The organism is Streptomyces sp. NPDC059002, assembly GCF_042740435.1.
Lineage (GTDB): Bacteria > Actinomycetota > Actinomycetes > Streptomycetales > Streptomycetaceae > Streptomyces.
On record NZ_JBHYJI010000012.1, the window covers coordinates 1 to 56,031 of the forward strand.

Consider the following 56,031-nt stretch of genomic DNA (forward strand, 5'->3'; position numbering starts at 1 on the left):
CCTCACACACCGCATCCGCGATCAACGCCGTCGCCTCGGGCACATTGAGCCGGAGACCACGCGCCTTGCGGGACCTGGCGAGCTCGGCAGCCCCGAAGAGCAGCAACCGGTCACGTTCGGTGGGGGTCAGGCGCATGGGTTCGTTCCTCGCTCCGGGAAGTGCGGCGGGGCCTCACTGTGGCACTGACTGAATTTTCAGTCAATGGTGTGGGGCCGAGGAAACCTCAAAGGAAACGAGGAGACCTCACAAGGAAGACATAGAGAGGCGGGACCGCATCCCGCCAGAGCCGATGAAAGAAGCGGCTACTTCTCCCGCAACAACGCCAGCTCCGCGTCGATCGCGCCCCGCATCAGGTCACGCGCATGCTCGAGCTGCAGTCCGCCGCTGAGCCACCGCATGCTGAGCCCCTCCAGGAGGGCGGTGAGCCGCTCGCCGGCCGCGGCGAGTGCGGGCGCCGGGGTCATCGGCCGCACCTGCCCGAGCAGGGCCGCCACCTCCTGCACCCACACCAGCGTCGCCCTGGCGAGGTCCTCGCGCAGCACCTCGTCGAAGACGGCGCTGGCCCGCAACTCGCCCCAGGCGGAGCTGTTCTCCCTGACCTCGGGGGTGTCCTGCAGTTCGAGCAGCAGGATCTCGTCCAGCTCCTCGCGGGGGGCGAGCGGTTCGGCGTCGGGGTCGCGGCCCGTGGTGTAGCGCTCGGCGCGGTCGTTGATGAACTCCAGGGTGTGGCGCAGGATCCCGGTGCGGTCCTTGAAGTGGTAGTAGATCAACCCGGTCGAGACGCCCGCTTCGGCGGCGAGCTCTTCGACGCGCAGGCCGCGGACACCGCGGCGGGCGATCAGCCGTGCGGCCGCTTCGAGGATCTGAGTAGTGCGAGGCGCCATGGATCCGAACCCTACCGGGCCGGTCCGACCCCCGTGATCTCGGCCTTTCGGCGGGCACGGGGGCCGGGACCCGGGCGCGGGCGGGGCGTCAGCCGCCCTTGTGGTGGCGGCTCATGACCACGGTGACGGGCCCTTCGCCGGGTATCGCCTCGACCAGGCGCACGATGACGATGCTCTTGCCGTCCGGGCTGCGGACGCAGAAGGGGCGTTCGTCGGCCAGCTCGTCGAACGGGAGCTCGGTCACCGGTTCCGTCTCGATGCCCCGTACGCATTCGGCGGGACTCAGCACGTATCCGGCGGCCACGAAGGCGTCGCTGTCCTCGGGCAGGACGAACTCGGTGCCGGTCCGCTCCAGGTACCACGTGGCGGTCTCGGCGGGGACGACCTTTCCCGCCGAGAGGTCGAACTCGTAGTCCGGGTCGGGGGCGGTGAGTTCGGCGTCCGTGTAGTCCGGCACGTACGCGGCCCCGGAAGAGGGCGACGGCGAGGGCGAGTGCGGCGGCCCCGTTGGGCGGGGGGACGGTGCGTCGGGTCCGTGTGAGGCGTCGGAGGGGTCTCGCTGCGTGCCCGCGCGCCGGTCGAGTACGTAGTACGCCGCGCCGCCGAGCGAGACGAGGACCGCCGTCGCGACCGCCAGGGCGAGCAGGGACCTGCGACGTCGGCCGCGGCGGGCACGGCGTGGTTCGGTGGCACCCCGCGGACCGTCGTCGGGGTCCCGGTCGGGGTGGTCCCGGTCGGCGGCGGGGACGGCGGCGAGGGTGGGCTGGGCGTGGACGGGGCGGGGGCCGCCCGACCCCGGACCGGCGCTCAGGGTCGGCTCCTGCGGCGCGTCGCGGGTCGCGATCTCGCTGCTGATCCCGCGCGGCAGCCACCCGTCGGTGAATTCGGGGCGTGCGCCCATGAGGGGATGGGCCCGGGCCGCAGCGATCAGTTCGGCCGGGTCGGGCCGGTCCCCCGGGCGCTTGGCCAGACAGCGGCCCAGCAGATCGTGCAGGTCACGCGGCACCCTGGAGAGGTCGGGCGCCTCGTGGACCACCCGGTACAGCGCGGCGGACTCGGGCCCGTCGCCGAACGGGAGCACTCCCCCGGCCACGTACGCGGCGAGCGCGCCGAGCGCGAAGACGTCGGTCGCCGGGGTCACCGCCAGACCCTGCGCCTGCTCCGGCGCCATGTACGCGGCGGTGCCGATCCGGAGTCCGGTGCCGGTCAGGCCGGTGGCATCGGCGGCGCGTGCGATGCCGAAGTCGATGACGCGGGGCCCGTCCTCGGCGATCAGCACGTTGGCCGGTTTGAGGTCCCGGTGGACGACCCCGGCCCAGTGGATGGCCTGGAGCGCCTCCGCGATGCCCGCGACGAGCAGCAGCACCGTCCGTACGGGCAGCGGGCCGTGCCGCCGGACGACCTCCTGGAGGGAGAGTCCCGGCACGTAGGCGGTGGCGAGCCACGGGGTGGGGGCGTCCACTCCCGAGTCGACGACCTGCGCGGTGAACAGTCCGTGGATGCTCCGGGCGCTGGCCACTTCGTGGGCGAAGCGCCTGCGGAACTCCGGGTCGGCGGCGAACTCGTCCCGCACCGCTTTCAGGGCGATGGGCCGCCCGCCGGGCGTATGGGCCAGGTATACGACCCCCATGCCACCGGCGCCGAGCCGGGCGCGCAGGCGGTAGCCGCCGATCTCGCGGGGGTCGTCGGCCGACAGGGGCGCGTGGGCGGACGGCACGCCGGGAGGCTGAGGGGACATGCGGTGGCTCTTTCGGCGAGAGGGCGGGGCCGAGGTGCGGGACGGGTCGGTCGCGGCACGCGGTGGCGCGGCGGCCGGGCCGCCACGGGGGACGATCGTGCCGCTAACCAAAGTTTCAGTCAATGTGAGACGATGCGTGCCGTTGATCAGCGGGTGCACCGGGAGGGCGCGACGTGGGGGCGGACCGCAGGGCGGCGATCCTGAGAGGGGCGGCCAGGGTCATCGCCCGGCACGGGGTCCGGGGCCTGCGGGTGACGGAGGTCGCCGCCGAGGCGGGCGTCTCCACCGCCCTCGTCTACTACCACTTCAAGGACCGCGCGGGCATCCTGCACCACACCCTGGAGTTCATCAGCGACCGGGCCGGGCGCTACACGTCGGGACACCCGCGGCGGGAGCGTGACAGCGATCCGCGCCGGGACCTGGAGCGCTCGCTGCTCCTGGAGTTCCAGGACCGGCCCGAGGTGCGCGAGAACAGCACGGCCTGGGGCGAGTTGCAGGCCACCGCGGTCTTCGATCCCGAGCTGCGGCACGCGCTCGCGGCGGCCAGGACGGTCTGGATCGGCGAGCTGAGCTGTGCCATCGGCCGCGTCCATCCGGCCGCGTCCGCACCCGCGCTGACCGAGTCCGCCGAGCGGCTCACCGCCACCCTGGAAGGGCTCAGCACGCGCTGGCTCAGCGGGCTGCTGCCCCTGGGGCACGCCCGCGAGCTCATGCGGGACGCCCTGGCGGTGGAGCTGACCCGGCTCGCCCGGCACACCACTCCCCTCGTCTTTGACTGAATTTTCAGTCCGTGTCACAGTGGGTGGGACAGCCCCGGAAGCAACGGCCGCCCCATCCGCCCCCGCGGAATCCGGCCGCACCCGGTGCCGCACCGCGCCGCGCTCACCGAGCGCCCCCGCGTACCCGCGGCTAGTTTGTCCCCCACACGATGATCGGAGTCCACCGTGTCCCAGCTCCTCCCCTCCCGCCGTTCGGCCCTCCGCGCGATCGCCGGCATCGGCGCCGTCGTCCTGGGCGCTTCGGCCTGCGGCCCCGGCGACTCCGTGGCCGGCGCGAGCACCGCGGGCGACCAGGACACGGCGGCCGAGGGCATCCGGATGGGCGCCGAGTGGGAGAGCCACGCGCGCACCTTCATGTCGTGGCCCGCCCTCGAGTCGGTGTGGGAGGACGACCTCCGCTACGTCCGCGAGGACATCGCCCGCATCGCCCGCGCCATCGCGGAGTACGAGTACGTCGTGATGATGGCGAGGCCCGACCAGCTCAAGGCCGCCCAGAAGGCGTGCGGGCGCGACGTCGAGGTCATCCCGATGGCCGTCGACGACCTGTGGGCCCGCGACACGGTGCCGGTGTTCGTGGAGGACGACGGCAAGGTCACCGGCATCGACTTCAACTTCAACGGGTGGGGCAACAAGCAGGAGCACACCAACGACGCCCAGGTGGGCCGCAAGCTCCTCGCCGAGTACGACATCCCCCGCAAGAAGGCGCCGCTGGTCGCCGAGGGCGGCTCGTTCGAGACCGACGGCGAGGGCACGCTCCTGGTCACCGAGAGCTCGATCGTCAACGACAACCGCAACCGCGGCAAGAGCCGGGACCAGATCGAGGACGAGCTCAAGCGGACGCTGGGCATCAAGAAGGTCATCTGGCTGGCCGGTGTGCGCGGGCAGGACATCACCGACGCCCATGTGGACAGCCTCGTACGGTTCACCGCGCCCGGTGTGGTGCTCCTCGACAAGGCGCACGCGGACACGCCCGCCGACTCCTGGTCGCGCGCGGCCGACCAGGCGAGGTCCGTGCTGAGCAAGGCGACCGACGCCAAGGGGCGCCCCTTCGAGATCGTCGATCTGCCGCAGCCCGACCTGTACGAGATCACCGGCGAGGGCGACGACTTCGTGTCGACGTACGCCAACTTCTACGTCGCCAACGACTCCGTGTTCCTGCCCAAGTTCGGCGACCGCAAGGCGGACAAGCGCGCGAAGAGCATCCTCCAGGAGCACTTCCCCAAGCGCGACGTCGTACAGATCAACATCGACACCATCGCCTCCGGCGGCGGCGGCATCCACTGCGCCACGCACGACGAGCCCGGCAAGCCGGTCGACTGACCGGGTCCCACCCCTTGGAGCGGCCGTGGCCACGATGCGACGCCTCGCCAGGTCCCGCGGCAGACTGCTGATCGCGGGCCTGGTGCTCTGTGCCGTGGCGGCGGCCGCCGCCTTCGGGGTCTGGCTGCAGTTCGGTGAGCGCCAGAGCCTGGACACCCGCTATCGCGCGGGCGGTTCGGCGCGGGACCGGGTGGACATCACGGCGTCCGTCCAGCGGGTCGACGCGGCGGGCCGGGAGCTGGTCCTGCGTCTCCTGGTCACCCCGCGCGGACGGCTCGCGGAGGCGGGCGGCGTCGCCCCCGCCGAACCCCTCACGCTCCAGACGTCGGCCGCGGTCCGGGGAGATCTCTCCTTCCCCGCGCACAGCAGGATCTCGACGGTGGACGTGCCCGTCACCCTGACGGCGGGCTCGATCACCGACTACCCCTTCGACGCGTACGACACGGAACTCGCATTCGGCGCCGTGCAGGGCGGTGAGGCCGTGCCCGTCCGGATGACGCTGACGAACAACGACGCGCTGTTCGCGGCCGCGGTCGACGCCACCGAGGAGGACGGCGCCGCCGTGTTCTACGTCGACGTCGCCCGCTCCACCAGCGTCCTCATCTTCGCGGTCTTCATGATGGCGGCGATGTGGGCGCTGGCCATCGCCGTACTGATCGGCGCCTGGTTCCTGCTCTCCCGCCGCAAGGGCCTGACCTGGCCCGCGCTCGGCTGGATGGCCGCCACGCTCTTCGCGCTCGCCGCCTTCCGCAACACCGCTCCCGGCGCGCCGCCCATCGGCTCGCTCCTCGACTACATCGCCTTCCTCTGGGCGGAGACGGTCATCGCGTTCTGCGTCATCACCGTGGTCGTCATGGGGATGTGGGCGGAGTCCCACCCGTCGCCGGATCCGCCCACCCCCTAGGGCCTGTCCGGCGGATCAGGTCGCGAGCGGGTGGCGCTCACTTTCGGTGCTGGTGAGCGGGGTCTGGTGCGTGCAGCTGCAAGGCGGAGGAGGGCGGCAACGCGGAGCGTTGACCCGGACAGGCCCTAGCCCTCCGGCGACCTGCGCGTCAGCGGATGCTCGCGCCGTAGACGTGGTCGACCGTCATGACCATGAGCACCCGCCGGTCGGACACCATGACCGCCCGGTACTCGTCCCAGTCCGGGTGCTCCCCCGCGGCGAGGCGGTAGTAGTCCACCAGCGCCTCGACCTCGGGTCCGTGCGGATCCTGGGACGGGCCCTTGAGGGTCGCCACGCCCTCGGCGGTGGCCCACTCCTTGCCGTCGGGGCCCGTCACCTCGAGGGTGGCGCGCGGGTCGCGGCGCAGGTTCGCGGTCTTGGCCCGGCCCTCGGTCATCGAGACATAGAGGAGACCGGCCTTCTCGTCGTAGAAGGGCATGACGGGCGAGAGCTGGGGCCGCCCGTCGGACTTGATCGTGGCGAGCACCCCGAGCCGGCTCTCGGCGAGCAGGGTGCGCGGGTTGAAGGGGGTCGAGGTCATGGTCACTTCCCTGAGTGCTGACGGAACTGTTCGATCATCGCCGCATAGCCGCTCCCACCGTGCCCTCGGGCCACGGCCCGGTCGGCAAGGGCCTTGATGAACCGGGGGAGTTCGGGGTTCACACCTAGGAACTCGCTCTCGTGGATGAGGTGGTCCATCGTGGCCAGATGGGTGTCGATGGCGGCGTCGTCGGCGGGGTACGCGCCGTCGTCGATCTGTCGCGCGTAGCCGGGCAACCAGCCCGCGACGGTTCCTATTCCCTGCGTGATGAACGGGGTGAACTCCGTGGCGTCCACCCCGGCCGTGCCGAGCAGCGCGGCGCCCTGCAGGAAGCCGTTCAGGATGCTCCACATCATGACGAGGCCTGCCGCGTCGTACAGCGCCGCGAGACCGTGGTCGTCGCCGAGGAACGCCGTGCCCGCGCCGAGACTGGTGAGCGTGGACTCGTGCGGCGCGAAGGCCGAGCGCTCCCCGCTCAGCAGGACGACGCCGTCCGCCGTGCCGATCGCGTCGGGTCCCGCCAGGATCGCGCCGTCGAGGTAGTGGGCGCCCCGCCGGGCCGCCCATGCGGCGTTCTCGCGGGCCTGGGCCGAGGTGCCCGAGGTCAGGTTCACCAGGGTGCGGCCGGTGAGGGCCGTCTCGTCGAGCGGGTCGAGGAGGGTGCGTACGGCGTCGTGGTCCGAGACGCAGACGACCACGAGCGGACCGGCCGCGACCGCTTCGGCGACCGATCCGGCGCTCTTCGCGCCCTGGGCGACCAGCTCTTCGGCCTTCGACGCCGTCCTGTTCCACACGGTCGTGGGGTGTCCCGCGCGCAGGAACGCCCCGGCGAGGGCCTGCCCCATGAGGCCAAGGCCGATGACCGTGACCGGGGTGTGCTCCGCCTCGTGGTTGCGCATCATGTGCCCTTTCTCGGAGGGGTTGTTGGGCATGGCAGAATCGTCAACCTTCACACCGGTATGAAGGTCAAGGGGGCATGGCGTGCTGATCGGGGAACTGAGCAGACGAACCGGGGTGCACGCGCACCAGCTGCGGTATTACGAGGCCCAGGGCCTGCTGGAGCCCGGCCGCGGCAGCAATGGCTACCGCGACTACGACGACGCCGACGTGCTGACGGTGCAGCAGATCAGGAACCTGCTCGAAGCCGGTCTCTCGACGCAGGAGATCGCGTACATGCTGCCGTGCGCCATCGGGGCGGCCCCCCACTTCTACTCCTGCCCCGAACTCCTCGACGTCCTGCGGCAGCGTCTGCGCGGCCTCGACGACAACATCGACACGCTCGTCCGCTCGCGCGACGTCCTGCACGACTTCATCGACGCCACCGAGCGACGGGCGGCCTAGGGCCGGTCCGCAGCCAGCCCCTCCACGGTCGTGGCCAGATCCTTGCGGACCATGGCCATCCGGCCGGTCGCTGCCGCGCGGGCGGCCCGCGCAGGATCGGGGCATGAAGATTCTCTGGGTGTTCGCCCATCCCGAACAGCGCTCCCTGAACGGCTCCTTGATGACCGAGGGACTGCGCACACTGGAGGAGCTCGGGCACGAGCACCGCGTCAGTGATCTGTACGCCATGGGCTGGAAGGCCGTCGTGGACGCCGACGACTTCGGGGACGGTCCGCGCGAGCGGCTCTTCGTGGGGCGGGAGCAGCAGCGTGCCTACGGGGACGGGGAGTTGAGCAAGGACATCCTCGTCGAGCAGGAGAAGATCGCCTGGGCGGACACGCTCGTCTTCCAGTTCCCGCTGTGGTGGTTCGGTCCGCCCGCGATCCTGAAGGGCTGGTTCGACCGCGTCCTGGTCCAGGGCTTCGGTTTCGGCATCGAGGGTCCCGACGGGCGGACCCTGCGGTACGGCGACGGGGGCCTCGCGGGCAAGCGCGCGCTGGTCGTCACGTCGGTCGGCGCCCGCGAGTCCGGCTTCGGCCCGCGCGGCATCCACGGGTCGATCGAGGAGGTCCTCTTCCCGTTGCTGCACGGCACGTTCTGGTACACGGGCATGGCCGCGCTCCCGCCGTTCGTGGTGTACGGCGCCGACCGCCTCACGGAGTCGGGCCGTTCGCACGGCGCGGCCGCCCTGCGCGAGCGGCTGCGCACCCTGCACACCACGGAGCCGCTGCCCTTCCGCCATGAGAACGGCGGGGAGTACGACGAGGACCTGGTGCTGCGCCCGGACATCGCCCGTGGTCTTTCCGGGGTCGGCGTGCACCGCGCGCCCCGCTGAGCCGGTTCAGCCGAGCGCGTCCCGGTCGGGCAGGTCGCGGGCGCCGAGGCGCAGGTGCTCGATGTGGTAGACGGCCTCGTCCAGGAGCTGCGCCACGTGGTTGTCGTAGAGGCTGTAGACGATGCGGCGGCCCTGGCGCACGCCGGAGACCAGGCCGAGGGCGCGGAGCAGGCGCAACTGGTGGGAGACCGCGGACTGTTCCATGCCGACGGCCTCGGCGAGCGCGCCGACGCCGCACGGGCCCTGGCGCAGCTTCGTGAGGATCATCAGGCGTGACGGGGTGGCCAGCGCCTGCAGGGTGGCGGCGATCGTGGCGGCGGAGTCCGCGTCCAGGTGCGTGGCGGGGCTGATCTCGCTGTCGACTCCGTGTCCCATGCGGCAATCCTACTCGTCGCATACTTGAAGACCTCTTCATGTGTTCCGCTATGGTGAGGACGTCGTACGCCGGGTGGTCCCGCTGGACCTCCGGCGCACTCTCCCCTGCCGCCCCGCTGCCCCGTTGAAGAGGTGTGTCCCGATGTCCTCCGCACTGGTGGGCGACCGTCCGTCCCCGGCCCCCGCACCCGCGCCGCCCGCACCACCGCGCCGCGCCCGGCTGCTCGCCCTGCCCGAGGTCCGCTGGGCGGCGCTGTCCACGGCCGCCTTCCTGCTCGCGTTCCCGCTCGATCTCGCCGGGGCGCCCGCCTGGTCGTGGGGGCCGCTGTACGCGCTCTGTTACGCGGCCGGTGGCTGGGAGCCCGCCTTCGAGGGGCTCCGGGCGCTGCGGGAGCGGAGCCTCGACGTCGATCTCCTGATGGTGGTGGCCGCCGTCGGCGCCGCGGCCATCGGGCAGTTCCTCGACGGCGGCCTGCTCATCGTCATCTTCGCGGTGTCCGGCGCCCTGGAGGCCCTGGCGACCCGGCGCACCGCGGACTCCGTGCGCGGACTGCTCGACCTGGCCCCCGCCCTGGCCGTGCGGGTCACGGCGCGGGGCGCGGAGGAACGCGTGCCCGCGGCGGAGCTGCGGATCGGCGAGACCGTTCTCGTACGGCCCGGTGAGCGGCTGCCCGCCGACGGCACCGTGCTCGACGGCGGCAGCGAGGTCGACCAGGCCACCATCACCGGCGAGCCGCTGCCGGTGCCCAAGGCCGCGGGCGACGAGGTGTTCGCGGGCACGCTCAACGGCACCGGTGTGCTGCGGGTACGCGTCGGCCGTGCCCCGGGCGACTCGGTGATCGCCCGCATCGTGGCCATGGTCGAGGAGGCGAGCGGGACCAAGGCTCCGACGCAGCTGTTCATCGAGAAGGTCGAACAGCGCTACTCGGTGGGCGTGGTGGCGGCCACCCTCGCGCTCTTCACCGTCCCGCTGGCGCTCGGCGCCGACTTCACCGCGACGCTGCTCCGCGCCATGACCTTCATGATCGTGGCCTCGCCCTGCGCGGTGGTGCTCGCCACCATGCCGCCGTTGCTCTCCGCGATCGCCAACGCGGGACGGCACGGCGTGCTCGTCAAGTCCGCCGTCGCGATGGAGCGGTTGGGGACGGTGACGAAGGCCGCCCTCGACAAGACGGGCACGCTCACCGCGGGCACGCCCCGCGTGACGGACATCAGGACGCTGCCCGGCGCGGGCCTCCCCGCGGACGAGGTGCTCGCCCTGGCCGCGGCCGCCGAGCACCCCAGCGAACATCCGCTGGCCCGCGCCGTGGTCGCCGCCGCACGCGAGCGCGGCCTCGCCCTGGCGGACGCCCGGGACTTCGCCGCGACGCCGGGCCGCGGCGTGCGCGCGGTCGTGGCGGGCCGCACGGTCCGGGTCGGCGGCCCGGACCTGCTGCCCGAGGCCGCGGCGTCCGCGTGCGGGGCGCCGGACGGCCGTACCGTCGTCGTGGTCCTCGTCGACGGCGTCCCCTCGGCCACGCTGCACCTCGACGACCTGACGCGCCCCGGGGCCGCCGACGCCGTCGCCGCGCTGCGGGAACTCACCGGCGCCGCCCCGGTGCTGCTGACCGGCGACAGCCCGGGCGCCGCCGCGCGAGTGGCCGCCGAGACCGGGATCGAGGACGTACGGGCCGGACTGCTGCCGCAGGACAAGGCCGCCGTCGTACGGGAATGGGAGGAGCGGGGCGAGCGTGTCCTGGTCGTCGGCGACGGCGTGAACGACGCGCCCGCGCTCGCCGTCGCGCACAGCGGCATCGCCATGGGCGGCACCGGTTCCGATCTGACCCTGGAGACGGCGGACGCGGTCGTCGTGCGGGACGAACTCGCCGCCGTGCCCGCGGTCGTGGCGCTCTCCCGGCGGGCCCGGCGCGTGGTGGTGCAGAACCTCGTCATCGCCTCCGTGTGCATCGGCGCCCTGGTGGTGTGGGATCTGGCGGGGCATCTGCCGCTGCCGCTCGGCGTCGCGGGCCACGAGGGCTCCACGGTCCTCGTCGGGCTCAACGGCCTGCGCCTGCTGCGCTCTTCGGCGTGGCGGGGGTGACGCCCGTGGTGCCGAAGCTCAGGGTGCGGTAGACCTCGACGCCGCCCGCGAACTCCGCGCACGCCTGCGCCGCCGCCGTGACGCGCCGGGTGTACGCGGGGTCCGTGGCGTCGAGCAGGACGCCCAGGGTCGTACCGCTGTGCCCGACGGCGACCCCGAGTCCGCCGACCTCGCGGCAGACGGCCCGCATCGGCTCCAACGAGCTTTTGTGTCTGAGGCGTTGGTTCATCAGGGCGCTGCGGGTCGCGATCCTGCCCACCTCCGCGAGGTCGTGCGTGCGCACCGCGCGGGTGAGCCGGTCGAGCAGGTCCGCGTAGGCGCGGCGGTCGGCCGGGGTGAACGGTTTGGGGATGCGGTTGAAGTCGACCGTGTCGACCGAGCCGCCCTCGTCGATGCCGACCACGGCCATGGCGGGCAGCGAGCCGAGGACCGCGCGGAGCCGCACGGTGCGGTGGTGGAAGGCGACGATCGCGGGGTAGAGCACGCCGTCGGTGGGTTCGATGCGGGACAGGAGCCGCTCGATCCGCACGGGCGGCATGGGGACGTCGAGGGCCCGGCCGACCGCCCGCGCGGTGGCGACGAGGTCGGCGGAGGAGCTGGCGAGCCCCTTGCCCTCGGGGATCACGCTGCTCACGGTGAGCACGCCGCCCCGGTCGGGCCGCGTCCCTCGCGGGGCGGCGTCGGCGATCATCCGGGCGAGCCCGAGCGCCTTGGTCTTGTGGTGCGGCCTGACCTCCAGCTCCCCGGACGCGGAGCCGGTCCTGAAGGTCGCCATGGTCCAGCGGGCGACGGGCAGGGTCACGAGGAAGTCCCCGTCGTCCTCGGGCAGTACGCCCTGCAGCAGTTCCCCGAAGGTGCCGAAGGCGGTGCCCACCCCTGTGCGCGCGGGCCCTTGTCGTGGCGGGCGGGGCCGGGCTCCGGCCTCCTGGGACAGTTTCACGCGACTCCTCCCCCGCGTCATCGGACGCGCGTTCCGTCTTCCGTCGTCACTGGTTTCCGTACAGCTGTGCGCCGACCCTACACGCTCTTGACAATCATTTTCATCTAGTGTGATGCTCTCGGCGTCCCGGGGACCCGCGCTCCCGCTCTCCCCCGGCACCTCCTGCCCTGATCACGTCCCTACGGGGGAGCTCCGTCATGCACGCACACATCGCCGAAGCGGTGAAGAAACCCGACCTCATATCCCTCGCACCGGATCTGGCCTGTCTCCGGTTCGAGACCATGAAGATCTACTCGGCCCTCGGCGCCGTCCGCCACCTGCTCGAAACGGGCGCCGTCGAACCGGGCGACACCCTCATCGACAGCTCCAGCGGCATCTACGCACAGGCCCTCGCGCTCGCCTGCCACCGGTACGGAATGAAGTGCCACATCGTGGGCTCCACCACCGTGGACCGCTCGACCCGGGTCCAGCTGGAGATACTCGGCGCCACCCTCGAACAGGTCGCACCGTCCCAGAACCTGCGCCTCGACCAGGAGTTGAGGGTGCGCAGGATCGCCGAGATCCTCGCCGCGAACCCCTCGTACCACTGGATGCGGCAGTACCACGACGACATCCACTACAACGGCTACCGCGAGGTCGCCGAGGCGGTCGGCCGGGACCTGCCCGAGGGCCCCCTCGCGCTGGTCGGCGGCGTGGGGTCGGGGGCGTCGACCGGCGCCATCGCCTCCTATCTGCGCGCGGCGGGCCGCGATGTCTCGCTCGTCGGCGTGCAGCCCTTCGGCAGCGTCACCTTCGGCTCCGAGCACGTCGCGGACCCCGACATGATCATCGCCGGGATCGGCAGCGCGATCGAGTTCAGGAACGTCCGGCACGACCTGTACGACCGGGTGCACTGGATCAACTTCGAGCACGCCGTGTCCGGGGCGGTCTCCCTGCTGCGGACCAGCGGGATCTTCGCCGGACTCTCCACGGGCGCCGCCTATCTCGGCGCGCTGTGGGAGCGGCGCAGGGACGACTCGCGCACCTACGTCTTCATCGCGGCCGACACCGGACACCGCTATGTCGACAGCGCCTACGCACGGCACGAACAGGCCCTGGACATCGACACGTTGAAGCCGCACGAGATCACCTCGCTCGACCAGCTGCGGCACCCCTGGTCCACCGCGGAGTGGCCCGCCGCCACCGCATCCTGACCCACCGGCCCCTGCACGCCTCAGAGAGAACACACATGTCGCACCCCACGCCCCGGACCGTCGCCGAGCTGACCGAGGCCGTCCTCGCGGGCGCCCACGGCCCCGACCCCAGGCAACTGACGGTCACCAGCGCCTTCTGGCTGTACAACACGACCCGCCTGGCCGGCGGCGACGTCACCTACCACAACCACTATCTGCTGCTCCGCGTCGGCGACTCCTTCGGCGCCTGCTCCTTCGAGGCCGGTGAACTCGCCCCGGAATTCTGCGAGAACGCCTCCGGGCACTCCCTGGACAAGCTGCTCCGCCACGAGTCCGCGCCCGTGCGGACCGCCGCGCTCGACGCCTATCTCGCCGCGGTCCGCCCGCACCGCGACGCCGACGACGCCGAGCGCGTCATGCTGCCGACCGGCACCCCCGAGGTCCGCGCCGAGGCCCGCGACGCCGCCATCGCCGGGCTCCTCGACATCGCGCCCGGCGCCCGCGTCGCCCTGATCGGCGTCGTCAATCCGCTGGTCGCGGCGATACGCGAGCGGGGCGGCGTCTGCCTGCCCTGCGACCTGAACCTGCGCACCACCGCGTGGGGCGAGCCCGTCACCGACGACATGACCGAGGTCCTCGCGGGGGCCGACGCGGTGGTCGCCACCGGCATGACCCTCAGCAACGGCACCTTCGACCTGATCCTGCGGCACTGCGTCGAGCACGAGGTGCCGCTGGTCGTCTACGCGCAGAGCGGCAGCGCCGTCGCCCGCGCCTTCCTCGGCGCGGGCGTCACCGGACTCAACGCGGAGCCGTTCACGTTCTCCCAGTTCAGCGCCGACGCCACGCCCATGTACCGGTACCGGGCCGCCCTCGTGCACGGAGCCGTCGCATGAGCATCGACACCAAGGACTCCGCGGCGGACAAGGCCGAGGAGCCCGTCCCCGGCGATCTGCGCATGGCGCGGGCGCTGTGGCCCGTGCTGCTCGCCTCCGCGGTCGGACTGCTGCCGTTCACCGTCTTCAGCACCTATCTGGTGCCCATCGCCGACGAGGCGGGCAGCAGTGTCGCCGCGATGGGCGGGCTGCGCGGACTCGGCGGTCTGGCCGCCCTGTTGGTGGGCACCGCGCTCGCGCCGCTGATCGACCGGGTGCCCAAGGAGTGGGCGGCGGCGGGCGGGCTCGCCGCGCTCGGGCTCTCCGCGGCGCTCGGCGCCAGCGGCGACTTCCTGCTGCTCGCCGTGTTCTGTCTGCTCGTCGGCGCCAGTACGTCCGTGCTCAACCCGGCACTCACCGCCGCGGCCGCCGACCGCTTCGGCAGCGGCAAGGCGGCCGGGCGCGCGGCGACGCTCGTCACCGCCACGCAGTCGATGACCGCCATGCTCGCGGCGCCGGTGATCGCGCTGCCCGCGCTGTTCTGGGGCTGGCAGGGCGACCTGTTCGCGGTGACCGCGCTCTCGCTGCTGCTCGCGGCGGTGTTCGTCGTGCGCCGCAAGGACACGGCGGCCGCACAGGAGGCGGCCACCGGTCAACGCCTGGGCTACGTCGCCTCGTTCAAGGCGCTGGGCGCGGTGCGCGGCGTCGTACCGCTGCTGCTGATCGCGCTCCTGCGCACCGCCGTGTTCATGGGGTACCTCTCCTATCTGGCGGCGTTCTACGAGGAGCGGTTCGATCTGGACGCCGGGCTCTTCGCCTTCGTGTGGACGCTGAGCGGCGCGTCGTTCTTCGTCAGCAACCTCCTCACGGGTCGGCTGACCAACGCCGCGGGGCCGCGCGTCGGCACCGAACGGCTCCTGGTCGTCGGCCTGTTGGCGGCGCTCGTCTCCGTCGTGGGCTTCTACTTCACGCACTGGCTGCCGCTCGCCCTCGCGCTGACCTCGCTGCACGCGGCGAGCCACGCCGTCGTCGCGGCCTGCGTGGTCAGCCTGGTCGTGCGGCGCTGCGGTCCTGGCCTGCGCGGCGCCGCGCTCGGCATCAACGCCGCGGGGATGAGCCTCGGCGTCTTCGTCGGCGCGGCACTCGGCGGCGCGGGCCTCGGCCTTGCCGGATATCCGGGCGTGGCCGCCGTGTTCGGCGCCCTCGTCGTGGGCGCGGTCGGGGCCGCGGTGCTCGTCCTGCGGTCCTGTCCCGTGCGGGACGAGGCGGACTCCGTATGACCACCACCGTCCAGGAGCCCGCAGGACCCGTCGAGGTCTTCGGCGTACGGGAACGTCTCGCCTCCCCCAGGGCGCTCGTCCTGACCTGCGTCGTCCTCTTCCTGGTCCTGCTCGCCTCCGTCGTCGTGGCGATCGGGCTCGGCGCCGCCGTGGTCACGCCGGGCGACACCGCCCGCTATCTGTGGGCGGCGCTCAGCGGCGGCCGGATCGGCGCCGACGAGACGACGACGTACCAGATCATCTGGCAGATCCGGACGCCGCGCGTGCTGCTCGCCGCGCTGGTCGGGGCCGGTCTGAGCGCGGTCGGTGTGGCCATCCAGGCGATGGTGCGCAACGCGCTCGCCGACCCGTTCGTGCTGGGCGTCTCGTCGGGGGCGTCGGTGGGCGCGGTCGGCGTGACGGTGACCGGCGGGCTCGCCGCGCTCGGCGTCTACGCGGTGTCCGCGGGCGCCTTCGTCGGGGCGGTCGTCGCGTCGTTCCTCGTGTACGTCGCCTCGTCGAGCCGGGGCGCCCTCTCGCCGCTGCGGCTCGTCCTCACGGGTGTCGCCATGTCCCTCGGCTTCCAGGCCGTGATGAGCGTCATCATCTACTTCGCGCCGGACAGCGAGGCGACCAGCATGGTCCTGTACTGGACGATGGGCAGCTTCGGCGCGGCCAGTTGGGGTGCGCTGCCCGTGGTGGCCGCGGTCGTGCTGCTCGGTCTCGTCGCCCTGTACCGGCACGGTCGCGCCCTGGACGTCCTCTCGCTGGGCGACGAGACCGCGGCGAGCCTCGGTGTCGGCGCCGACCGGCATCGTCGGTATCTGCTCGTGCTGGTGTCGCTGATCACCGGCGTGATGGTCGCGGTGAGCGGCGCCATCAGCTTCGTGGGGCTCGTCATGCCGCACCTGGTGCGGATGGTCGTCGGCGCCACGCACGCCCGGGTGCTCGCCGTCGCCCCGCTCGTCGGCGCGATCTTCATGGTGTGGGTCGATCTGCTGTCCCGGACGGTGGTCGCGCCGCGCGAACTGCCGCTCGGCGTCATCACCGCACTCGTCGGGGTGCCGGTGTTCATCGCGCTGATGCGGCGCAAGGGCCATGTGTTCGGGGGGCGTTGAGATGGATCTCCGTATCGAGGGGCTCGGCGTCGACATCGACGGCAGGAGCCTCGTGCGCGACCTGTCGCTCGAGGTGCGCGACGGCGAGGTGGTGGGCCTGGTCGGCCCGAACGGCAGCGGCAAGTCCACCGCGCTGCGCTGCGTGTACCGCGCGCTGCGGCCGACGTCGGGCACCGTCCGGGTCGGCGGCGACGACCTCCGCGCGCTCCCCATGCGCCACGGCGCGCGGCTCGTCGCCGCCATGACGCAGGACGGCGCCGTCGAACTGGACTTCACGGTCGAGGAGGTCGTCGCGCTCGGCCGGGCCCCGCACCAGCGCGGCAACCAGGCGCTCGACGCGCGGGAACGGGCCCTGTGCGCACGGGCGATGGAGCGGCTCGGCATCCGCCACCTGGCGCGGCGCGGCGTCCTGACCCTGTCCGGCGGTGAGCGTCAGCGCGTGCTGCTCGCCCGGGCCCTCGTCCAGGAGCCGGAGATCCTGGTGCTCGACGAGCCGACCAACCACCTCGACGTACGCCACCAGATCGAGGTCCTCTCCCAGCTGCGCGGGGCCGGGCCCACCGTCCTGGTCGTGCTGCACGACCTCAATCTCGCGGCGGCCGCCTGCGACCGGCTCTGCGTGCTGTCCCAGGGGCGGCTCGTCGCGTCGGGGACGCCCGCGGAGGTCCTCACCGAGGAGCTGGTCGCGGAGGTGTTCGGGGTGAAGGCCACCGTCGTCCCGCACCCGCTGACGGGCGACCCGCAGCTCCTCTACGCCCTGCACCCCCACCCTGTGAACTCCCTCTGAAAGGCACCGAATCCTCATGTCCCACACCCGATCCATCGCCCTGGGCTCCGCGCTCGCGGCCACCTTGGCCCTGAGCGGCTGCGGCGCCGACATCGCGTCCGACACCGACGCCAAGGGCGCAGGGACGACCACCGTGAAACGCTGCGGCGAGGACGTCGCGTACAAGGTGCCCGAGCGCGCGGTGGCCTACGAGGGCGGCAGCGCCGACAAGCTCTTCAGCCTGGGCCTCACCCAGCACGTGCACGGTTATGTGATGCCGCCCGCCAACCCGCCCGTGAGCGAGTCCCCTTGGGCTTCGGAGTACGCCAAGGTGAAGATGCTCGGCGACGATCTGCTCAACAAGGAACTCGTCGTCCAGGCCAAGTCCGACTTCGTCGTCGCGGGCTGGAACTCCGGCTTCAGCGACCAGCGCGGCATCACGCCGAAGATCCTGGACAAGCTCGGCATCCAGAGCTTCATGCACACGGAGAGCTGCTTCAACTACCCCGGATTCCCGCAGAAGGTCACCCCGTTCAACGCGCTCTACAGCGACCTGGAACGGCTCGGGAAGATCTTCAAGGTCGAGAAGAAGGCCGACCGGGTCGTCGGCGGCCTGAAGAAGCGCGTGGCCGCCGTCAAGGAGAAGGCGCCCAAGGGCGGCAGGCCGGTGCCGGTCTTCCTCTACGACTCCGGCACGGACCAGCCGTTCACGGCGGGCAGCCAGGTCCCGCCCAACGACATCATCAAGGCGGCGGGCGGCAGGAACATCTTCGACGGGCTCGACGAGCGCTGGACGCAGGTGAACTGGGAGGCCGTCGCCAAGGCGGAGCCCGAGGTCGTCATCATCTTCGACTACGGCGACAAGCCCGCGAAGGAGAAGATCGAGTTCCTGAAGAAGTCCCCGCACACCAGGGAGCTGCCCGCCGTCAAGAAGAACAACTTCTTCGTCCTCGACTACAACGAGGGCATCAGCGGGCCGCGCAACATCGACGGCCTGGAGAAGTTCGGAAAGTACCTGCGGGAGCTGGCCGCCAAGGGCTGAGCTCAGCCCGCGAAGGCGGTGCCCGGCAGGCCACGGCCCGCGTCCGGCACGACCAGGACCGACCCCGAGAGGGGATGCGGCCGGTCGATGCCGGTGCGGGCCGTGGTGATGTAGAGGTCCCGCAGGCCGACACCGCCGAAGGCGCAGGCGGTGGGGCGGCGGACGGGGAGTGCGAGGGCGCGGTCGAGCCGTCCTTGCGGGGTGTAGCGGCGGACCGCCGCGCCGTCCCAGAGCGCGACCCACACACAGCCCGCCGCGTCGACCGTGAGGCCGTCGGGGAAGCCCGCCCCCTCCTCGATGTGCGCGAACACCCGTCTGTTCAGGGCCTGTTGGGTGTGCGAGTCGTAGTCGAGGACGTCGATGCGCCGTGTGGGGCTGTCGACGTAGTACATGAGCCGTCCGTCCGGGCTCCAGCCCGTGCCGTTGCTGACGGCCACCTCGCCGGGCTGTTCGGTGACGGTGCCGTCGGGGGCGATCCGGGTGAGGCCGCCGCCGCCCGGCGCCTCGTCGTAGCGCATCGTGCCCGCCCAGAGCGCGCCGTCGGGGGCGACGGCCGCGTCGTTGCCGCGCCGGCCGGGCACCGGGTCGTGCACCAGCCAGGCGAAGGACGAACCCTCGGGGCCGTACAGGCCGATGCCGTCGCGGAGGTTGACCACGAGGCCGCCGCCCGCGCGGGGCTTGGCGGCGCCGACGTGCTGTTCGGTGGCCATGACCGTGCGCCTGCCGTCCCCGGGGGCGTAGGTGTGGACGCGGGAGGAGAGGATGTCGACCCAGATGAGGCGTTCGGCGGCCGGGTCCCAGGTGGGCCCCTCGCCCAGCGCGGCGGCCGCGCGCACCGCCACCTCGTACGCGCGGCGCATCACGCGCCCCGGTGGCCGAGGCGCAGCGACAGATCGGCGGCACCCTTGGCGGCGAGCTCGGCAAGGTCGCCCTCGCGCTCCTCGCTCCAGCGGATCATCGGTACGGAGATGGAGAGCGCGGCGACGACCCGGCCCGTGCCGTCCCTCACCGGGGCGGCCACGCAGCTGACGTCCGGGTTGGACTCCCGGTGCTCGACCGCGACACCGCGCTCACGGATCGCGGCGAGCGCCGTGAGCAGCTCCTCGGGGTCGGTGATGCTGTCGGGGGTCATCGCAGTGAACTCCCGCCCCCTGACCCGGGTTTCGAGTTCGTGCGGGGGCAGCGAGGCGAGCAGCATCTTGCCGACGGACGTGCAGTGCGCGGGCAGTCGGCGGCCGGTCGCCGAGACCATGCGCACGGCGTGCGTGGAGTCGACCTTGGCGATGTAGATGACGTCGGTGTCCTCGAGGATCGCGACGTGGACGGTCTCGTCGCAGGTCTCCGCGACCTCGCGGGCGACCTGCCGGCCCTCGGCGGCGAGGTCGAGCTGCTCGGCGTACCTGCTGCCGAGCTGGTAGGTGCGCACGCCGAGGCGGTAGCGGCCCGGCTGGTCGGGGATCTGGACGAGGTACGAACGGGCGGCCAGGGTGGTGAGCAGCTCATGCACGGTGGTGCGCGGCAGTTGCAGCCTGCGGGTGACCTCGGGCGCGGAGAACGTCCCGTCGCCCTCCAGGAACAGTTCGAGTATGTCCAGCGACCTGGTCACCGCGGGCACCAGTCGTCCCATGAGTCGGCCTCCCATCCTGCGCGTCCGGAATCTCGGCCGCTGATCGGTATGACGAACACAGGGTAGGCGCGGGGCAGTTCGCGACGCAATGGCCTCCGGAGCCCGGACAGCCGGGCCCCGACCCGTCCTGCGCGACCCATTGACAGGTTCCGGCCACCGTGAATACCGTCACGCCACCATTTCGAACGTGTGACGAAATACCGAACAAGTCAAGGGGCAACTGCCTTGCGCATTACGGGAATCAGCACGCACGTGGTCGGCACGCCCTGGCGCAATCTCACCTACGTCCAGGTGCACACCGACGAGGGCCTGACCGGCATCGGCGAGACCCGCATGCTCGGCCGCACCGACGCGCTCATCGGCTACCTCCGAGAGGCCGAGGCCCACCACATCGCCGGATCCGATCCGTTCGCGATCGAGGATCTCGTGCGCAGGATGAAGTACGGCGACTACGGCCGGGCCGGCGAGATCGTCATGTCGGGCATCGCCGTCATCGAGACGGCCTGCTGGGACATCAAGGGCAAGGCGCTCGGCGTGCCCGTCTGGCAGCTGCTCGGCGGCAAGGTCACCGACCGCGTGAAGGCGTACGCGAACGGCTGGTACACCACCGAGCGCACCCCGGAGGCGTATCACGAGGCCGCGCGGGGCGTCATGGCGCGCGGCTACCGCGCGCTGAAGATCGACCCGTTCGGCACGGGCCACTTCGAGCTGGACCACCAACAGAGCCTGTACGCCGTGTCGTTGATCGAGGCGGTACGCGACGCGATCGGGCCCGACGCCGAGCTGATGCTGGAGATGCACGGCCGCTTCTCGCCCGCCACGGCGATCCGGCTCGCCCGCGACCTCGCGCCGTTCCGGCCCGCGTGGCTGGAGGAGCCGGTGCCGCCGGAGAACCTCAAGGCCCTGGCGAAGGTCGCGGCGAAGGTGGACATGCCCGTGGCCACGGGCGAACGGATCCACGACCGGATCGAGTTCCGCGAGCTGTTCGAGAGCCAGGCCGCCGACATCCTGCAGCCCGACGTCGGCCACATCGGCGGCATCTGGGAGACACGGAAACTCGCGGCCACCGCGGAGACGCACTACATGCTGGTCGCCCCGCACAACGTGGGCGGCCCCGTACTGACCGCGGCGTCGCTCCAAGTCGGGTTCACCGCACCAAACTTCAAGATCCTCGAACACTTCAACGACTTCGCGGACGCCGACATCAAGAAGGTCGTCAAGGGCGCCCCGCGGGTCGATCCGGAGACGGGCTGCTTCGAGCTGTCCCACGCGCCGGGCCTCGGCGTCGACCTTGACGTCGACGCGGCGGCCGAATTCCCGCAGCAGCAGGCGCGGTTCGACCTGTGGGCCGAGGGCTGGGAGAAGCGCTCCCCTGACGGGTCGGGCACATGAGCAGCCGCGCCGTCGTCCTCGACCGGCCCGGCACGCACCGCCTGGTCACCCGGGACATCCCCGTGCCCGGCCCCGGCGAGGTCCTCGTCGAGGTGGCCGCCGCCGGGATCTGCCTGAGCGACCGCGAGGTGTACGACGGCCGCCGTGATGCCGCGTACGTCCGCTACCCCCTCACCCCCGGGCACGAGTGGGCCGGGACCGTGGCGGCGGTCGGCGCGGGGGTCGACCCCGGCCTCGTCGGACGCGGCACCGTCGCCGAGGGGTTCCGGGCGTGCGGGATCTGCGAGCGGTGCCGGTACGGGGAGACCAGCCTGTGCACCGGCGGGTACGCGGAGACCGGGTTCACCGAGCCCGGCGCCTTCGCCGATCATGTCGTCGTGCCCGCACGCCTGTTGCACCCGCTGCGTGCCGGTGCCGATCTGCGGGCCGCCGCGCTCCTCGAACCGTCCGCCGTGATCGCCGCGGCGGTGCGGGCGGGCCGGGCCAGGGCCGGTGAGCGGATCGCCGTGGTCGGCGCGGGGACGCTCGGGCTGCTCGCCGTGCAGCTGCTCTCGGCTTCCGGTCCCGGCGAGCTGGTCGTGGTCGATCCCCGCGGGGCGCGGGGCGCGCAGGCCAGGGAGTTCGGGGCCACCGCCGCCTTGTCGCCCGCCGAAGCGGAGTCCGTGCACGGGCGCTTCGACCTGGTCGTGGAGACCGCGGGGGCGCCGACCACCGCCGCGTCGTCGTGTCTGCTCGCCCGCAGGGGCGGGCGGGTCGTGCTCACCGGGATGTTCACGGAGGGGGCCGTGGGGATCGATCCGGTCCATCTCTCCCTGAGTCAGCTGGAGGTGCGGTCCGTCTTCGGGGCGTCGTCCGCGGACTGGTCGGACGCGGTGCGGGCCTTCGGTCTCGGGCTGCTGGATCCGGCTCCGTTGATCACGCATGAGTTTCCGCTTGAGCGGTTCGGGGAGGCGGTTTCTCTTGTCGGGGGCGGGGGGTCCGGTACCGGGAAGGTGCTGCTTCGGCCCTGAGCTCTTCGGGTGCGGGTCGGATGCGGCGGGGTGCGCCCACGCGGCGGAGCCGCACATGTGACAGCCCCGCGCCCCTGAATACCGCCTGTGCCGCCGCTGTGTCGCCGCCCCTGTGTGCTCCGTGAATCGAACCTTGTCCGAGATATCGAACGTAAAGGACTGTTGTGAACGACGTCTTTCCCTCTTCGGCCCGGCAGCCCGGCGAGCCCGCGCTCGGCGTCCTCGGGCTCTCCGGGGCCGCCCCCGATCCCGCCGACGCCTCCCCGCACACCTTTCCCGACGGTGGCACCTGGCGTACCGAGATCCCCTCGGTCGAAGGGCCCGAGGCGCTCGCCGTGGTGCTCAAGGAGTCGTCGCGGCTCGATGTGCCGATCCACCGCGTCAGCCAGGGCAGCGGCGTCTGGATGCTGACCGACGCCGAGATCACCGAGATGGTGGAGTCCACCGCCGAACGGGACATCGAGCTCTGCCTGTTCACCGGGCCGCGCGGCACCTGGGACACCGGCGCATCGGTGCGCACCGAATCGCGCGGCGCGGGGCTGCGCGCCCGGGGGCACGACGCCGTCGCCGGATGCGTCGAAGACGCCCTGCGTGCCACGGAGTTGGGCGTGAAGTGTCTGCTCGTCGCCGACGAGGGCGTGCTGTGGACGCTGCACCGGGCGCGGAGCATCGGGCTCGTGCCCGCCGACACGACCCTGAAGGTGTCGGCCCTGATCGGTCCGGTCAATCCGGCCGCGTACGCGGTGTACGAACGGCTCGGCGCGGACTCGCTGAACGTGCCGAGCGATCTGACGCCCGCTCATCTCACCGAGATCCGGCGGGTGTCGGGCGCTCCGATGGACATGTACGTCGAGGCGCCCGACGACCTCGGCGGCTACATCCGGATGTACGAGATCGCCGAGCTGATCCGGCGCGGGGCGCCGCTGTACCTGAAGTTCGGGCTCGCGAAGGCGCCCGGCATCTACCCGTACGGCACACAGCTGCGCGATCTGGCCCTCGACACCGCCCGTGAGCGCGTGCGCCGCGGCCGGCTCGCCCTCGACCTGCTGGCCCGGCACGGCGCCGACGCCGGGATGTCACCGCTCGGCGCGCGGCTGCCGGGCGTCCTGAACCGCTTCCCCGAAGGGAGTTGACCCCATGCGCACCCGCATCACCGCCGCCCTCGCCACCGCGGCCCTGCTCGGCTCGCTCGCCGCCTGCGGCCAGGAGGCCAAGGGCAGCAGCCGCTACCAACCGGACGGCGGCAAGGGCGGCACCATCGGCCTCGCGATGCCGACCAAGGCGTCCGAGCGGTGGATCGCCGACGGAAAGAACATGGCGTCGCAGTTCAAGAAGGCCGGATACGCGACCGATCTGCAGTACGGCGACGACAAGGTCGAGAACCAGGTCGCCCAGCTGGAGAACATGATCACCAAGGGGCACCGGCTCCTGGTGGTCGCGGCGATCGACGGCTCCGCGCTCACCGACGTACTGAAGCGGGCGCACGACGCGGGCATCCCCGTGATCTCGTACGACCGTCTCATCCTCGGCACGAAGAACGTCGACTACTACGCGTCCTTCGACAACGAACGCGTCGGCCGTCTGCAGGGCCAGTACATCGTCGACAAGCTGAAGCTCGGCGAGCCGGACAAGGACTCCGGTGACACGTACACCATCGAGCTGTTCGCGGGCTCCCCCGACGACAACAACACCAAGTACTTCTGGAACGGCGCCATGAAGGTGCTCCGGCCCTACCTGGACAGCGGCCAGCTCGTCGTCGGCAGCAAGCAGACCCGGATGAACCAGGCCACCACCCTGCGCTGGGACGGCGGCACCGCGCAGAAACGCATGGACGACCTGATCAGCAAGAGCTACGGCGACCGGCGCGTCGACGCGGTCCTCTCGCCGTACGACGGGATCTCCATCGGCATCATCTCGGCCCTCAAGAGCGCGGGTTACGGCACCGGGAGCGAGCCGCTGCCGGTCATCACCGGGCAGGACGCCGAGCTGGCGTCGGTGAAGTCGATCATCCGGGGCGAACAGACGCAGACCGTGTTCAAGGACACCCGCAAGCTCGCCGCGCAGACGGTGAAGATGGGCGACGCGGTCCTGACGGGCAAGAAGGTCCAGGTCAACAACACCACGGACTACAACAACGGCGAGCGGACCGTGCCGTCCTTCCTCCTCAAGCCGGTCAGCGTCGACAGGAAGAACACCCGACTCCTCGTGGACGAGGGCTACTTCAGCGCGGGGCAGCTCAAGTGAGCGCGCCGATACTGGAGATGCGCGGGATCACCAAGACGTTCCCCGGCGTCACGGCGCTCTCCGACGTGCGGCTGACGGTGCGGGCCGGGGAGATCCACGCGATCTGCGGGGAGAACGGCGCGGGCAAGTCGACGCTGATGAAGGTCCTCAGCGGCGTTCATCCGCACGGCAGTTACGCAGGCGAGATCCGCTTCGAGGGTGCGCCGACGGCCTTCAAGGACATCCGCGCCAGCGAACGCCACGGCATCGTGATCATCCATCAGGAGCTGGCGCTCGTCCCCCACTTGTCGATCGCGGAGAACATCTTCCTCGGCAATGAACAGGCCGCCCGCGGCTTCATCGACTGGAACGACACCCTGCGCAGGGCGAGCGCGCTCCTGAAGCGGGTCGGCCTGCGCGAGAAGCCGCAGACGCCGGTCGCCGGCATCGGCGTGGGCAAGCAGCAGCTGGTGGAGATCGCCAAGGCCCTGTCGAAGGAGGTGAAGCTGCTCATCCTCGACGAGCCGACGGCCGCGCTCAACGACGAGGACAGCGCGAAGCTGCTCGACCTCATCGTGGAACTGCGCGAGCAGGGCATCGCCTGCATCATCATCTCCCACAAGCTGAACGAGATCCGGCAGATCACGGACGCGGTGACCGTCCTGCGCGACGGGCGGACCATCGAAACCCTGACGGTCCGCGCCGCGCCCGTCCGGAGGACGGCCACCGGGGCCCCGGACCCGGACGCGGCCGCCGAGCTGTCGGAGGACCGCATCATCCGCGGCATGGTCGGCCGCGACCTCGACCACCGCTTCCCCGACCGCACGCCCTACGAGGGCGAGGACGGGCCCGCCCTGGACGTCCGCGGCTGGACGGTGCGCCACCCCGTCGACCACCGGCGCACGGTCGTCGACGACGTGTCGGTCACCGTGCGGCGCGGCGAGATCGTCGGCGTCGCGGGCCTGATGGGCGCGGGCCGCACCGAGCTCGCGATGTCCGTCTTCGGCCGCTCGTACGGGCAGTACGTCGCCGGTGAGGTCGCGGTCAACGGCCGCACCGTGAGCACGCGGACGGTGCCCGCGGCGATCGACGCCGGGATCGCGTACGTCACCGAGGACCGCAAGCAGTACGGCCTCAACCTCATCGACACCATCAACCGCAACATCTCCCTGGCCTCGCTGCCCGGCATGCGGCGCCGCGGAGTCGTCGACGAGCACCACGAGCGCGCGGTCGCCGAGCGCTACCGGACGTCGATGAACATCAAGGCGCCCACCGTCTTCGAGGAGGTGGGCAGGCTCTCCGGCGGCAATCAGCAGAAGGTCGTCCTGAGCAAGTGGATCCACGCCGACCCCGAGGTGCTGATCCTCGACGAGCCGACCCGCGGCATCGACGTGGGCGCCAAGTACGAGATCTACACGGTGATCGACAGGCTCGCCGCGCAGGGCAGGGCGGTCCTCTTCATCTCCTCCGAACTCCCTGAACTGCTCGGGATGTGCGACCGGATCTACACGATGGCCGAGGGCCGCCTGACCGGTGAGGTCACGCGCGCGGAGGCCACCCAGGAAGTCCTGATGCGCCATATGACCACCACCACAAGCTCCGGGAGCTGAGGCCCGCCATGACCACCACGACCACTCCCCCGGGCGCCTCCCGGGACGCGTCCGCGACACCACAGGACGCCCCGCGGTCGGCCGGGGCGCTGCTCCTGCGGAGCGTGCGCGCCAACATGCGCCAGTACGGCATGCTCATCGCCCTCGCGTCCATCGTCGTGCTCTTCCAGATCTGGACCGACGGCACGCTGCTCCTGCCGAACAACGTCTCCAACCTGATCCAGCAGAACGGCTACATCCTCATCCTGGCCATCGGCATGATGATCGTCATCATCGCCGGGCACATCGACCTGTCCGTCGGCTCCCTGGTCGCCTTCGTGGGCGCCATGTCGGCGGTGATGATGGTCAAGCACGACATGCCGTGGGTGCTCGCCCTGGTCCTCTCCCTGCTGATCGGCGCGGTCGCGGGCGCGTGGCAGGGCTTCTTCATCGCCTACGTCGGCATCCCCTCCTTCATCGTGACGCTCGCGGGGATGCTGCTCTTCCGGGGTCTCACGCAGATCGTCCTGGAGGGCCAGTCGCTCGCGCCGTTCCCCGACGGGTTCCAGAACATCGCCAAGGGCTTCATCCCGGAGATGGGCCCCTACACCCAGTACCACAACCCGACGCTCGTCCTCGGGCTGCTCGCCGTCACCTTCCTCCTCTTCCGTGAAGTCCGGGACCGCAGGCGGCAGTTGGCGTACGAACTGGACGTGCTGCCGACGGGCCTGTGGGCGGCGAAGTGCGTGGCGACGACGGCGGCCGTGGTGGCCTTCACCCTCACCCTCGCCAGCTTCCACGGCGTGCCGGTGGTCATGCTCATCATGTGCGGGCTGCTCATCGGGCTCGGCTACGTGATGCGCAACGCCGTCATCGGCCGCCATGTGTACGCCCTCGGCGGCAACAAGGCGGCGGCGAAGCTCTCCGGCGTCAAGGACAAGCGCGTCACCTTCCTGGTCTTCGTGAACATGGGCGTCCTCGCGGCGCTCGCGGGCTGCGTGTACGCGGCGCGGCTCAACGCGGGCACCCCGCAGGCCGGTCTCAACTTCGAACTCGAGGCGATCGCCGCCTCGTTCATCGGCGGCGCCTCGATGAGCGGCGGCGTCGGCACGGTCATGGGCGCCGTCATCGGCGGCCTCGTCCTCGGCGTCCTCAACAACGGCATGTCCCTGGTCGGCATCGGCACGGACTACCAGCAGGTCATCAAGGGCCTGGTGCTCCTCGCCGCGGTCGGCTTCGACGTCTGGAACAAACGCAAGGCGGGCCGCTAGGGCCTGTCCGGCCCGGCGTACCGGACAGGCCCCGGGATCGGCGGGACCCTCCGTCAGGCGGCCTCGGCCTCGATGAGGGAGAACGGGTTGGGCGCGCCGAGCGGTGTCACGGCCACGACGGAGAGACCGGCCCGGCCGCAGACGTCCTCGAAGTCCGCCCGGGTGCGCTCCCTGCCGCCCAGGTTCACCAGCATGTTGAGATCCGTCAGATAGATCAGCCCGGCCGTCTCCGGGTCGACGGCCTCGGGCAGCACCGGCTCCACGATCAGCACCCGGCCGCCGGGCGGCAGCACCTCGCGGACGTGGCCGAGGATGGTGACCACCTGCTCGTCCGACCAGTCGTGCACGATGCTCTTCATCATGTAGAGGTCGGCACCCTCGGGTGCCGACCGGAAGAAGTCCCCGACGACGAGCGAACAGCGCTCCGTGAGCCCGTGCCGCTCCAGGGTCGCCGGGGCCTGGGCCAGGCCCTCCTCCGTGTCGTAGACGGTGCCCGTCAGGGTCCCGTGCTCGCGGAGCACCTCGGCGAGCACGGTGCCGTCGCCGCCCCCGATGTCGGTGACCGCGGTGAACCTGCTGAAGTCGAAGGCGCCGGGCAGCGCCGCCGCGGTGGGCCGCACGCCCTGGCTCATCGCCGAGTTGAACAGCGCGGACTGGTCCGGGTGCTGCCTGAGATAGCCGAAGAAGTCGGTGCCGAAGACCCGCTCGAAGGTGCTCTCGCCGGTGCGTACGGCATCGTCCAGGTGCTCCCAGGCGCGCAGCATGGTCGGCTCGGTGAACATGGTCACCAGGGACGCCACCGAGTCGGGGCGTCCCTGGTCGAGCAGGGCGCCCGCGGACGTCACCGCGAAGGTGGCGGGGGCGCGCTCCTCAAGGAGGCCGAGGCTCGTCAGGGCGCGCAGCAGGCGGGTCATGGCCTGGGGTTGCGCCCCGGCCTCCGCGGCCACCTCCGCGGCGCCCCGCTCCTTGTCGCCGATCAGCTCGACCACCTTGAGGCGGATGGCCGCGCGCAGGGTCTGGCCCACCACGCTTCCGTAGATGAGACGGGCCACGTGCATGCGGTCCCCGTTCTCCACCACTCGGGTTTCGCCGTTCGTCACAGTCGTTCCCCTTCCGCTCCTGACCGTGCGCGGCACCTCACGGCGACCGCGCGAGTTAGGTAAGCCTAACTCGCACGGCGCGGCCCGTCGCCGACTCCGGACGACCGGGCGGGCACGTGATCCGGGATCCCCTCCACGGCCCGGTTCGCGCGCCGCATAGAGTCGGGAGTGCTCACCATCACGACCGACCACGAGGAGCAGCCGTGACCGACCCGGCGTCCACCGACCTGCAGCAGGAGATCGCCCGGGATCTCCAGGTGTCCGCGAGCTTCGACCCGCAGCGGGAGATCGAGCGGCGGGTCGCCTTCCTCGCCGAGCGGCTGACCTCGACGGGGCTGCGGTCGCTGGTGCTCGGCATCAGCGGCGGGGTGGACTCCACGACCGCGGGGCGGCTGTGCCAGCTCGCGGTGGAGCGGGCCCGCACGGCAGGGCACGACGCCACCTTCTACGCGATGCGGCTGCCCTACGGCGTCCAGGCCGACGAGAAGGACGCCCAGCTCGCCCTGGACTTCATCGCGGCCGACCGGGTCCTGACCGTGGACGTGAAGTCCGCGAGCGACGCCGCGCTGGATGCCGCGCTGGCCGGCGGGGTGACCTTCAGGGACGCCCACCACCAGGACTTCGTGCAGGGCAACATCAAGGCCCGGCAGCGGATGATCGCGCAGTACGCGGTCGCGGGCGCGCAGGACGGCCTGGTCGTGGGCACCGACCACGCGGCGGAGGCGGTGTCGGGGTTCTTCACGAAGTTCGGCGACGGCGCGGCCGACGTCGTACCGCTGACGGGGCTCACCAAGCGCCGGGTGCGCGCGGTCGGCGAGGCGCTCGGCGCCCCGGCCGAGCTGGTGTGGAAGACGCCGACGGCCGACCTGGAGACGCTGGACCCGGGCAAGCCGGACGAGGACGCGCTCGGCGTGACGTACGACGAGATCGACGACTTCCTGGAGGGCAAGCCGGTGAGCGAGCCGGCCTTCCAGGCGATCGTGCGCCGCTACCGCCTCACCGAGCACAAGCGGCAGCTGCCGATCGCGCCGCAGGACCAGTGAGGCCCTCCTCGGCGGGAAAGGCGCGCCGCACGAACGACGCGATGTGGCGGTGCAGTGCGTCGGCGGCGCCGTCCGCGTCCCCGGCGAGGGCGAACCGCAGGATCTCCCGGTGCTCGGCGGCCTCGCGGTGCCACGAGGGGTCGGCCGCCCAGGCGACGGCGGAGACGAGCGCGGCCTGGTCCCGCACCTAGTCGAGGAGGCGGCCGAGGAGCGGGTTGCCGCAGGCGGAGGAGAGCGTGCGGTGGAACTCCCGGTTGGCCAGGGAGCGTTCGGCGGCGTCCTCGGCGGCGTCGGCCCGCTCCAGCGCGTCGCGCGCGGCGTCGAGCGCCGCGCCGCGCCGGACGGTGCGGCGCAGCGCCTCGGGCTCCAGGAGCAGCCGTACGTCGTAGACCTCGCGTGCCATGGCCGCGTCCACGGTGCGCACCGCGGCGCCCTTGTACTGGCTCATCGCGACGAGCCCGGTGCCCGCCAGGGTCTTGAGGGCTTCGCGCACGGGTGTCTTGGAGACCCCGAACTCACCGGCGGCACCCTCGGGTCTCACGTAGCGCGTATCAGGCATCGCGTATCACGTATCGCGTCTCATATATGACGTACGAAGTACGACGCGTAGAAGCTAGAAGGGTGCCCCGGCTGCGTCAACGCTTCCGACAGAACTCGTCCGCGCCCACCGGTCAGCGCAGCACCGCCGCCAGCAAGTCGGTGCCCAGCACGGTCAGTTCGGGCAGATTGAGGCTGTACCGGACGTAACGGCCGTGCCGCTCGGGCGTGAGCAGGCCCGCGCGGCGCAGGACCGCGAGATGGCGGGAGACCTCAGGGGGCGAGAGCTCCCAGGTGTGGGCCAGCTCCCTGGTGGTGTGCGGGCCACGGGCCAGGGTGCGCAGGAGACGCAGCCGTACGGGATGGGTGAGGGCCTCGAGGCGCAGCGTGACCGTCTCCAGCGGCACCGGCTCGGCCGGGCCGGGCTCGGCCACCGGGTACTGCACCACCGGCTGCCACCCCGGCGCGTGGACCGCCACCAGGTGCGGGCGGCCGAAGACGCTGGGGATGAAGGTGACCCCGGTGCCGTGGGCCGAGGTCGCCTTGTCCTGCAGCTTGTCCACGACGATGAAGTCGCCGTCCGGTGCCAGGGTGACCGCGCCGGAGACCGACGCGAGGGCCGCCCCGATGCCCTGGCGCCTCAACAGGTCGTTCTTCAGGCGCAGATCGGTGGCGAGCTGCACGGCGACACCCGTCCAGGCGGCGTCGAAGAAGGCGTCGGCGCACTGTTCGAGGGTGTGGCGCACCCGTGCCCGCACCGTGGCCGGGTCCGCGAGCAGCCGTTCCGCGAAGGCCTCCTGCCGTGCGCCGCGGGCCTGCGCCAGGTCGAGGGCCCGCTCGCGCGCGTGCGTGTCGGTGAGCGGCGACGGCGCGCCGAGGCGGAGCCGGCTGCCGCCGCAGGTGGTGACGAGCGCGGCGGTCACATACGTCTCGTCGTCGATCCGGTCCACGTCGTCCAGCTCTTCGGCGAGCGTGGCCCTGGGCCGGGCGGGGAGCAGGAAGTCGGCCTGCGAGGAGCGCCAGAGGAACTCCGACTCCCCCAGCCGCTCGGCCAGTTCGGGCCGCAGCCCGGCCCGGACGTCCCCGACCCAGTCGGCGCACTGCGGATGGTGTCCCGGCTCGGCCAGCACATGCAGCATCGCGGTCAGCTCGGCCAGCGGGGACGCGGCGAACCGCAGCCGCTCGGGCGGCAGGCCACTGATGTCGATGCGCAGCGTCATCCCTCCATCTTCTCCGGCCGGTCGGTGCCCGATGTCGTCGATTGACGGTGTCCGTCAATCGACGCGGGCCGTGCGGCCGGCGCGCGCACCGTTTCCGGCATGGCAACCACCACCAAGATCGAGCCCCGCGCCCTCGTCCGGGCGTCCGGCGGCCCCCGCTATGCCGTCGCCCTGGCCGTGGACGCGCTCGGCACCGGCCTGCTGCGGCCCTTCCTGCTGCTGTACGGAGTGACGGTCCTCAAGCTGTCCGCCCCGGCCACCGGCATCGCCATGACGGCCGGCATCGTCGCGGGCCTGGTGTGCATGCCCGCGGTGGGCCGCTGGCTCGACCGGGGCGCACGCAGCACGGTCGTGGCGGCGTCGATGCTGGTGCGGGTGCTCGGTGTGGCGCTGCTGCTCGCCACGCCGACGGGCGACATCCGCCTGTTCACCGCGGCGGTGCTCTTCCAGGGCATCGGCAACCAGGCCTGGCCCGCCGCCCACGCGGCCGTCGTGGCCACGGTCTCCCACGGCCGGGAACGCGACGCCGCCCTCGCGGGAGGCCGCGCCCTGCGCAACGCGAGCCTGGGCGTGGGCGCGCTCCTCGCCACCGCGTGCCTGGCGGGCGGCGCCACCGCGCTGCAGGCGCTGGCCGCCGTCACCGGGCTCGCCTATCTCGCCGCGGCGGCCCTCGCGTGGTCGGTCCGGCTGCGCGCGCGTGCGGCCACCACCCCCGCCGACGACCCGGGCGACACGGAACCCGCGCCCCGCATGCGCGCGCTCCTCGCCGCCAACGTGATCTACGTCTTCTGCCTCAACATCCCCGAAATCGCGCTCCCGTTGATCCTGGTGACACAGCTGGACGCCTCTCCGGTGTGGTCGGCGGCCATCTTCGTGGCCAACACGGTGCTCGTGGTCGCCCTCCAGGTGCCGGTCACGGTCTCGCTGTCCCGCTTCCCCCGGCGGACCGTGCTCGCCCTCGCCGGGGTGGTCCTCGCCGTGTCCTATCTCGGCTTCCTCGCGGCCACTTCGCTGGGGCACGGCTGGGGCGCCCCCGCCGTCGCCGCGGTGTCCGTGGTGTGCACGATCGGCGAGATCATCTATGCGGGCAGCGCCACCGCGCTCGTCACCGCCCTCGCCCCGGCCCATGTCCTGGGCCGTACCCTCGCCCGCTTCCAGCTCTCCACGGGCTTCGGCCTCGCCGTGTCGCCCGCGGTCATCACCGCTCTCGCCCCGCACGGCCCGGCCGCCCTGTGGGGCAGCCTCACCGCGGCGACGCTCCTGTCCGCCTCGGCGGTCGCCGCGGGGTGACGGCCCGCTCCACCGCCCGGGCCTCGTGCATGCGGCTCAGGACGGTCCGCGGCCCAGCACCAGCCACCTCGACGGCAGCTCGATGCGCGTGCCGTCCGGCGTGAACTCGGTGGTGATCAGCGGGAGTTTCCCCTCGGCGAGGACGGTCAGGCCCGCCGCCGCGACGTACTCCCGCACCGCGTCGTCGACAACCTCGGCCGGTGCGAGGCCGTGCGCGAAGACCGGTGCGAGCTTCGGCGGCGGGCCGTCGGGGCTCTGCGCCAGGCCCATCAGGATCGGCTTGGCCGCCTCGGACAGTTCGACGACGAAGGCTCTGCCGCGCTCCCCCACCAGCGTCGCGATGCCGTCGACCAGCGCCTGCCGGTCGTCCGGCTCGCACTGGTGCAGGACGCCCCGCATATAGACGTTCACGTCGCCGACCTCCGCGTGCAGCTGCTGCGCCTCGCCCTTCTCGACCGCGTCGAGCTGCCGGAAGTCGGCCTGGCCCGCCGGGTCCGCGCGCCGGGCGTGGTCGATGGCGGCCGCCGACAGGTCGATGCCGAGGACCCGCGGGAAGCGGTCGGCGAGGAAGCGGGTCTGGGTGCCGTTGCCGCAGCCCACATCGACGACGGGCAGGCCGACGGCGGCCACGTGCGGTTCGAAGAGGGCGAGATGCAGTCCCACGGTGAGGGCGGGCTCGGCGTCCCAGAAGACGGCGCCCTCCTCCTCGGACGCGTCGCGCCAGAACGCCTCCCAAGCCTCCCGGTACCTACTCGTGACGCTCATGCCCAGCTCCCCAGGGTGCGACGAGAGCCGCCGAAGCAGGCGGCGAGATCGGTCTACCGCGCCCGGGGCACGTGGACAAGCCACCCGCGCAATCCTTCACGGCCCGTTCGACCCGCTCCCCCGGGCGCGCGCCGTGCGCGCCCGCCCCGCACGGCTACCGGCGGGGCAGGGCCAGTTCGCACCAGACGGTCTTCCCCGCGTTCGTACGGCTCGTGCCCCACTCCTTGGCGAGTGCGCTGACGACCCGCAGGCCGCGCCCGAACTCGTCGCCGCCGCCCGCGCTCAGGAGCGTCGGCAGCGTGTGGTCGTCGTCCTCGACCTCGCACATCAGCGCCCCCGACCTGACGAGGCGCAGCCCGAGCCGCGTACTGCTGGAATGGCGTACGGCATTGGTGACCAGCTCGCTGACGAGCAGCTCGACGGTGTCGCCCAGGGCGCTCAGGGACCAGGCCTCCAGCTGCTCGCGGACCAGTTCGCGGGCCCTGCTCACCTCGCTGGGGTCGGTGGCGAGCCGCCAGTGCGCGACGTCGTGGGCCGCGATGCCGTTGAGCCGGGCCATCAGGAGCGCCACGTCGTCCTTGCGCCCGCCGCGGGTGTTGAGCGCCCGGATGATCGTGTCGCAGGCGTCGTCCATGGACGCGGCGGGGTGCGCGGCGGACTCGGTGAGCGTGGCGAGGCCGACGCCGATGTCCTCGCCGCGGACCTCGACGAGTCCGTCGGTGCACATCAGCAGGCGGTCGCCGGGCGCGACCGGCAGCCGTACGGACTCGAAGGGCACGCCGCCCACGCCTATGGGCGCGCCCGTCGGCAGGTCGAGGAGTTCGCTGCGGCCGTCGACGGCGCGCACCAGGACGGGCGGGATGTGTCCGGCGTTGGCGAGGCTCAGCTCGCCCGCGATCGGGTCGTAGACCGCGTACAGACAGGTCGCGAGATAGTGCTCGCCGAGCCGCTGGGCGAGGTCGTCGAGGTTGCGCAGGAGCTGCTCGGGCGGCAGGTCGAGGGCGGCCATCGTCTGCACGGCGGTCCGCAACTGGCCCATCATCGCGGCCGAGTTCAGGCCGTGGCCCATCACGTCGCCGACGACCAGCGCGGTCCTCGATCCCGGCAGCTTCACGGAGTCGAACCAGTCGCCGCCGACCCGGCCGAGCAGGGTGCCCGGCAGATAGCGGGTCGCGATGTCGCAGCCGGGCATGCGGGGCTCGATGTGCGGCAGCATGCTGTCCTGGAGGGTGTCGGCGACGCTCTCCTGGTACGTGTACATGCGGGCGTTGTCGAGCACGAGGCCCGCGCGGGCGGCCAGTTCGGCGCCGGTGACGCGGTCCATGTCGTTGAAGACGGGCCGCTCCTGGTGACGGAGCAGGATCATGAAGCCGAGCACCACATTGCGCGCCTTGAGCGGTACGACGAGCATCGAGCGGTGGTTGATCAGCGGGCGGATGTCGCGCTTCTCGAACTGGGAGGCGATGGCATTGCCCATCTCCTCGGTGATGCGCGGCACGAGCACCGGGTCGCCCGACGTCATGCACTGGAAGAACGGCGTGTGCGCGGGGAACGGCATGGACTCGCCGACCGGCACGACGTCGTCCCAGCGGCCCGGCTCGTCCGTGTGCTCCACGGCGACCCGGTGCCACATCGTGGTCTCGTCCGGCGGCCCGTCGGGGAACCCCTCGCCCGCGACGACCTGTTCACGCAGATAGGTGCCCGCGACATCCGTGAAGCGCGGCACGACGGCCTTGCTGACCTCCACGATCGTCCGCGACAGATCGAGCGAGGAGCCGATGCGCCCGCTGACCTCGTTGAGGAACTCCAGACGCTCGCGGACGGCGGCGTACTCCAGGTCCTCGCCCTCGTCGTCGGCCGGGTCCGCGGCGGCGGGCAGCCCGTGCGCCGCGGCCCGCTCGGCACGCTCCCTGCGCTCCTTGCGCTCGGCGCGCCGGGCCACGCCCCAGTCGGGGGTGACGGGCACCCGGTCGTGCTGGCTGAACTCCAGGACGGGATAGCCCAGTTCGAGGACCTGCGCGACGATGCGGGAACTCTCGCCGACGCTCATGCTGGGCAGGATCTCGGGCAGCCGGTCCGCCAGCTCCTCCGCGCCGGGGAAGTCCGTGTGCAGGGCGAACCCGGGGGCGATGCGCTCGGTCTGGGCGCCCCGCCCGTCCCGGTCGCCACCGGCCCCGGTCAGCGCCGCGGCGTCGGCGGCGAGCACGAGCAGCCGCTCGGGCCCCGGGCCGACCAGCGGATACGCCCACCACAGCACGTCCAGGCGGCGGTCCGGACCGCTCCCCGGTTCGCTGAGCCGGGCGCGCCCCGCCGCCGGGTAGGAGATGCGCCCGTCGAGGGAGGTCTCCAGGTCGGGGCCGAGTCCGTCGTACGCGCCGTAGAGCGCGGGGCCCTCGGGGATCGCGCCGTGCACGGGCAGCAGGTCGCCGACGGGGCGCCCGACGGCGTCCTCCTTGGTGTACCCGAACAGGCGCCGTGCACCGGTGCTCCAGTGGGAGACGAGGCCGCCGCCGTCGACGACGACCACGGCCAGGGGGATGCGTCCGGCCATGGCACGTTGCGCCACCGGCCCGCTGCGCGGAGTGCCTTCTTCCATGGCCCTTGCCCCTTCCCGTGGCAGCGCAAGATCTGAGCCGCCACCAACCACCGTACGACCGGGGCAGGTTGCCGTGCGGCGCAATACGCGAATTCGCCGCGGGCAGAGCCTCCGGCGCACGCCCCCCGCGGCAGGCCCGCGAGCCACGGCGGCCCCGCCTCGCTCAGTCCTCGTGCCCCAGCTGGAGATCCCGCTCGGTACGCCCGCCGCCCGCGACCTGGAGGACCGTGGCGACCGGCGGGTAGCCCGCCGCGATGACGGTGTACTCGCCGGACGACAGGTCGACGAAGCGGAAGGTGCCGTCCGCCCCGGTGGTCAGGGTGTCGACGACATTGCCCGCCGCGTCGAGCAGCGTCACGCGCGCGTCCTCCACGGGCCGCCCGCCGCTGGCCCGCACGGTGCCGCGCAGCACGGCACCGCCCGCAAGCTCGACGTCCTGCCGGGTCTCGCGCGACGCCTGCACGGTGACGGGCAGCGCGGCCGGGCGGAAGGCCGGGGCGCTCGCCGCGAGGGTGTACTCGCCCGCCACCAACTCCGTGATCACATAGCCGCCTTCGCGCCCGCTGCGGGTGGTGGCGACGACCTCCCCCCGGACGTCGGTGAGGGTGACGGCGGCGTCCCTGACGGGCGTTCCGTCGGCGGTGACGACGGTGCCCGCGAGGCGGCCCGCGCCGCCGAGGACCACGTCGAGATCGACGGGGCGCTCGCCGACGGTGACGGTGACGGCCTGCGGCTGGTGCCCGCCGGCGGCCGCGATCAGCACGAACGAGCCCGATCCGGGCGTCGACAGGGCGTACCGCCCGTCCTCGCCGCTCGCGCCGCGGCCGATCTGCTGCCCGGCGACGTCGATGAGGGTGAGGGCCGCGCGGGGCACCACGGTGCCGTCGGGGTGCTGCACGGTGCCGCACACCGGGACCCCGGCGGCATACGTCGTCGTACGGGCCTGGGGAATGGGCGCGGGTTCCGCGGCGGGCGCGTTGTGGGGAGCGGCGCTGGACAACAGGGGGGTCTCCTTGAGGAAGAAGGCGATCAGCATGCCGAGGACGAGCACCGGCACCAGGTAGAGGAAGATCCGCGGCATCGCGTCGGCGTAGGCCAGGATGTAGCCCTCGCGCAGCGGCGCGGGCAGCCCGTGGACGAGCTGCGGGGTGATGGACTCGGCGTCGGGCAGGGCCGCCCCCGCGTCCGCGGGGATGCGGTCGGCGAGCGCGTCGGTGAGCCGGTCGGCGAAGAGCGTGCCGAAGATCGCGGCGCCCACGCTGCCGCCGATCTGCCGGAAGTAGTTGTTGGCGCTGGTGGCGGTGCCCAGGTCGGCGGGGCGGACCGCGTTCTGCACGGCGAGCACCAGGACCGGCATGACCAGGCCGATGCCGGCGCCGAGCACGGCCATCCAGATGCTGTACTGCAGCCGAGACGTGTCGACTTCGAGGCGCGAGAGCAGCCACATGCCGACGACGGACAGGGCGCCGCCGAGGACCGGGTAGACCTTGTAGCGGCCGGTGTGGCTGATGAGCTGGCCGGAGACGATCGAGGCGCCGACGATGCCGCCCATCATCGGCAGCATCAGGAGTCCGGACTCGGTGGCGCTCGCCCCGTCGACCATCTGAAGGAACGTCGGCAGATAACTGGCCGCTCCGAAGAGGGCGATTCCGATGACCATGCCTACAAGACCGGTGATGTTGAAGACCGGATCACGGAACAGGCGCAGCGGGATGATCGGTTCTGCCGCGAAGCGCTCGGCGACGAGGAACAGCACGCTCGCCACGGCGGCACCGGCGCCGAGCCCCAGGATGACGCGGTCGTCCCACGCGTACTTCGTGCCGCCCCAACTGGTGAGCAGCACCAGGCAGGTGGAGGCGGCGGCGAGCAGCAGGGCGCCCAGGACGTCGAGCCTGCCCCGAGCCGCGGGCTTGGGCAGTTTGAGGACCAGGGTGACGACGACCAGCGTCACCAGGCCGAAGGGCACGTTGAAGTAGAAGCACCAGCGCCAGGACGCGTGGTCGGTGAAGAAGCCGCCGAGCAGCGGTCCCGCGACGGAGGCGAGGCCGAAGGCGGCGCCGATGAGGCCCATGTAGCGGCCGCGCTGCCGGGGCGGCACGATGTCGGCGATGATCGCCTGCACGCCGATCATGAGGCCGCCCGCGCCGACCCCCTGGAGGGCGCGGAAGGCGATGAGCTGGTCCATCGTCCGTGACCAGCCAGCGAGCGCCGAGCCGATGACGAAGATGACGATCGCGAACTGGAAGACGCCCTTGCGTCCGAAGAGGTCGCCGAGCTTGCCGTAGATGGGCAGTCCGACAGTGGAGGTCAGCAGGTACGCGGTGATCGCCCAGGACATCTTGTCCAGGCCGTGCAGCTCGCCGACGATCTTCGGGAGCGCGGTGGCGACGATCATCTGCTCCAGGGCGGCGAGCAGCAGGGCGAGCATCAGCCCGACGAAGACCATCCGGACGCGGCGGGGGCTGAGCCCGTGGGCCGTCGGTCCGGGGGCCGGGGGCGGCGGCAGCTGTGCCGTGCCCCGTTCGGGGGGTGTGTCGTCGGCCGTCCCGACGGCCTCGGCGCCGCCCTGCTCGACGGCCTTCGCCAGCGTCGTCCCGCCCACGTCCTGCTCCCCTCGTCGCGCCTGCGCCGCCCATTTCTCGCATTACGCGACAACTGTGAGCAAGCGCGACGAGTCGCCCTTCGGTGCGGCCGCACGGGCGTATGCGCCGGTCGGAGCCCTACGGCGTACAACGGGACCGAATGGAAAACCACTCGAATCGGTGAGCGGGGCGGCAACCCTGATGGGTCACGCGGGAGTTGGGGCTACTTCTCCACCTCGGCGGCGAGCTTGCCGAGCACGGCGTCGTAGATCCGCCCGAGCCCCTTGGGCGCGAAGGTCTTCTCGAAGAAGCCGCCGATGCCGCCCGCGCCGTTCCACACGCTGGAGACGACCACGCGGGACGTGCCCTCGCCGGCCGGGGTCACGGTCCAGGTGGTGACCATGGAGGAGTTGCGGTCCTTCTCGACCAGTTCGCCGTCGTTGGGCTCGCTGACCTCCAGCAGACAGTCCCTGATCCGCTTGCTGGTGGCCTGCAGCTTCCAGTGGACGAGGGTGCCCTCGCCGTCGCCGCCCTCGCGCACCTCGTACTCGCTGAAGTGCTCGGAAAGGATCTTTCCGCGCGTGCCGTTGTAGTCGGCCAGTGCGTCGAAGACGTCGTCCGGCTGTGCCGCGATGATCCGCTCCGTGGTCGCCTCGACCTGCGCCATTGCACTTCCTCCAGCACTTGTGTTTCTCGGGGGGTTCGCGGAAAGCCAACCACCCTGCGTACCGGCCTCCCAAATCGGGTCCCCCTGCTCCCCGCGCCCTCAGCCCGGCATGAGCCGCAGCGAACCCCACAGCGCGAGGGTCGAGAGGGCCAGCGCCGCGGGGGTGGTGAGCAGCCCCAGGCGGGTGAACTCCTTGAGTTCGACGTGGTGTTCGTGCTGGTGCGCGATGCGCCGCCACAGGAGCGTGGCGAGGGATCCCGCGTAGGTGAGGTTGGGGCCGATGTTCACGCCGATGAGGACGGCGAGCACGGCGCCGGGTCCGGACGGCGCCGCCAGCGGGACCAACGCGAGGACGGCGGGCAGGTTGTTGATCAGATTGGCGAGCAGCGCGGCGAGGGCGGCGGTGCCGAGCAGCGCGGGCAGCGACGAGCCGTCCGGCAGGACCCGGCCGAGCGCGTCGCCGAGGCCGTTGTCGACGACGGCCCTGACGACGACGCCGAGCGCGAGGACGAAGGCCAGGAACGGCAGGGAGGCCGAGCGCAGGATCGCCACCGGAGTCGTACGACGGTGTGCGAGGGCCCGTACGGCGAGGACCGTGGCCCCGGCCGCGGCGGCCCAGGCCGGGTCGATGCCGACGGCCGAGGCGACGGCGAACCCGGCGAGCGTGGCGATGACGGTCACCAGGGCGAACAGCGGCATCTCCGGCGGCTCCGCGGCGTCGGCGCCGTCGGCGGGTGCGTCGAGGTCGGCGGCGAAGTAGCGCAGGAAGACGGCGTATTCGACCGCGATGGCGACCAGCCAGGGCAGCGTCATGAGCAGCGCGAAGCGCGTGAAGCTCAGCCCCGTGGCGGTGAACGCGAGCAGGTTCGTCAGGTTCGACACGGGCAGCAGGAGCGACGCGGTGTTGGACAGGTGGGCGCTGGCGTAGACGTGCGGTCGCGGCCGGGCACCCATGCGCGCGGCCGTGGCGAAGACGACCGGGGTCAGCAGTACCACGGTGGCGTCCAGGCTGAGCGCCGCGGTGATCAGCGAGGCGAGTCCGAAGACGGCGGTGAGCAGTCGGCGCGGACGTCCCGCGGCCCGGCGCGCCATCCAGGTCCCGCAGGCATGGAAGAGCCCTTCGTCGGCGCAGAGCTTGGCGAGCACGAGGACGCCCGCGAGGAAGCCGACCACCGGACCGAGCCGGGCCGCCTCGTCGCGCACGTCGTCGAGCGGGATCGCCCCGCTCAGGATCACGACCCCGGCGGCCGGTACGGCGAAGGCGGCCTCCGGCCAGCGGAAGGGGCGGACCACCGCGCAGACCAGGACCACGGCAAGGGCCGCGAGGGACAGGAACTCGACGAACATGGGGCCGATCATCCATCGTGCCGGCGGGCGGACCTGCGGCGGGCCGCGGGAACGGACGCGCGGCAGGCCGCCACGGGCAGCGGGGCGGACGCGCGGCACGCCGCTACGGACAGCAGGGCGGCGGCGCGATGTCGCGCCGCCGCCCTCGATGCCCGTCCGATGGGCGCCGCGTCACTGCTCGGGCGGCTTGTCCTGGTCGCCGCCCAGCTGATCCTTGAGTTTGTCCTGGGCCGTGTCGACCTGGCTGCTGTATTTGCCCCCGGTCTTGCCGTCGACGAAGTCGCCGGCCTTGTCGATGCCCTTGCCTGCCTGGTCCTCGTGGCCCTTGAGCATCTGCTTGAGCTTGTCCATCACGGACATCGTCGGCCTCCTTGGTTCGAGCCGTCACCTTCAGCATGCGGGCTCGACACGCCCGCCGCATGCGCAGCGGGCACCGTTCCACGATCAAGGGAACATCTGTTCTATTCTGTGGTCAGTGCTACCGAGGAGGCGTCATGCGCTGGGAGAATCTCTCCGACGGGCCGCGTCAGGGCACCACGGACGCCGCGCTGTTCGGCGCGGACGCGGTGACGACCCGGACCTTCGACACCCCGGAGTTCCGGGGGATCACGTTCCACGAGATCCGGGCCAGATCGATCGTGAACCGGGTGCCCGGGGCGTCCCGCATGCCCTTCGAGTGGACGGTCAATCCGTACCGGGGGTGCACGCACGCGTGCGTCTACTGCTTCGCCCGCAAGACCCACAGCTATCTCGACCTGGACACCGGCATCGGCTTCGACAGCCAGATCGTCGTCAAGGTCAACGCCGCCGAGCTGCTGCGCCGCCACCTCGCCTCGCCCCGCTGGCACGGCGACCACATCGCCATGGGCACGAACGTGGACTGCTACCAGCGCGCGGAGGGCCGCTACCGCCTGATGCCGGGGATCATCGAGGCGCTGCGCGACCAGGGCAACCCCTTCTCGATCCTCACCAAGGGCACGCTGATCCTGCGGGACCTCGATCTGCTGCGGCAGGCGGCCGCCGTGACCGACGTCGGCATCTCCGTGTCCGTCGGCTTCACCGACCACGAGCTGTGGCGCACCGTCGAGCCGGGCACGCCCGCTCCGGAGCGCCGCCTCGACGTCGTACGCACCCTGACCGAACACGGCATCGACTGCGGGGTCCTGATGGCGCCGGTCATCCCCTTCCTCGGCGACCACCCCGACCAGCTGCGGGCCACCGTGCGGGCCATCGCCGCGTCCGGGGCGACCTCCGTGACGCCTCTGGTGCTGCATCTGCGGCCGGGGGCCCGCGAGTGGTTCATGGAGTGGGTCGGGCGGCACCATCCGCATCTGGTGCGCCGGTACGAGCGGCTGTACGCGGAGGGCGCCTACGCCCCGAAGTGGTATCAGCGCCGCATCACCCGTCATGTGCACGAACTGGCCGAGGAGTTCGGGATAGGCCCCACGCGCGCGGGAGCGGCACGCCGGATCCGCGTCCCCGAGCAGCCCTCGCCCGTCGCCGGACCCACCCAGCTCACCCTGCTGTGAGCCGCGCGGGGAGCGGACACCACCGCGGCGCCTGAGCACGGCCTTGCCCCTTTCGGGTCATGGCCGAGCTGAACCACCCCTTCCGGACGGGGCTTTCGGGACCATGCGTCGGGGGCCGTGGTGGGCACGGCCGGATCCCGTCGTTCCTGGGAGGCCGGATGAGGAAACGCGCCGTCGCGCTCTGCGCGATCGCCGCAGCGGTGGCAGGGATGGTCGCGGCGGTGCCGCCTTCGGCGAGCGCGTCCGGTCCTCCGTCGACCGCCGCACACACCTCGCTCACCTGGAAGAAGTGCGCCACCAAGGACCATCCGACGCTCCAGTGCGCGTCGTTGGAGGTGCCGCTCGACCACGCAAGGCCGCACGACAGGAAGATCACCCTCGCCCTGTCCCGCGTCCGGCACACGGCGAAGACGTTCCAGGGCCCGCTCCTGGTCAACCCCGGCGGGCCCGGCGGCAGTGGTCTGAGCATGGCCGGGTCGGTCGCCGCCACGCTGCCGAAGAAGGTGGCCGCGCAGTACGACGTCATCGGCTTCGACCCGCGCGGCGTCGGCAGGAGCAGGCCCGCACTGAACTGCCGCCCGGGGCACTTCGCCCCCGTACGGCCCGCGTCCGTCCCCGGCACCCACACTCTGGAGCGCGCCCAGCTCGCCAGGGCGCGGGCGTTCGCGCACGCGTGCTCGGCGAAGTACACGGATCTGCTGCCGTTCATCGACACGGTGAGCACGGCCAAGGACATGGACGCCATCCGCGGCGCACTCGGCACGGAGCGCATCACCTACTTCGGCTACTCGTACGGCACCTACCTGGGCGCCGTCTACGGAAAGCTCTATCCGCACCGCGTGCGCCGCATGGCACTCGACTCCATGGTCGACCCGACGGGCGTCTGGTACGAGGACAACCTCAAGCAGGACTACGCCTTCGACGCCCGCCACAAGGCCCTGATGGCCTGGATCGCCCGGCACGACAAGGCGTACGGACTCGGCAAGGCCCCCGCCGCCGTCGAGGCCGCGTGGTACGCGATGCGGGACGCGCTCGCGAAGAAGCCCGCGGGCAAGAAGGTGGGCCCCGCCGAACTGGAGGACACCTTCCTGCCCGGCGGCTACTTCAACGGCTTCTGGCCGCACCTGGCCGAGGCGTTCGCGGCGTACGCGAAGCACAAGGACACCGGCCCGCTCATCAAGGCGTACGAGAGCTTCGGCGCGGTCGACTCCGCAGGGGAGAACGGCTACAGCGTCTACGCGGCGGTGCAGTGCAGGGACGCGCGGTGGCCGCGCGACTGGGACACCTGGCGCGCCGACAACCGCGCGGTGCACGCGAAGGCGCCGTTCTTCACCTGGAACAACGCCTGGTACAACGCCCCGTGCGCATTCTGGCCGACGCACTCCCTGACCCCGCCCGACGTGTCCAACGCGTCGCTGCCGCCGGTCCTGATGTTCCAGGCGACCGACGACGCGGCCACCCCGTACGACGGAGCCGTCATCCTCCACCGCAAGCTGCACGGCTCCCGCCTCGTGGTCGAGCAGGGCGGCGGCAACCACGGCATCACCCTGAGCGGGAACGCCTGCCTGGACCGGTACTTGGCGGCCTATCTGGCCTCCGGCAAGGTGCCCTCCAGCGGCGGCGAGATCGACGCGGTGTGCGCCGCGACGCCGGAGCCGAAGCCGCTGGGCAAGGGGAAGGGCAGGTCGGGCGGCGGGCACGCGGCCCATGCGGGCGGCGGGCGCGGGGCGTTGTCAGTGCCGTGGTCCACCATGGGGGCATGAACCGACTGACCCGCATCAGCGCCCCCGAAGGCGTCGCCCCCGCCACCGCCTACACCCATGTCGTGATGGGTTCGGGCCGATTCATAGCGGTATCGGGCCAGTTGGCCCTGGACGAGGGCGGCGCCCTGGTCGGCAAGGACGACGCGGCCGCGCAGGCCCGGCAGGTCTTCGAGAACCTGCGGCGCTGCCTCGCCTCGGCGGGCGCCACGTTCGACGACGTCGTGAAGCTGACGTACTTCGTGACGGACATGGCGCACATGTCGGCGGTCCGCGCGGCCCGGGACGCCTTCCTGGACCCCGAGCGCCTCCCGGCGTCCTCGGCGGTGCAGGTGGGGTCGCTGATCGCCCCCGAGTTCCTGATGGAGATCGAGGCGTTCGCGGTGGTGGCCGAATAGGTGCCAGACGTGCCGATACGGGACTCGGACGTGCTGATACGGGCGATGGCCGATGCCGACTGCGCGGCTGTCGCCGAACTGCGCGTCCTCGGCTGGCAGTCGGCGTACGCCGGGCTGATGCCCCGGTCGTTCCTCGACGCGCTCAGCGTCGACGAGGTCACGGCCCGGCTGCGCGAGCGGCTCGCGCGGGCCTCCGGCAGGCCGGCGCGGGGCGGTGCCAGGCGAGTGGACCTGGTCGCCGAGCGCGCGGGGCGCACCGTCGGCTGGACCTCCTTCGGCCCGGCGCGCGACCCCGATGTGCCGCCCGGCGAGGCCGAGTTGTACGCGCTGTACGTGCACCCGGAGCAGCACTCCACGGGCGTGGGCCGGGCGCTGCTCCGTGAGTGCCTGCGGCGCTGCACGGCCGCGGGCCACTCCCGGCTGCGCCTGTGGGTCCTCGGGGTCAACACCCGCGCACGCCGCTTCTGCGAGTGCGCGGGCTTCGTGCGGGATGGCGCCCTCGATCCCCGGACGGCGGGCGACCGGTCCGTGCCCGAGATCCGCTACCACCGCGACCTCACCTGAGCCCGCCCCCTCCGGTCACCGCTGCCGCCGCATCGGCCACTGTCACCGCCGCCGCCCCGGCCGCCTCCTCACTCCGGCAGCCGTGCCAGCGCCGCCGACGCCGCGGCCGCAAGCCGGGGATTCGTCCGCGCCGCCATGAGGACCGGCCTGGCCCGGCCGTCGCCCAGGGCGCCGAGGCCCTCCACGCAGGCGAGCGCGATCTTCCCGTACGGGTCGTGCGGGGCGAGCCGCCGCTGCAGCGTGGTGATCAGCGCGGGCGCCGACTCGGGGGCGCGCAACTCGGTGAGCAGGCGCACCGGGTGGAGGGCGTAGGCGACGCGGAGTTCGTTCGTCGCGAGGGCGGCCGCCGCGCGGGCCGTGCGGGGGTCGCCGAGCCTGGCCAGGGCGTGCGCCGCCGCCGCGCAGCGCGGTGCGTCCCGGTGGTTGAGGAGCAGCACGAGCGACTCGAAGGCCCTGCGGTCACCGGCGACACCGAGCCTGACCGCCGCCAACTCCCGCGCCCACAAGGGCTGTCCCGGCGAGACGAGCACCTCCGCGAGCTCGTCGAGGTCACCGGTGGCGACCAGCCTCTCGTACTCCTTCGAGCCCCCGGCCTCGGCGCGTAAACGTTCCGTCACCGTCCGCAACTCCTCATCCATGGCCGCGAGCCTAACCGGCGATGCCCCATGGCGACTTCCCCCGCGGCGACGTAGATCACAGAGACCGAGGGCTGGCGCGCTCGTTACTCGCCGGTTAATCTCATGTGAGCGGGGCACACTCCCCGTAGCAGTTCCCTTTCTCACGGTGGCCTGGTGACGCAGCCGCCGTGAGTGACTGTCGGTTCGGTACTTCGCGTACCGCAAGCACCACCTTGTACGACGTGGCTCCGGGACAGAGCCGGTCGGCTCCTCACCGGGCGCGCCCTCTTCGCCGCCCGGACACGACACGCACCACTTTCCGCACGCCGTACGGCAGTTGCCGTGTCCGCGTGCGCCCCTCAGTCGTCACTCTCTTCCTGGAGTCCACGCATGGACGCTCCCCTGAACACCGTCGCCGTCATCGGTCTGGGCACGATGGGCACCGGCATCGCCGAGGTCCTGACCCGGGCGGGCCGCGAGGTCATCGGCATCGACATCAGCCAGGCCGCGGCCACCCGCGCGGTGGCGGCCCTGGAGTCCGCCACGGCCCGCGCGGTGCGGCGCGAGCGCCTCACCGAGGAGGAGCGGCACGGCATCCTCGCCCGCTTCCGCACGTTCACCGATCTGCAGGCCGCGGCCGACGCCGATCTGGTGATCGAGGTCGCCCCGGAGTCGTACGAGATCAAGCAGCAGATCGTCCGCGAGCTCGACGCCGTCGTGCGCCCGGAGACGATCATCGCGACCGGCACCAACGCGCTGTCCGTGACCCGGCTCGCCGCCGAATCGGCCCGCCCCGAGCGCGTGTTGGGCCTGCACTTCTTCAACCCGGCGCCCGCGATGAAGCTCGTCGAGGTCGTCTCGTCGGTGCTGACCGCGCCCGCCGCCGTCGCCGCGGTCACCGACCTGGCGTACGCCCTGGGCAAGGAGCCCGTCGCGGTGGGCGACCGGCCCGGTTTCGTCGCCGACGGGCTGCTCTTCGGCTACCTCAACCAGGCGGCCGCGATGTACGAGGCGAAGTACGCGTCCCGCGAGGACATCGACGCCGCGATGAAGCTGGGCTGCGGGCTTCCGATGGGCCCGCTCGCGCTGCTCGACCTGATCGGCGTGGACACCGCCCGCACCGTCCTCGACGCCATGTACGCCGAGTCGCACGACCGTCTGCACGCCCCCGCGCCGATCCTCAAGCAGCTCAGCGAGGCGGGCCTGACGGGACGCAAGTCGGGCCGCGGCTTCTACACGTACGAGGAGCCGGGCAGCACACAGGTGGTGCGCGGCGCACTGACCCCGCTGGAGGACGAGCGGCGCGCCCCGGGCCGGGCCGTCCGCGCGGTCGGCGTCGCGGGCTCGGGCACGATGGCGTCCGGCATCGCCGAGGTCTTCGCCAAGGCGGGCTACGACGTGGTGCTCGCCGCCCGCAGCGAGGAGAAGGCGCAGCTCGCCAAGTCCCGTATCGCCACGTCCCTTTCGCGCTCCGTCGAGAAGGGGCGGCTGACCGCCGAGTCCGCGGCGGAGACCCTGGAGCGGATCACTCCGGCCGATGCGTACGAGGCGTTCGCCGATGTCGATCTGGCTCTTGAGGCCGTCGCCGAGGACCTGGAGGTCAAGCAGCAGCTGTTCGCGACGCTCGACAAGGTCTGCAAGCCGGGCGCGATCCTGGCCACCACGACGTCCTCGCTGCCGGTGGTGGCCTGCGCCCGCGCCACCTCGCGCCCGCGCGACGTGATCGGCATGCACTTCTTCAACCCGGCCCCGGCGATGAAGCTCGTCGAGGTGGTCCGCACCGTGCTGACCGCGGACGACGTGCACGCCACGGTCCGCGAGGTCTGCACGGCGATCCGCAAGCACCCGGTGGACTGCGGCGACCGCGCGGGCTTCATCGTGAACGCGCTGCTCTTCCCGTACCTGAACAACGCGGTGAAGATGGTCCAGGAGCACTACGCCTCGCTCGACGACATCGACGCCGCGATGAAGCTCGGCGGCGGCTATCCCATGGGCCCCTTCGAGCTCCTCGACGTGGTCGGCCTGGACGTCTCGCTCGCCATCGAGAAGGTCCTGCACCATGAGTTCCGCGACCCGGGCCTCGCGCCCGCGCCGCTCCTCGAACACCTGGTGGCCGCGGGCTGCCTCGGCCGCAAGACGGGCCGTGGCTTCCGCGAATATGCCCGGCGCTGAGCCGGCCGAGGGCCGCCTGGGCGCGCGGACGGACTGGGGCGGGCTGCTCGAACCCTCGGGCGGCCCCCTCCCACACGAGCACCGTGCTGCGCATATGCAGTACGTTCGTGGCATGTCCAAGGCCGCCAAGTCCTCACGCAACGCCTCCCCCGACGCTCCGGAGAGCGCCGCGGGCAGCCGTGCCGCCGCCCAACGCCTCAAGATGCGCAGGGAGCTGGCTGCGGCGGCCATGGAGCTCTTCGCGTCCAAGGGGTACGAGGCGACGACGGTCGACGAGATCGCCGCCGCCGCGGGCGTCGCCCGCCGGACCTTCTTCCGGCACTTCCGCTCCAAGGAAGAGGCGATCTTCCCCGACCACGACGACACCCTGATCCGCGCGGAGGCGGTGCTGAACGCGGCGCCGCCGCACGAGCACCCGCTGGACACCGTGTGCCGCGGCATCAAGGAGGTCATGAAGATGTACGCGGCCTCGCCCGCGGTCTCCGTGGAGCGCTACCGCCTGACCCGTGAGGTGCCCACGCTCCGCGAGCGCGAGATCGCCTCCGTGGCCCGCTACGAACGGCTCTTCACGCGCTATCTCCTGGGCCACTTCGACGAGCAGGCGCACCACGACGGCAACGACGATCCGCTGCTCGCCGAGGTCGCCGCCTCCGCGGTCGTCACGGCCCACAACCACGTCCTGCGCCGCTGGCTGCGGGCGGGCGGCCAGGGCGACGTGGAGACCCATCTGGACCACGCGTTCGCGATCGTGCGGCGGACGTTCGGCACGGGCATCGGCGCGGGCCGTGACACCCTGCCCGCCGCGACCCCGGCGACGGTGTCCGCGCAGGGCGAGGTTCTGGTGACGGTGGCCCGCACGGACGCACCGCTGGACGAGGTCATGCGGACCATCGAGAAGGCCCTGCGGGAGCGAGCCTCTTAGTCCGTTTTTCGACCGATTCGTCCTTGGGTTTTGAGGGGGCGCTACCCACCGGTAGCGCCCCCTCTGGCGCGCTCGCACCCCCTCTGACCTGCACTGATCGATCATCGGTCAAAAACTCATGGCACTCAGTGTCTTGCCCCTTGGCACGCGGTGTCATACGTTGATGTTGTCCGGGCGGCCGGCGTGCAGAGATCTTCCGTACGCCGGCTGTCCCCTCAAGCCACGGCTTGTGCGCCCGGACGCCTGCGTCACAGGCACCTCCCACGCCCCACCAAGGCGTCGCCGAGCACCACCCTTCGCCGAACCGACGGCACACCTCCACCGCACGACCAGCACCCCGACGTAACCCTCAAGACAGCGCTCCCGCAGGGCGCTGCTTCGCCGGAGGCAAAACCGTGAAGGAAATCCTGGACGCGATTCAGTCGCAGGACGCATCGTCCGCCGACTTCGCCGCTCTCCCCCTGCCCGACTCGTACCGCGCGATCACCGTGCACAAGGACGAGACGGAGATGTTCACGGGCCTGGACACCCGCGACAAGGACCCCCGCAAGTCCCTCCACCTGGACGACGTGCCGATCCCCGAACTCGGCCCGGGCGAGGCCCTGGTGGCCGTCATGGCCTCCTCGGTCAACTACAACTCCGTGTGGACTTCGATCTTCGAGCCGCTCTCGACCTTCGGCTTCCTGGAGCGGTACGGCAAGGTCAGCGAGCTCACCAAGCGGCACGACCTGCCGTACCACGTCATCGGCTCCGACCTCGCGGGCGTCGTGCTGCGCACCGGACCCGGCGTGAACGCCTGGCACCCGGGCGACGAGGTCGTCGCGCACTGCCTGAGCGTGGAGTTGGAGTCGAGCGACGGCCACAACGACACGATGCTCGACCCCGAGCAGCGCATCTGGGGCTTCGAGACCAACTTCGGCGGCCTCGCCGAGATCGCGCTCGTCAAGTCCAACCAGCTGATGCCGAAGCCGGACCACCTCAGCTGGGAGGAGGCCGCGTCCCCCGGCCTGGTCAACTCCACCGCGTACCGTCAGCTGGTGTCCCGCAACGGCGCCGGGATGAAGCAGGGCGACAACGTCCTGATCTGGGGCGCGAGCGGCGGACTCGGCTCGTACGCAACGCAGTTCGCGCTCGCGGGCGGCGCCAACCCCATCTGTGTCGTCTCCAGCGAGCAGAAGGCGGACATCTGCCGCGCGATGGGCGCCGAGGCGATCATCGACCGCAGCGCCGAGGGCTACACGTTCTGGAAGGACGAGCACCACCAGGACCCCAAGGAGTGGAAGCGCTTCGGCAAGCGCATCCGTGAACTCACCGGCGGCGAGGACGTGGACATCGTCTTCGAGCACCCGGGCCGCGAGACCTTCGGCGCCTCCGTGTACGTCACGCGCAAGGGCGGCACGATCGTCACCTGCGCCTCGACGTCGGGCTACAACCACGAGTACGACAACCGCTACCTGTGGATGTCCCTCAAGCGCATCATCGGCTCCCACTTCGCCAACTACCGCGAGGCGTGGGAGGCCAACCGCCTGATCGCCAAGGGCAAGATCCACCCGACGCTCTCCAAGGTGTACTCCCTGGAGGACACCGGCCAGGCGGCGTACGACGTCCACCGCAACCTCCACCAGGGCAAGGTCGGCGTGCTCGCCCTCGCCCCCAAGGAGGGCCTGGGCGTGCGCGACCCGGAGATGCGGGCCCGGCACATCGACGCCATCAACCGTTTCCGCAACGTCTGAACCCAGCTAGGAGCAGCGGAGCATGACAGAGCGTCAGAAGGACCGGCCGTGGCTCATGCGGACGTACGCCGGTCATTCCACGGCGGAAGCGTCCAACGAGCTGTACCGGCGCAACCTCGCCAAGGGGCAGACGGGCCTCTCGGTCGCGTTCGACCTGCCCACGCAGACCGGCTACGACCCCGACCACATCCTCGCCCGCGGCGAGGTCGGCCGGGTCGGTGTCCCGGTCTCGCACCTCGGTGACATGCGGCGCCTGTTCCAGGACATCCCCCTGGAGCAGATGAACACCTCGATGACGATCAACGCCACCGCCATGTGGCTCCTGGCGCTCTATCAGGTGGTCGCGGAGGAGCAGGGCGCGGACATCACCCAGCTCCAGGGGACGACGCAGAACGACATCGTCAAGGAGTACCTCTCGCGCGGGACGCACGTCTTCCCGCCGGGGCCCTCCCTGCGGCTCACCACCGACATGATCACGTACACGGTGGCGAACATCCCCAAGTGGAACCCCATCAACATCTGCAGCTACCACCTCCAGGAGGCGGGGGCCACGCCGGTCCAGGAGATCGCGTACGCGATGTCCACCGCCGTCGCGGTTCTCGATGCCGTACGCGACTCAGGGCAGGTCCCCGAGGAGAAGTTCGGGGACGTCGTGGCCCGCATCTCCTTCTTTGTGAACGCGGGTGTCCGCTTCATCGAGGAGATGTGCAAGATGCGGGCGTTCGGGCGGATCTGGGATCAGGTCACGCGCGAGCGGTACGGCATCGAGAACCCGAAGCAGCGCCGGTTCCGCTACGGCGTGCAGGTCAACTCCCTGGGTCTGACCGAGGCCCAGCCGGAGAACAACGTCCAGCGCATCGTCCTCGAAATGCTGGCCGTCACGCTCTCCAAGGACGCACGCGCGCGTGCCGTGCAACTTCCCGCCTGGAACGAGGCGTTGGGCCTGCCCCGCCCCTGGGACCAGCAGTGGTCCCTACGCATCCAGCAGGTCCTCGCGCACGAGAGCGACCTCTTGGAGTACGAGGACATCTTCGCGGGCTCGCATGTCATCGAGAAGAAGGTCGACGAGCTGGTCGCCGAGTCGCTCGCCGAGATGGACCGGATCCAGGAGATGGGCGGCGCGATGGCCGCCGTCGAGTCGGGCTACCTCAAGTCCCAGCTCGTCTCCTCGCACGCCGAACGCCGGGCCAGGATCGAGGCGGGCGACGAGAAGATCATCGGCGTCAACATCTTCGAGTCGACCGAGCCGAACCCGCTCACCGCCGACCTGGACACCGCGATCATGACGGTGGACCACGCCGTCGAGGCGAAGGTCGTGCGGGCCATCGGCGACTGGCGCACCACGCGTCAGGAGTCCTCCGACCGGCAGGGCATGGGCGACCCGTTCCACTTCCCGACCACCCAGCAGGCCCTCGACCGCCTCAAGGAGGCGGCCGCGGGTACGGAGAACCTCATGGAGGCCACCCTCGAATGCGCCCGCGCCGGGGTCACCACCGGCGAGTGGTCAGAGGCCCTGCGCGAGGTGTTCGGCGAGTTCCGTGCCCCCACCGGCGTCTCGTCGGCGCCGGTCGCGGTGGCCGCGGAGGAGGGCACACCCCTGGCCGAGGTCCGCCGCAAGGTCGCCCGCACCGGCGACGAGCTCGGCGGCAAGCTCCGGCTGCTCGTCGGCAAGCCGGGCCTCGACGGCCACTCCAACGGCGCCGAGCAGATCGCCGTGCGCGCCCGCGACGCCGGGTTCGAGGTGGTCTACCAAGGCATCCGGCTCACCCCGGAACAGATCGTGTCCGCCGCGCTCGCCGAGGACGTGCACTGCGTCGGCCTGTCGATCCTCTCCGGGTCGCACGCCGAGCTGGTGCCCGACGTCCTCGCGCGGATGCGTGAGGCGGGCGCCACCGACGTCCCCGTGATCGTCGGTGGCATCATCCCCAACGCCGATGCCGAGGATCTGAGGCGTGCGGGTGTGGCCGCCGTCTTCACCCCCAAGGACTTCGGCATCACGGAGATCATCGGCCGTATCGTCGACGAGATCCGGAAAGCGAACAACCTCGACCCTCTGGAGGTCCCCGCATGACTGCGCCCATCAACCGCCTTCGCCCTCGCCGTTCGTGTCTCGCGGTGCCCGGAAGCAACCCCCGCTTCCTGGAGAAGGCCCAGGGCCTCCCGGCCGACCAGGTCTTCCTGGACCTGGAGGACGCCTGCGCGCCGCTCGCCAAGCCGGAGGCCCGGCACACCATCGTGAAGTTCCTCAACGAGGGCGACTGGACGGGCAAGACGCGGGTCGTGCGCGTCAACGACTGGACCACCGAGTGGACGTACCGCGACGTCGTCACGGTCGTCGAGGGCGCGGGCCAGAACCTCGACTGCATCATGCTGCCGAAGGTCCAGACGGCCGACCAGATCGTCGCGCTCGACCTGCTGCTCACCCAGATCGAGAAGACGATGGGCTTCGAGGTCGGCAAGATCGGCATCGAGGCGCAGATCGAGAACGCGCAGGGCCTCAACAACGTCAACGCGATCGCCGAGGCATCCCAGCGCGTCGAGACGATCATCTTCGGCCCGGCCGACTTCATGGCGTCCATCAACATGAAGTCCCTGGTCGTCGGCGAGCAGCCGCCCGGCTACCCGGCCGACGCCTACCACTTCATCCTGATGAAGATCCTGATGGCCGCCCGCGCCAACAACCTCCAGGCGATCGACGGCCCCTACCTCCAGATCAAGAACGTCGACGGCTACCGCGAGGTCGCGAACCGCGCCGCGGCCCTCGGCTTCGACGGCAAGTGGGTCCTGCACCCCGGCCAGGTCGAGGCGGCCAACGAAGTCTTCTCGCCCTCCCAGGAGGACTTCGACCACGCCGAGCTGATCCTGGACGCGTACGAGTACTGCACGTCCGAGGCGGGCGGCAAGAAGGGCTCGGCGATGCTCGGCGACGAGATGATCGACGAGGCGAGCCGGAAGATGGCGCTCGTCATCTCCGGAAAGGGCCGTGCGGCGGGCATGCAGCGCACGTCCAAGTTCGAGGCCCCGGAGGCGTAAGACACATGCAGTTCGGCCGCACCTACGAAGAGTTCGAAGTCGGCGCCGTGTACAAGCACTGGCCCGGAAAAACGGTCACCGAGTACGACGACCACCTCTTCTGTCTGCTCACCATGAACCACCACCCCCTCCACATGGACACCAACTATGCGGAGAAGACGACGGACTTCGGGAAGAACGTCGTCGTGGGCAACTACATCTACTCGCTGCTCCTCGGCATGTCCGTGCCCGACGTCTCCGGCAAGGCCATCGCCAACCTGGAGGTCGAGTCGCTCAAGCACGTTGCGCCGACCTTCCACGGCGACACGATCTACGGCGAGACGACCGTCCTCGACAAGACGCCGTCGAAGTCCAGGAGCGACCGCGGGATCGTCTACGTGGAGACCAAGGGCTACAAGCAGGACGGCACGCTGGTCTGCGTGTTCCGCCGCAAGGTGATGGTGCCCACCGAGACGTACATCAAGGAGCGTGGCGGCGAGCAGCCCGGCCGCCCCACGCCTTTGAATGTCACAGCCAAGAGCCAGGAGAAGTAGCCATGAGCCGACTCGCGCAGACCGCCGGTCTCACCGACGTCCAGCAGGAGATCCTGTCCACGGTGCGGGACTTCGTCGACAAGGAGATCATCCCTGTCGCGACCGGCCTTGAGCACCGCGACGAGTACCCGCAGCAGATCGTGGACGGCCTCAAGGAGTTGGGCCTGTTCGGGCTCATGATCCCGGAGGAGTACGGCGGCCTGGGCGAGTCGCTGCTCACCTACGCGCTGTGCGTCGAGGAGATAGCGCGCGGCTGGATGTCGGTCTCCGGCATCATCAACACCCACTTCATCGTCGCCTACATGCTCAAGCAGCACGGCACGCAGGAGCAGAAGGAGACCTTCCTGCCGCGCATGGCGGCCGGCGAGGTGCGCGGCGCCTTCTCCATGTCGGAGCCGGGACTTGGCTCCGATGTGTCGGCGATCACGTCGAAGGGCGTCAAGGACGGGGACGAGTATGTCCTCAACGGCCAGAAGATGTGGTTGACGAACGGCGGCACATCCACTTTGGTGGCCGTCCTGTGCCGAAGTGACGAAGGACACCCTGAGGGCACGGCGCCCCACAAGTCGATGACCACGTTCCTTGTCGAGAAGGAGCCCGGTTTCGGTGAGGTCCGCCCCGGCCTCACCATCCCCGGCAAGATCGACAAGATGGGTTACAAGGGCGTCGACACGACCGAACTCATCATGGACGGACTACGTATTCCGGCCAATCGCGTGCTCGGCGGAGTCACCGGCCGAGGGTTTTACCAAATGATGGACGGCGTCGAAGTCGGCCGCGTCAATGTCGCGGCGCGTGGCTGCGGAGTCGCTCAGCGTGCTTTTGAGCTCGGCGTCTCATATGCCCAGCAACGTCACACTTTTGGCAAGCCGATCGCCCAGCACCAGGCGATTCAGTTCAAGCTGGCGGAGATGGCTACCAAGGTCGAGGCCGCCCATGCGATGATGGTCAATGCAGCACGCAAAAAGGACTCCGGGGAACGAAACGACCTCGAAGCAGGGATGGCGAAGTACCTCGCCTCCGAGTACTGCAAGGAAGTCGTGGAGGACGCGTTCCGGATTCACGGCGGTTACGGCTTCTCGAAGGAGTACGAGATCGAGCGCCTCTACCGGGAGGCCCCGATGCTGCTGATCGGTGAAGGTACCGCCGAGATCCAGAAAATGATCATTGGTCGTCGACTGCTCGAAGAGTATCGATTCCAGGGCTAGATGCCCGGTTTGGGGTGTTTTCTTCGCGAAGAAGATCACACCCTGTCAACACTCTTCGGCCGTCGACTCGGCTTCCTGGCTTGCCCAGTTGTGGCTCGCAACCGATAGCATCCGGAGAAAGCCGCCGTCCCCCATTCACTGCGCGGCATCATCCGCTACGAAGGTCATCCATGCCCCACAGCCAAACCTCTGCACCACGCGACGGCATTCTTAAGGGACGCCTTGCTCGCGGAGCATCGCCGTGGCTCCTGCCGACCGTCGCCACCGCGGCACTCAGCCTCGCCCGCGCGCGCCGCTCCAAGGGCGCCGCGGCCGTCGCCGTACCCGCCACCGCGCTGGCGGCGGGCATGCTGTGGTTCTTCCGCGACCCCGAGCGAGAGATCGCTCAGGGCCGGGTCATCTCGCCCGCCGACGGCGTGGTGCAGAGCATCATGCCGTGGAAGGACGGGCGCACCCGCGTCGCCATCTTCATGAGCCCGCTGAACGTCCACGTCAACCGCGCGCCCCTGGCGGGCACGGTGACGTCCGTGGAGCACATCCCCGGCGGGTTCGTCCCGGCGTTCAACAAGGAGAGCGAGAACAACGAGCGCGTTGTCTGGCACTTCGACACCGAGCTCGGCGACATCGAGATGATCCAGATCGCGGGTGCGGTCGCGCGGCGCATCGTGCCGTACGTGCCGCAGGGCTCGAAGGTGGAGCAGGGCGAGCGGATCGGCCTGATCCGCTTCGGCTCACGCGTCGACATCTACCTCCCCGAGGGTGTCGAGGTGGACGTCGAGGTCGGTCAGAAGACCGTGGCTGGGGTGACTCGCATTGACCGTGGTTGATCCAGAGACCCAAGCGGGCTGGGTGCCCGAGGCCGCGGAGGACGAGGCCGACGAGGAGATGCCCCTCTCCTTGAGGCTGTCGATAGCGGACACCCTCACACTCGGCAACGCCACGTGCGGATTCATGGCGGTGTACTTCACCACCACCGGCATCCTCATCCCGCACCTCTCGGGCGACCAGTCGGGGATGGCCCGCAACAGCGCCGCCACCGCGGTGATACTGATGCTGTGCGCGGCGGTCTTCGACCTGTTCGACGGTCTCGTGGCCCGCAAGCTGAGGTCCTCGCCGATGGGGGCGGAGCTGGACAACCTCTCCGACCTGATCAGCTTCGGCCTGGCACCGGCGTACTTCGTGCTCGTGTACGGCATGGTCGCGAGAGACGCGCATGAGCGGGTCGCGGCGGTGGGCGCCATCGTGGTGTTGCTGGCGG

General features: G+C 71.3%; 51 protein-coding genes and 1 pseudogene (1 of these 52 only partly in view). 33 read left to right on the plus strand and 19 right to left on the minus strand.

The genetic code is table 11. The annotated features are described in order from the left end of the window. The 3 genes from ACFWZ2_RS13600 to ACFWZ2_RS13610 form a co-directional block, all read right to left on the minus strand. Window positions 1–136, minus strand: a 136-nt coding sequence (locus ACFWZ2_RS13600) for an urease subunit gamma (RefSeq protein WP_384545421.1), incomplete at its 3' end; no start/stop codon positions are given. 167 nt (window positions 137–303) lie between these two features. Next, on the minus strand, window positions 304–885 hold the full coding sequence (locus ACFWZ2_RS13605) for a TetR/AcrR family transcriptional regulator (RefSeq protein ID WP_384545251.1): 582 nt from the start codon (window positions 883–885) through the stop codon (window positions 304–306). 88 nt (window positions 886–973) lie between these two features. Further along, the gene (locus ACFWZ2_RS13610) at window positions 974–2,623 is read right to left on the minus strand and encodes a serine/threonine-protein kinase (RefSeq protein WP_384545252.1); all 1,650 of its coding nucleotides are present in this window, start codon (window positions 2,621–2,623) and stop codon (window positions 974–976) included. A 173-nt stretch (window positions 2,624–2,796) separates the two neighbouring features. Here ACFWZ2_RS13610 and ACFWZ2_RS13615 point away from each other — a divergent pair, with 173 nt between their 5' ends. The 3 genes from ACFWZ2_RS13615 (at window position 2,797) to ACFWZ2_RS13625 (ending at window position 5,626) form a co-directional block, all read left to right on the plus strand. Continuing rightward, entirely contained in the window at window positions 2,797–3,402 is a 606-nt protein-coding gene (locus ACFWZ2_RS13615; RefSeq protein ID WP_384545253.1) for a TetR/AcrR family transcriptional regulator, read from the plus strand. Between the two features lie 165 nt (window positions 3,403–3,567). Further along, window positions 3,568–4,722 carry an agmatine/peptidylarginine deiminase gene (locus tag ACFWZ2_RS13620; RefSeq protein ID WP_384545254.1) on the plus strand — a complete coding sequence of 385 codons (1,155 nt, stop codon included), beginning with the start codon at window positions 3,568–3,570 and terminating at the stop codon, window positions 4,720–4,722. 34 nt (window positions 4,723–4,756) lie between these two features. Then, window positions 4,757–5,626 carry a DUF4436 family protein gene (locus ACFWZ2_RS13625; RefSeq protein WP_384545422.1) on the plus strand — a complete coding sequence of 290 codons (870 nt, stop codon included), beginning with the start codon at window positions 4,757–4,759 and terminating at the stop codon, window positions 5,624–5,626. Window positions 5,627–5,774: 148 nt separating this feature from the next. On the opposite strand, the gene ACFWZ2_RS13630 is transcribed toward ACFWZ2_RS13625, so the two are convergent. Beyond that, window positions 5,775–6,206 carry a PPOX class F420-dependent oxidoreductase gene (locus ACFWZ2_RS13630; RefSeq protein WP_384545255.1) on the minus strand — a complete coding sequence of 144 codons (432 nt, stop codon included), beginning with the start codon at window positions 6,204–6,206 and terminating at the stop codon, window positions 5,775–5,777. 2 nt (window positions 6,207–6,208) lie between these two features. Then, window positions 6,209–7,105, minus strand: a complete 897-nt coding sequence (locus ACFWZ2_RS13635; protein ID WP_384545423.1) for an NAD(P)-dependent oxidoreductase — start codon at window positions 7,103–7,105, stop codon at window positions 6,209–6,211. 82 nt (window positions 7,106–7,187) lie between these two features. Here ACFWZ2_RS13635 and ACFWZ2_RS13640 point away from each other — a divergent pair, with 82 nt between their 5' ends. Next, the gene (locus ACFWZ2_RS13640) at window positions 7,188–7,547 is read left to right on the plus strand and encodes a MerR family transcriptional regulator (RefSeq protein WP_384545256.1); all 360 of its coding nucleotides are present in this window, start codon (window positions 7,188–7,190) and stop codon (window positions 7,545–7,547) included. Window positions 7,548–7,650: 103 nt separating this feature from the next. Beyond that, window positions 7,651–8,421, plus strand: coding sequence for an NAD(P)H-dependent oxidoreductase (locus ACFWZ2_RS13645; RefSeq protein WP_384545257.1), 771 nt, complete (start codon window positions 7,651–7,653; stop codon window positions 8,419–8,421). A 6-nt stretch (window positions 8,422–8,427) separates the two neighbouring features. Here ACFWZ2_RS13645 and ACFWZ2_RS13650 read toward each other — a convergent pair whose 3' ends face one another. Next, window positions 8,428–8,796: an ArsR/SmtB family transcription factor gene (locus ACFWZ2_RS13650; protein ID WP_384545258.1), complete on the minus strand. Its 369-nt coding sequence runs from the start codon at window positions 8,794–8,796 to the stop codon at window positions 8,428–8,430. 142 nt (window positions 8,797–8,938) lie between these two features. Here ACFWZ2_RS13650 and ACFWZ2_RS13655 point away from each other — a divergent pair, with 142 nt between their 5' ends. Next, window positions 8,939–10,876: a heavy metal translocating P-type ATPase gene (locus tag ACFWZ2_RS13655; RefSeq protein WP_384545259.1), complete on the plus strand. Its 1,938-nt coding sequence runs from the start codon at window positions 8,939–8,941 to the stop codon at window positions 10,874–10,876. Here ACFWZ2_RS13655 and ACFWZ2_RS13660 read toward each other — a convergent pair. Then, the gene (locus ACFWZ2_RS13660; RefSeq protein ID WP_384545260.1) at window positions 10,833–11,816 is read right to left on the minus strand and encodes a kinase; all 984 of its coding nucleotides are present in this window, start codon (window positions 11,814–11,816) and stop codon (window positions 10,833–10,835) included. The genes ACFWZ2_RS13655 and ACFWZ2_RS13660 overlap by 44 nt on opposite strands. A gap of 197 nt (window positions 11,817–12,013) precedes the next feature. On the opposite strand from ACFWZ2_RS13660, the gene ACFWZ2_RS13665 reads away from it, so the two are divergent. From ACFWZ2_RS13665 to ACFWZ2_RS13690, 6 genes are read left to right on the plus strand one after another with little or no spacing between them, the layout of a single operon-like run. Beyond that, entirely contained in the window at window positions 12,014–13,009 is a 996-nt protein-coding gene (locus ACFWZ2_RS13665) for a pyridoxal-phosphate dependent enzyme (protein ID WP_384545261.1), read from the plus strand. 35 nt (window positions 13,010–13,044) lie between these two features. After that, a complete protein-coding gene (locus tag ACFWZ2_RS13670) occupies window positions 13,045–13,881 on the plus strand; it encodes a Rossmann-like domain-containing protein (RefSeq protein ID WP_384545262.1) in 837 nt (278 codons plus the stop codon). Continuing rightward, window positions 13,878–15,140: an MFS transporter gene (locus tag ACFWZ2_RS13675; RefSeq protein ID WP_384545263.1), complete on the plus strand. Its 1,263-nt coding sequence runs from the start codon at window positions 13,878–13,880 to the stop codon at window positions 15,138–15,140. The genes ACFWZ2_RS13670 and ACFWZ2_RS13675 overlap by 4 nt, the downstream gene beginning before the upstream one ends. Beyond that, entirely contained in the window at window positions 15,137–16,237 is a 1,101-nt protein-coding gene (locus ACFWZ2_RS13680; protein ID WP_384545264.1) for a FecCD family ABC transporter permease, read from the plus strand. The genes ACFWZ2_RS13675 and ACFWZ2_RS13680 overlap by 4 nt, the downstream gene beginning before the upstream one ends. A 1-nt stretch (window position 16,238) precedes the next feature. After that, window positions 16,239–17,024: an ABC transporter ATP-binding protein gene (locus ACFWZ2_RS13685; RefSeq protein WP_384545265.1), complete on the plus strand. Its 786-nt coding sequence runs from the start codon at window positions 16,239–16,241 to the stop codon at window positions 17,022–17,024. 16 nt (window positions 17,025–17,040) lie between these two features. Further along, window positions 17,041–18,045: an ABC transporter substrate-binding protein gene (locus tag ACFWZ2_RS13690; RefSeq protein WP_384545266.1), complete on the plus strand. Its 1,005-nt coding sequence runs from the start codon at window positions 17,041–17,043 to the stop codon at window positions 18,043–18,045. A 2-nt stretch (window positions 18,046–18,047) separates the two neighbouring features. Here ACFWZ2_RS13690 and ACFWZ2_RS13695 read toward each other — a convergent pair whose 3' ends face one another. Further along, window positions 18,048–18,905: an SMP-30/gluconolactonase/LRE family protein gene (locus tag ACFWZ2_RS13695; protein ID WP_384545267.1), complete on the minus strand. Its 858-nt coding sequence runs from the start codon at window positions 18,903–18,905 to the stop codon at window positions 18,048–18,050. Continuing rightward, on the minus strand, window positions 18,905–19,672 hold the full coding sequence (locus tag ACFWZ2_RS13700) for an IclR family transcriptional regulator (protein WP_384545268.1): 768 nt from the start codon (window positions 19,670–19,672) through the stop codon (window positions 18,905–18,907). Before ACFWZ2_RS13700 ends, ACFWZ2_RS13695 begins: the two co-directional genes overlap by 1 nt. 225 nt (window positions 19,673–19,897) lie before the next feature. On the opposite strand from ACFWZ2_RS13700, the gene ACFWZ2_RS13705 reads away from it, so the two are divergent. The 6 genes from ACFWZ2_RS13705 (at window position 19,898) to mmsB (ending at window position 27,157) form a co-directional block, all read left to right on the plus strand. Continuing rightward, window positions 19,898–21,064: a mandelate racemase/muconate lactonizing enzyme family protein gene (locus ACFWZ2_RS13705; protein ID WP_384545269.1), complete on the plus strand. Its 1,167-nt coding sequence runs from the start codon at window positions 19,898–19,900 to the stop codon at window positions 21,062–21,064. Then, complete coding sequence (locus ACFWZ2_RS13710) at window positions 21,061–22,074, plus strand: zinc-binding dehydrogenase (protein WP_384545270.1); 1,014 nt, start codon at window positions 21,061–21,063, stop codon at window positions 22,072–22,074. The genes ACFWZ2_RS13705 and ACFWZ2_RS13710 overlap by 4 nt, the downstream gene beginning before the upstream one ends. A 164-nt stretch (window positions 22,075–22,238) precedes the next feature. Continuing rightward, the gene (locus tag ACFWZ2_RS13715; protein WP_384545271.1) at window positions 22,239–23,207 is read left to right on the plus strand and encodes a hypothetical protein; all 969 of its coding nucleotides are present in this window, start codon (window positions 22,239–22,241) and stop codon (window positions 23,205–23,207) included. Window positions 23,208–23,211: 4 nt separating this feature from the next. Further along, window positions 23,212–24,318, plus strand: a complete 1,107-nt coding sequence (chvE, locus tag ACFWZ2_RS13720; RefSeq protein WP_384545272.1) for a multiple monosaccharide ABC transporter substrate-binding protein — start codon at window positions 23,212–23,214, stop codon at window positions 24,316–24,318. Next, entirely contained in the window at window positions 24,315–25,907 is a 1,593-nt protein-coding gene (gene mmsA / locus ACFWZ2_RS13725) for a multiple monosaccharide ABC transporter ATP-binding protein (RefSeq protein WP_384545273.1), read from the plus strand. Before chvE ends, mmsA begins: the two co-directional genes overlap by 4 nt. Before the next feature lie 8 nt (window positions 25,908–25,915). After that, window positions 25,916–27,157, plus strand: coding sequence for a multiple monosaccharide ABC transporter permease (mmsB, locus tag ACFWZ2_RS13730; protein ID WP_384545274.1), 1,242 nt, complete (start codon window positions 25,916–25,918; stop codon window positions 27,155–27,157). A gap of 53 nt (window positions 27,158–27,210) precedes the next feature. Here mmsB and ACFWZ2_RS13735 read toward each other — a convergent pair whose 3' ends face one another. Further along, the gene (locus tag ACFWZ2_RS13735; protein WP_384545275.1) at window positions 27,211–28,257 is read right to left on the minus strand and encodes a methyltransferase; all 1,047 of its coding nucleotides are present in this window, start codon (window positions 28,255–28,257) and stop codon (window positions 27,211–27,213) included. Window positions 28,258–28,460: 203 nt separating this feature from the next. Between ACFWZ2_RS13735 and nadE the strand changes: the two genes are divergently transcribed. After that, window positions 28,461–29,300, plus strand: a complete 840-nt coding sequence (gene nadE / locus ACFWZ2_RS13740; protein ID WP_384545276.1) for an ammonia-dependent NAD(+) synthetase — start codon at window positions 28,461–28,463, stop codon at window positions 29,298–29,300. Here the strand turns inward: nadE and ACFWZ2_RS13745 are convergent. Beyond that, window positions 29,254–29,823, minus strand: a pseudogene (locus ACFWZ2_RS13745) (GntR family transcriptional regulator); the annotation flags it as partial. The gene nadE and the pseudogene ACFWZ2_RS13745 overlap by 47 nt on opposite strands. A gap of 148 nt (window positions 29,824–29,971) precedes the next feature. Next, a complete protein-coding gene (locus tag ACFWZ2_RS13750) occupies window positions 29,972–31,057 on the minus strand; it encodes a DUF5937 family protein (protein ID WP_384545277.1) in 1,086 nt (361 codons plus the stop codon). Window positions 31,058–31,156: 99 nt separating this feature from the next. On the opposite strand from ACFWZ2_RS13750, the gene ACFWZ2_RS13755 reads away from it, so the two are divergent. Further along, complete coding sequence (locus tag ACFWZ2_RS13755; protein ID WP_384545278.1) at window positions 31,157–32,347, plus strand: MFS transporter; 1,191 nt, start codon at window positions 31,157–31,159, stop codon at window positions 32,345–32,347. Window positions 32,348–32,383: 36 nt separating this feature from the next. Here ACFWZ2_RS13755 and ACFWZ2_RS13760 read toward each other — a convergent pair whose 3' ends face one another. The 6 genes from ACFWZ2_RS13760 to ACFWZ2_RS13785 all read right to left on the minus strand — a co-directional run bounded on the left by ACFWZ2_RS13760 (window position 32,384) and on the right by ACFWZ2_RS13785 (window position 40,664). After that, the gene (locus ACFWZ2_RS13760) at window positions 32,384–33,112 is read right to left on the minus strand and encodes a class I SAM-dependent methyltransferase (protein ID WP_384545279.1); all 729 of its coding nucleotides are present in this window, start codon (window positions 33,110–33,112) and stop codon (window positions 32,384–32,386) included. Between the two features lie 154 nt (window positions 33,113–33,266). Continuing rightward, window positions 33,267–35,708 carry a SpoIIE family protein phosphatase gene (locus ACFWZ2_RS13765; RefSeq protein ID WP_384545280.1) on the minus strand — a complete coding sequence of 814 codons (2,442 nt, stop codon included), beginning with the start codon at window positions 35,706–35,708 and terminating at the stop codon, window positions 33,267–33,269. Window positions 35,709–35,871: 163 nt separating this feature from the next. Further along, window positions 35,872–38,310, minus strand: coding sequence for an MFS transporter (locus ACFWZ2_RS13770; protein ID WP_384545281.1), 2,439 nt, complete (start codon window positions 38,308–38,310; stop codon window positions 35,872–35,874). A gap of 203 nt (window positions 38,311–38,513) precedes the next feature. Then, window positions 38,514–38,957 (minus strand): SRPBCC family protein, encoded by a 444-nt coding sequence (locus ACFWZ2_RS13775; protein ID WP_384545282.1) that lies wholly within the window; start codon window positions 38,955–38,957, stop codon window positions 38,514–38,516. Window positions 38,958–39,056: 99 nt separating this feature from the next. Next, window positions 39,057–40,304 carry an SLC13 family permease gene (locus ACFWZ2_RS13780; protein WP_384545283.1) on the minus strand — a complete coding sequence of 416 codons (1,248 nt, stop codon included), beginning with the start codon at window positions 40,302–40,304 and terminating at the stop codon, window positions 39,057–39,059. 171 nt (window positions 40,305–40,475) lie between these two features. After that, window positions 40,476–40,664: an antitoxin gene (locus ACFWZ2_RS13785; protein ID WP_384545284.1), complete on the minus strand. Its 189-nt coding sequence runs from the start codon at window positions 40,662–40,664 to the stop codon at window positions 40,476–40,478. 134 nt (window positions 40,665–40,798) lie between these two features. On the opposite strand from ACFWZ2_RS13785, the gene ACFWZ2_RS13790 reads away from it, so the two are divergent. From ACFWZ2_RS13790 to ACFWZ2_RS13805, 4 genes are all read left to right on the plus strand, one after another. Then, window positions 40,799–41,833, plus strand: coding sequence for an Rv2578c family radical SAM protein (locus ACFWZ2_RS13790; protein WP_384545285.1), 1,035 nt, complete (start codon window positions 40,799–40,801; stop codon window positions 41,831–41,833). A 158-nt stretch (window positions 41,834–41,991) separates the two neighbouring features. Next, on the plus strand, window positions 41,992–43,596 hold the full coding sequence (locus ACFWZ2_RS13795; RefSeq protein ID WP_384545286.1) for an alpha/beta hydrolase: 1,605 nt from the start codon (window positions 41,992–41,994) through the stop codon (window positions 43,594–43,596). After that, a complete protein-coding gene (locus ACFWZ2_RS13800; protein ID WP_384545287.1) occupies window positions 43,593–43,991 on the plus strand; it encodes a RidA family protein in 399 nt (132 codons plus the stop codon). The genes ACFWZ2_RS13795 and ACFWZ2_RS13800 overlap by 4 nt, the downstream gene beginning before the upstream one ends. A gap of 9 nt (window positions 43,992–44,000) precedes the next feature. Then, window positions 44,001–44,555: a GNAT family N-acetyltransferase gene (locus ACFWZ2_RS13805; protein ID WP_384545288.1), complete on the plus strand. Its 555-nt coding sequence runs from the start codon at window positions 44,001–44,003 to the stop codon at window positions 44,553–44,555. A 68-nt stretch (window positions 44,556–44,623) separates the two neighbouring features. Here ACFWZ2_RS13805 and ACFWZ2_RS13810 read toward each other — a convergent pair whose 3' ends face one another. Next, a complete protein-coding gene (locus ACFWZ2_RS13810) occupies window positions 44,624–45,193 on the minus strand; it encodes an adenylosuccinate lyase (protein ID WP_384545289.1) in 570 nt (189 codons plus the stop codon). Window positions 45,194–45,562: 369 nt separating this feature from the next. Between ACFWZ2_RS13810 and ACFWZ2_RS13815 the strand changes: the two genes are divergently transcribed. The 9 genes from ACFWZ2_RS13815 to pssA form a co-directional block, all read left to right on the plus strand. Then, the gene (locus ACFWZ2_RS13815; RefSeq protein WP_384545290.1) at window positions 45,563–47,344 is read left to right on the plus strand and encodes a 3-hydroxyacyl-CoA dehydrogenase family protein; all 1,782 of its coding nucleotides are present in this window, start codon (window positions 45,563–45,565) and stop codon (window positions 47,342–47,344) included. Between the two features lie 112 nt (window positions 47,345–47,456). Next, window positions 47,457–48,266: a TetR family transcriptional regulator gene (locus tag ACFWZ2_RS13820; RefSeq protein WP_384545291.1), complete on the plus strand. Its 810-nt coding sequence runs from the start codon at window positions 47,457–47,459 to the stop codon at window positions 48,264–48,266. Window positions 48,267–48,661: 395 nt separating this feature from the next. Next, window positions 48,662–49,999 carry a crotonyl-CoA carboxylase/reductase gene (gene ccrA / locus ACFWZ2_RS13825; RefSeq protein ID WP_384545292.1) on the plus strand — a complete coding sequence of 446 codons (1,338 nt, stop codon included), beginning with the start codon at window positions 48,662–48,664 and terminating at the stop codon, window positions 49,997–49,999. 22 nt (window positions 50,000–50,021) lie between these two features. After that, the gene (locus ACFWZ2_RS13830) at window positions 50,022–52,070 is read left to right on the plus strand and encodes a protein meaA (RefSeq protein WP_384545293.1); all 2,049 of its coding nucleotides are present in this window, start codon (window positions 50,022–50,024) and stop codon (window positions 52,068–52,070) included. Next, on the plus strand, window positions 52,067–53,032 hold the full coding sequence (locus ACFWZ2_RS13835) for an HpcH/HpaI aldolase/citrate lyase family protein (protein WP_384545294.1): 966 nt from the start codon (window positions 52,067–52,069) through the stop codon (window positions 53,030–53,032). The genes ACFWZ2_RS13830 and ACFWZ2_RS13835 overlap by 4 nt, the downstream gene beginning before the upstream one ends. 5 nt (window positions 53,033–53,037) lie before the next feature. Continuing rightward, a complete protein-coding gene (locus ACFWZ2_RS13840; RefSeq protein ID WP_384545295.1) occupies window positions 53,038–53,565 on the plus strand; it encodes a MaoC family dehydratase in 528 nt (175 codons plus the stop codon). Window positions 53,566–53,567: 2 nt separating this feature from the next. After that, window positions 53,568–54,773 carry an acyl-CoA dehydrogenase family protein gene (locus ACFWZ2_RS13845; RefSeq protein ID WP_384545296.1) on the plus strand — a complete coding sequence of 402 codons (1,206 nt, stop codon included), beginning with the start codon at window positions 53,568–53,570 and terminating at the stop codon, window positions 54,771–54,773. A gap of 170 nt (window positions 54,774–54,943) precedes the next feature. After that, window positions 54,944–55,600, plus strand: coding sequence for a phosphatidylserine decarboxylase (locus tag ACFWZ2_RS13850; RefSeq protein WP_384545297.1), 657 nt, complete (start codon window positions 54,944–54,946; stop codon window positions 55,598–55,600). Next, window positions 55,587–56,031, plus strand: partial view of a CDP-diacylglycerol--serine O-phosphatidyltransferase gene (pssA, locus tag ACFWZ2_RS13855; RefSeq protein ID WP_384545298.1) — the 5' portion only. The gene runs 407 nt beyond the window's last position; 445 of the gene's 852 nt are visible here — the first part of the coding sequence; the start codon lies at window positions 55,587–55,589; its stop codon lies off the right edge, out of view. Before ACFWZ2_RS13850 ends, pssA begins: the two co-directional genes overlap by 14 nt.

Excerpts from the sequence above, each read along its gene's own strand:
- ACFWZ2_RS13665 (WP_384545261.1), top strand. The coding sequence starts at position 12,014 with ATGCACGCACACATCGCCGAAGCGGTGAAGAAACCCGACCTCATATCC.
- ACFWZ2_RS13605 (WP_384545251.1), bottom strand. The coding sequence starts at position 885 with ATGGCGCCTCGCACTACTCAGATCCTCGAAGCGGCCGCACGGCTGATC.
- ACFWZ2_RS13790 (WP_384545285.1), top strand. The coding sequence starts at position 40,799 with ATGCGCTGGGAGAATCTCTCCGACGGGCCGCGTCAGGGCACCACGGAC.
- ACFWZ2_RS13795 (WP_384545286.1), top strand. The coding sequence starts at position 41,992 with ATGAGGAAACGCGCCGTCGCGCTCTGCGCGATCGCCGCAGCGGTGGCA.
- ACFWZ2_RS13830 (WP_384545293.1), top strand. The coding sequence starts at position 50,022 with ATGACAGAGCGTCAGAAGGACCGGCCGTGGCTCATGCGGACGTACGCC.
- ACFWZ2_RS13700 (WP_384545268.1), bottom strand. The coding sequence starts at position 19,672 with ATGGGACGACTGGTGCCCGCGGTGACCAGGTCGCTGGACATACTCGAA.
- ACFWZ2_RS13810 (WP_384545289.1), bottom strand. The coding sequence starts at position 45,193 with ATGGATGAGGAGTTGCGGACGGTGACGGAACGTTTACGCGCCGAGGCC.
- ACFWZ2_RS13850 (WP_384545297.1), top strand. The coding sequence starts at position 54,944 with ATGCCCCACAGCCAAACCTCTGCACCACGCGACGGCATTCTTAAGGGA.
- ACFWZ2_RS13690 (WP_384545266.1), top strand. The coding sequence starts at position 17,041 with ATGTCCCACACCCGATCCATCGCCCTGGGCTCCGCGCTCGCGGCCACC.
- ACFWZ2_RS13820 (WP_384545291.1), top strand. The coding sequence starts at position 47,457 with ATGTCCAAGGCCGCCAAGTCCTCACGCAACGCCTCCCCCGACGCTCCG.
- ACFWZ2_RS13675 (WP_384545263.1), top strand. The coding sequence starts at position 13,878 with ATGAGCATCGACACCAAGGACTCCGCGGCGGACAAGGCCGAGGAGCCC.
- ACFWZ2_RS13650 (WP_384545258.1), bottom strand. The coding sequence starts at position 8,796 with ATGGGACACGGAGTCGACAGCGAGATCAGCCCCGCCACGCACCTGGAC.
- ACFWZ2_RS13630 (WP_384545255.1), bottom strand. The coding sequence starts at position 6,206 with ATGACCTCGACCCCCTTCAACCCGCGCACCCTGCTCGCCGAGAGCCGG.
- mmsB (WP_384545274.1), top strand. The coding sequence starts at position 25,916 with ATGACCACCACGACCACTCCCCCGGGCGCCTCCCGGGACGCGTCCGCG.
- ACFWZ2_RS13755 (WP_384545278.1), top strand. The coding sequence starts at position 31,157 with ATGGCAACCACCACCAAGATCGAGCCCCGCGCCCTCGTCCGGGCGTCC.
- ACFWZ2_RS13750 (WP_384545277.1), bottom strand. The coding sequence starts at position 31,057 with ATGACGCTGCGCATCGACATCAGTGGCCTGCCGCCCGAGCGGCTGCGG.
- ACFWZ2_RS13835 (WP_384545294.1), top strand. The coding sequence starts at position 52,067 with ATGACTGCGCCCATCAACCGCCTTCGCCCTCGCCGTTCGTGTCTCGCG.
- ACFWZ2_RS13655 (WP_384545259.1), top strand. The coding sequence starts at position 8,939 with ATGTCCTCCGCACTGGTGGGCGACCGTCCGTCCCCGGCCCCCGCACCC.
- ACFWZ2_RS13775 (WP_384545282.1), bottom strand. The coding sequence starts at position 38,957 with ATGGCGCAGGTCGAGGCGACCACGGAGCGGATCATCGCGGCACAGCCG.
- ACFWZ2_RS13625 (WP_384545422.1), top strand. The coding sequence starts at position 4,757 with ATGCGACGCCTCGCCAGGTCCCGCGGCAGACTGCTGATCGCGGGCCTG.
- ACFWZ2_RS13645 (WP_384545257.1), top strand. The coding sequence starts at position 7,651 with ATGAAGATTCTCTGGGTGTTCGCCCATCCCGAACAGCGCTCCCTGAAC.
- ACFWZ2_RS13670 (WP_384545262.1), top strand. The coding sequence starts at position 13,045 with ATGTCGCACCCCACGCCCCGGACCGTCGCCGAGCTGACCGAGGCCGTC.
- ACFWZ2_RS13815 (WP_384545290.1), top strand. The coding sequence starts at position 45,563 with ATGGACGCTCCCCTGAACACCGTCGCCGTCATCGGTCTGGGCACGATG.
- ACFWZ2_RS13685 (WP_384545265.1), top strand. The coding sequence starts at position 16,239 with ATGGATCTCCGTATCGAGGGGCTCGGCGTCGACATCGACGGCAGGAGC.
- ACFWZ2_RS13785 (WP_384545284.1), bottom strand. The coding sequence starts at position 40,664 with ATGTCCGTGATGGACAAGCTCAAGCAGATGCTCAAGGGCCACGAGGAC.
- ACFWZ2_RS13780 (WP_384545283.1), bottom strand. The coding sequence starts at position 40,304 with ATGTTCGTCGAGTTCCTGTCCCTCGCGGCCCTTGCCGTGGTCCTGGTC.
- ACFWZ2_RS13765 (WP_384545280.1), bottom strand. The coding sequence starts at position 35,708 with ATGGAAGAAGGCACTCCGCGCAGCGGGCCGGTGGCGCAACGTGCCATG.
- chvE (WP_384545272.1), top strand. The coding sequence starts at position 23,212 with ATGCGCACCCGCATCACCGCCGCCCTCGCCACCGCGGCCCTGCTCGGC.
- ACFWZ2_RS13635 (WP_384545423.1), bottom strand. The coding sequence starts at position 7,105 with ATGCGCAACCACGAGGCGGAGCACACCCCGGTCACGGTCATCGGCCTT.
- ACFWZ2_RS13845 (WP_384545296.1), top strand. The coding sequence starts at position 53,568 with ATGAGCCGACTCGCGCAGACCGCCGGTCTCACCGACGTCCAGCAGGAG.
- ACFWZ2_RS13610 (WP_384545252.1), bottom strand. The coding sequence starts at position 2,623 with ATGTCCCCTCAGCCTCCCGGCGTGCCGTCCGCCCACGCGCCCCTGTCG.
- ACFWZ2_RS13710 (WP_384545270.1), top strand. The coding sequence starts at position 21,061 with ATGAGCAGCCGCGCCGTCGTCCTCGACCGGCCCGGCACGCACCGCCTG.
- ACFWZ2_RS13695 (WP_384545267.1), bottom strand. The coding sequence starts at position 18,905 with ATGCGCCGCGCGTACGAGGTGGCGGTGCGCGCGGCCGCCGCGCTGGGC.
- ACFWZ2_RS13680 (WP_384545264.1), top strand. The coding sequence starts at position 15,137 with ATGACCACCACCGTCCAGGAGCCCGCAGGACCCGTCGAGGTCTTCGGC.
- ACFWZ2_RS13760 (WP_384545279.1), bottom strand. The coding sequence starts at position 33,112 with ATGAGCGTCACGAGTAGGTACCGGGAGGCTTGGGAGGCGTTCTGGCGC.
- ACFWZ2_RS13800 (WP_384545287.1), top strand. The coding sequence starts at position 43,593 with ATGAACCGACTGACCCGCATCAGCGCCCCCGAAGGCGTCGCCCCCGCC.
- ACFWZ2_RS13840 (WP_384545295.1), top strand. The coding sequence starts at position 53,038 with ATGCAGTTCGGCCGCACCTACGAAGAGTTCGAAGTCGGCGCCGTGTAC.